Here is a 53,286-nt window from a genome sequence, read left to right as displayed (position 1 = left end):
CTACTTATGCCCAGCGCTTCGCCAGCGGCCGTTTCGCGCTGGCCGGCGATGCCGCGGTGGGCATGCATCCGGTCACCGCCCATGGCTACAACTTCGGGCTCTATGGCGCGGCACGGCTGGCCGAGGAGCTAGGTCGCCGGGGAAATGTCGAGCAGGCCCTGGCGCGCTACGCCGAGGGCCACCGCCGCGACACCCAGCTGATCTACCGTGGCACCAATACGGTGGTGAAGCTGTTCACCGACGAGCGCGCGCCGGCCCGGTTGCTACGCCGCGGCGTGCTGGACCTGGCGCAGCGCCTGCCGCCGCTGAAGCGGCTGATCACCGCCCAGCTGACCGCGCGGCCCGCCAGCAACTAAGGCTCAGGCGGCGAAGAAGCCCAGGTCGCGCGAGCCGTAGTTGGCGATCTGCGGCAGCAGGCGCGGCAGCTCGCTGGCGCTCACGCCCATCCAGCTCGCCAGGGTGGCGGCCAGTTGGTCGACCGAGCTGGTCGGCAGCAGGCGGCCCTGGCCCACATCGTCCGGCCCGTTGATCGCGGTGACCGGGGCCTGGCCCCAGCAGCGCCCGCCCTGCACCGCGCCGCCCATCACGAAGTGATGGCTGCCCCAGCCATGGTCGGAGCCGTCGCCATTGCTGGTCAGGGTGCGGCCGAAGTCCGAGGCGGTGAAGGTGGTGACCTGGTTCGCCACACCCAGCTCCACGGTCGCGTCGTGGAAGGCGGCCAGCGCATTGCCCAGCTGGGTCAGCAAGGCCGGATGCAGGGTCGGCAGGTTGTCGTGATGATCGAAACCGCCCAGCGAGACGAAGAAGACCTGGCGCGCCACGCCCAGGCTGGTGCGCCCGGCGATCAGACGCGCCACCATCTGCAGCTGGGTGGCCAGGCTGTTGCCGGTCTCGAAGGGCGTGGCGAGCGCCGGCAGGCTGGACAGCGCGCCGGCGACGATGCTCTGCGCATTCACCGAACGCGCGACCACGCGGTTCAGCTCCTGCTCCATCCAGTGGCTGCGCTCCGCGGTGATCAGGCCGCGCAGCGCATCGGCGCAGGCCTGCGAGCCGTAGAGCGGGCGGGTCACGCCATTGATCGCGACCGCGCCGCCGCTGGAGACCTGGTACTGCACCGCCTGCTGGCCGGCCATGAAGACCGCATTGCCCGAGACATTGATGCAGGTGAAGGTGCTGTTGGCGTTGGAGCTCAGGAACTGGTCGCCCAGGCGCCCGCCCCAGCCCGAGGTGGCGCCCTCCGGATGGCTGGACTGCCAGAGGCTGGCCTGGTCGTTGTGCGAGAACAGCTTGGGCGGCAGCGGCGCGCTCTTGGCCTTGTACTGCGCCAGGGTGGTCGGCTGCATCAGCGGGCCGACGTTCAGGAGCACGCCCAGGCGCTTGGCATCGAACAGGGTCTTGAGCCGGCCCAGCTGCGGCGCCAGCGCGTACTGCCGGCCGTCGGCCAGCGGCGCCAGCGCGGTGCCCGCCAACTGATCGCGCGGCGTTGCGATCGAGGCGCGGATGCTCTGGTAGGCGGCGTGGCTCGCCGCGTCATAGGGTACGACGGTGTTGGCATAGTCGTTGCCGCCATGCAGGAACACGCAGACCAGGGCCTTGTAGTCGCCCGGCGCGGTGGCGGCGGAGGCCTCGCCGAGGGCGGCCAGATTCAGCGCCCAGGGCGCGGCGCCGCCGACCAGGGACAGGGCCGAGGCGCGGCGCAGGAATTCGCGCCGTTGCAGATCATGGAGTTGGCTGGGATGCGACATGGCGGCGAACTCTCTTCTCTTACTTCTGGATCAGGTAGTCGGGGCTGGCCATCACCAGCAGGATCGCGGCCTGCACGCGGTTCAGCCGGCGCGCCTCGGTATCGGTCTTGATCGTGGCCACTGCGGTGGCGATCGTCGCCTTGGTCGCCGCGGCCAGGCCGTCGCCGGCCAGGCGCAGCGCAACGCGCTCGACCAGCGCGGCCGCGTCCTCGACCAGGGCCAGCTCCTCCGTGTAGACCGGCTTGACCTCGCCGACGCCGTTGGCGATCGCGCCCTGCATGAAGTTCAGGTAGCCGGCCACCGTGCTCTCGTTGCAGAGCTGGAACTCGGGCGCGGTGATGCCATTGCTGCCCAGGCTGGAATTGGGCGGCACATAGCCGGGGCGGAAGAAGTTGAACACCGAGGGGCTGCGCAGCGGGCTCTGGCCCAGGCGGTTCGCGGGATTCGAGGTATCGCCGATGTTCCACAGCTCGGTCGGCGAGGTGACGCCGAAGCTGCGGCCCCATTGGATGAAGCGCTGCACCGGTTCGCGCAGCCGGCCCGACGAGGGGCCGGTGCCGGAGCTGCGCGCCTCGGGATCCAGCAGCACCGCGCGGATCACGGCCTTCAGGTCGCCGCGCAGGCCGCGGCCATTGTCGGCAAAGGCGGCCGCGACGCGCCGCACATAGGCCGGGCTGGGATGCGAGCAGACCAGGCGCTGGATCAGCTGGCGGCCGATGAAGGGGCCGACATTGGCATGGGCGGCCAGGGTGTCGAGCGCGGTCTTCATCGCGGCCGGGCCGTCGGCCGTGGCCGGGATCTCGACGTTCAGCACCTTCTTCGCGCCGCTGGAGAAGCGCGCGGCGTTGTGGCTCATCGGCCGGCGCATGAAGCTCGGGTCGGTCTCGCTCTTGCCGTCGAAATCCCAGCCGGTGAAGACGCGGGCCAGCTCGGTGATGTTGGCCTGGCTGTAGCTTTCCTTGGGCTTGCCGCCGGCGTCCAGCACCGGCGTGCCATCGGGGTTCAGCTCGTACAGGCCGATCGTGAACAGCTGCATCACCTCGCGCGCATAGTTCTCGTCCGGCGTGCTGCCCTTGCCGTCCTCCTTCTTGTTGCCGCGCATGTTCAGGTAGACGCCCATGCCGCAGGACAGGCTCACGCCCTCCAGCAGCTCGCGAAAGGTCCCGAAGGCGCGCTGCTCCAGCATGTCCACATAGGCGGCCGCGGCGAAATTCGCCCAGGCGGTCGGCAGGCCGCCCAGCGAGATCACGAAGATCTCGCTCAGCGCCAGCACCACGCGCTGGCGCAGCTGGTCGGGCGCCGACAGCCATTTGCGCCACAGGCTGTTGTCGACGCCGGCGAGGCTGTGCTTGTAGCTCTCCGCGCCATAGCCCTTGGCCAGCAGCCAGTCGGCATGCGAGGGGTTCGAGGCCAGCGCGAACTGCGCATCCAGCCAGGCCGAGTAGCCACGCGCCTTGACCGTCGCGATATCGGCCAGGCTGGCGGCAAAGCCGGCCTGGGCCAGGAAGCGCGCGGCCTCGGCGTCGCCGATCGCGACCGGGGCCGTGCCCGGCGAGGTGTCGGAGGGGTTGCTGCTTGCGCCCTCCTCACTGCCGCCACCACCTCCACCGCAGGCGCTCAGCGCCAGGGCGGCGAGCGCGGCCGGAGCCAGCGCCGACGGCGGCAGGGCCGGCTCGGCCGGTCGGGGGCTCAAGAGGAGGTCGTCGGGGGTACTGCTGCGGCTCGGGTTCATGCGAAGGGCTCTCGGATGCGCGAGCGCGAATCTACGGGTGCCACCGCCTTGCGCGGTAAGCGCCCTGCCTCATCTGCAAGCAGTCGTAAGTCGCGGGCGCGCGCTCGGCGCCCGCGTGAAATTCTCACGCTCCGCCCGGTGGAGCGGCCATGAAAAAAGGCCGGCAAAGCCGGCCCTTTCCAAGCAGCGTCGGGACGCTCAGAGCAGCGGCACGCCGGTCTTGCTCTGCACGAACTCGCGCGTCACGCCCTCGGCCAGCTCGACCAGCTTCAGGCCCTCTCGCGTCACGTCCATCACCGCCAGGTCGGTGATGATGCGGTTCACCACGCCCTGGCCGGTCAGCGGCAGGGTGCATTGGGGCAGGATCTTCAGGTCCTCGCTGCCGTCCTTCTTGCGCGCCACATGCTCCATCAGCACGATCACGCGCTTGACGCCGGCCACCAGGTCCATCGCGCCGCCCATGCCCTTGACCATCTTGCCGGGGATCATCCAGTTGGCCAGGTCGCCCTTGTCGGTGACCTGCATTGCGCCCAGGATGGACAGGTTGATCTTGCCGCCGCGGATCATCGCGAAGCTGTCATGGCTGCCGAAGATCGAAGAGCCCTTGATCGTCGTGACGGTCTGCTTGCCGGCGTTGATCAGGTCGGCGTCGACCTCGTCCTCGGTCGGGAAGGGGCCGATGCCCAGCATGCCGTTCTCGCTCTGCAGCCAGACTTCCTTGTCCGCCGGCACGAAGTTCGCCACCAGGGTCGGGATGCCGATGCCGAGGTTCACATAGAAGCCGTCTTCCAGCTCCTGGGCGGCGCGGGCCGCCATCTGGTCTTGGGTCCAGGGCATGATCAGGCTCCCTTCTTTTCTGACAGAGTGCGCTTCTCGATGCGCTTCTCGGGATTGGCGTTGACGACGATGCGGTGCACATAGATGCCCGGCAGATGCACCTCGTCCGGATCGATCGCGCCGGTCTCGACCAGTTGCTCGACCTCCACCACCGTCAGCTTGCCGGCCATCGCCGCGGCCGGGTTGAAGTTGCGCGCGGTGCGGCGGAACACCAGATTGCCGCTCTTGTCGGCCTTGAAGGCCTTGACCAGGGCCACATCGGGATTGAGCGCGCGCTCCATCACATAGGTATGGCCGTCGAACTCGCGCAGCTCCTTGCCCTCGGCGACGATGGTGCCGACGCCGGTGCGGGTGAAGAAGGCCGGAATGCCCGCGCCGCCGGCGCGCAGCTTCTCCGCCAGGGTGCCCTGCGGCGTGAACTCCAGCTCCAGCTCACCGGCCAGGTACTGGCGCTCGAACTCCTTGTTCTCGCCAACATAGCTGGAGATCATCTTCTTGATCTGGCGCGTCTCCAACAGCTGGCCGAGGCCGAAGCCGTCGACGCCGGCATTGTTCGAGATCACGGTCAGGTTCTTGACCGCGCTGTCGCGCAGCGCCGCGATCAGCGCCTCGGGAATGCCGCAAAGGCCGAAGCCGCCGACCGCCAGCAACTGGCCGTCGGCGACGATGCCCTTCAGCGCCTCGGCGGCGCTCGGGTAAAGCTTGTTCATGGGGGAATGTCTCCGTCTTGGATCGAATCGGACGGGGCACAGCGTACTACTTAAGGCGTTACGTAGGCATTACGTAAATTCGCCTAACGCGCCGTGCAAGCCTGACTTCAGTTGTTCCGATCCGCCAAAAGCCACTTCAGCGCCCAGCTGAGGGGCCTTCTCCACAGCAGGGTTTACCCAGTGTTATTGCAACACAAGGAACTAGGGTTTTCACCAAATTCTCTATGTAAAACAAAGAGATAACCGTCGCACATCGCCCTCAACCACCCTTAAGTAGGGTGCTATCGGCATAAGGCTTATGCCAGCATGGAGGCAGATGGCCTACCAAGCATATAGGTCATCACCACAAGCACCAAGGAGGGTATTTATGAAGAATGACCGAAGAATTAAAAATTCACTACTGTTTGCTTCTATCTTGCTGACTTCCAATATCGCCATCGCAGATGGAGAAAGTTATGAAAAGATCGACGGATCCATGACCGCCATTGTCAATTATGGAGGCGCGACGAAATCCTTCACCTACAAATCCACAGGATTTCGATATAGCGACAATGTACTGAGTCCAGTGACAAAAGCGATCAATTCAGTATATTTCAACCTCGGCACGAAACTACACGAAGTTATTAGAAATGAGGCGCAAGCACATAGTCAGTATCGTTCACATTACGTCACCCTTGACGGCCCCATAAACTTCACCTTCAGCCACACACCTGGCAACAACCATGCGGACGTGACCATGGGAGGATTACGCGCAACAGTAAACATGGACGTTGAGGATCGATATTGGGGAGTCAAAGTCAAGTGTCGGGTAACTATCAACTCCGGCGAGTTGTCGGCAAGCAAGGGCCGTCTTGACTTGGTTTCCGGCACGCTGGTCGGGCTTGTTGCCCAGGCGCCTCAAGTCAGCCATCAAGAAAGCTGCTCTACTTCTTTGGGATGGATTCCATTGATTGGTGATTTGGTCGACAAATTCGCAACTTCAAAAGCAGGAAATTACATGGATCAAATGCTTGACCGTGGATTTCAGGCAGACAGTTTGAATTTGAAGCCAGTCAAGTTCATGGGACTGGACGAAGCGCTTTCCGGCAAGGAGTGGCCGATCCCACCTCTTGGTAATGCGGCCGCCTATATCAGAGATAACTTATGGGCAGGATTTCAGGGTGATATTGTCACCGTCAGCATGGCTCGTGCACCTGGATTTGGTGCCTTCGTCACCGGAGAGCGTCTGAGGATAAGCTTTCCCAAATTGGGAGTAAGTTTGCGACTCGAAGAATATGCCTCTTACAAGCAAATACCGAATCCTTGCCGACCGGCCTGTATTCCCACCTAATTGCGAGCCGCACAAAGGGCAGCCAGTTACAGCTACAAACCTGATCACAAGGGAATTCTAGTTACTCTGGAGACTCTGACGGCCCTGAAGGTCAGAGTCTCACGTTAAATCACCACAGGACATACCGTCGAGATAGTCTGGGCTTAAGAGTCCAGGAGCCATCTCCGAGAACGATGTAAAGCCGTGTGTTCGAGCGGCGCCGCATGCAATACAGGTAGTCTTGTGTCTTGATTCAGCAGGAAGTCACTGAATCCGCACCAGCATCTTGCCGGCATTCGCCCCCTTGAACAGCCCGATGAAGGCCTGCGGCGCTTGGGCTAGGCCGTCGACGACGGTGTCGCGCAGCTGCACCTGGCCGGCGCGGATCCAGCCGAACATTTCGCGCTGGAACTCGGGCATCAGGTCCAGATGGTCCGACACCAGCATGCCCTGCAGGCTGATGCGTCGCTCGATGGCCAGGAAGATGTTGGCCGGGCCGGCGCGCCCGCCAGACCGAGGCGGGCCAGGTGCTGTACCGGCGTGGCAAGTCCCTGGTGGACCAGTCCGCTCGGCTGGAACGCGCCGCGCAAAGCCTGGCCAGCGGGCAGGAGCTGGAGCTGCGCCTGGCGGTGGAGAGCCTGTTCCCGATGGAGCCGCTGCTGCAATGCCTGCGCCGCTTCGCGGACGAGTCGCCGGAGACCCGGGTCGAGCTGTTCGAATCGGTGGTCAGCGGCACCGACGAGCTGTTGCTGGGCGGCCAGGTGGACCTGGCCATCTGTGCCGACGGCGTGCCGCCCGGACATACCGGCGAGGTGCTGCTGCGCTACCGCGCGCTGGCTGCGGCCGCGCCCTCGCATCCACTGCACCGGCTAGGCCGGCCACTGTCAGTGGAAGATCTGCGCGCGCACCGCCATCTGGTGATCCGCGACAGCGGCCAGCGGCGCGAGCGCCCCAGTGTTTGGCAGGTGACCCAGCAGCGCCTGACCGTCAGCCATCGCTCGACCTCGGTACGCGCCGCCTGCCTCGGCCTGGGCTTCGCCTGGTATGCCGAGGACTGGATCCGCGAGGAGCTGGCCGACGGCCGGCTGCGCCCCCTGCCCCTGATCGGCGGCGCCGAACGCTGGGGCGCCTTCTACCTGGTCTATCCGGATCCCGATGGTGCCGGGCTGGGCGCACGCCGGCTCGGCGCGCTGCTGAAGGAGGCCACGGCGGCGGCACCGGGCTGATCGCCCGCTACCATTGCGCGCAGCCCTCCCCATCACCCCCACCCAGCCGAGCCCGCCACCATGTCCCTCCCCGCCAGCGACCTGCAAGCCGCCATCCCATCCATCTTCGCGCCCTGGATCATCGCGATGGAGCTCGAGGTGCTGGAGGCCGGGCCGGGCGAGGTGCGGCTGCGCATGCCGGTCAAGCGCGACTATGTGCATGTCGGCGGCGTGATGTGCGGCCAGGCCGCGATGGCCGCGGCCGACACGGCGATGGTGCTGGCGATGATGGCCGAGCTGGGCGAGTTCCGGCCGATGACCACGGTGCAGCTCAACACCAGCTTCCTGCGCCCGATCTCGGCCGATCATTGCCTGGTCTCGGCCAAGGTGCTGCGCAGCGGCAAGAGCCTGGCCTTCGGCACCATCGACATCGCCAACCCCGACGGCCGGCTGGCCGTGCAGGCCACCACCACCTACGCGCTGCTCTGAGCCGGCCCGCGTGATGGGTCTGGACTACCGCACCGCCTTCGAGATGGCACCGATCGGCCTGGTGCTGTCCAAGCAGCGCCTGATCATCGACTGCAACCAGCTGCTGCTGCGCATGTTCGGCGCCACGCGCGAGCAGCTGATCGGCCAGAGCTTCGCGGTGCTCTACCCCAGCCCGGCCGAGTTCGAGCACACCGGCGAGCGCATCCTCGCGATGCTCGATGCCCAGGGCTATTACGCCGATGACCGCGTGATGCGCCGCGTCGGCAGCCACGAGCTGTTCTGGTGCCATGTCTCGGGCCGCGCGCTGGACCCGGCCGACCCCCATGCCGAGGGCATCTGGAGCTTCGAGGACCTGTCGCGTCGGCGCCAGTTGAAGGCCGAGCTGACCGCGCGCGAGCGCGAGATCGCCGCCCTCCTGATCGAGGGCCTGACCAGCAAGCTGATCGGCAAGCGCCTGGGCATCAGCCCGCGCACCGTCGACGTCTACCGCGCCCGGCTGATGAAGAAGTACGAGGCCGCGACCACGCCGGAACTGGTGCACAAGCTGCTGAGCTGAGCCGCGGGCCTGCCGGGTACCCCCGGACATTCCCTAGGAGCCGCCGCGGTGCGCCAGTACGCCTCGATGGGCGACAGGCGCCCGTTTCTCTCTGTAAAGCGTGCCGAAACTCACACCCGGCGCGCTGCTTCACGGGTTTACCCCGCCCCATGAATGCAGGGGCGCCGGGCGACATGGTTTTGGCGCCGGGCCGCTTATGGTCGCGGCTCGCGGCATGGTGATCCGCCCGAGGTCCTACAGGGCCATGAGGTGGGACGAGCGGCGCACAGTCCTGGGACGGGGGACTCATCAAGCAGTAGGGACAACTCCGGGTGGGAAGGTTTGCGGCTCGATCACGATGCCTGGTCAGTGCATTCGTATGGTCATGGATCGCAGCAAAAAGCCATCACAGGAGTCCCATCGATGAAACGCGTCTTCAAGAACAAAGGTCTGGCCGCCGCCCTGCTGGGTGCCGCCCTCTGCCTGCCGGGCATCGCCTCGGCCGGCGTCGTCTGGAACGAGAAAGGCCTCGCCGGCGCCGGCGACCTGCTGAACACCGCCCAGGTCACCTACGACAGCAGCTTCAACGCGCTCGACGCCATCACCGGCGCGCTGACCACCAGCGTTGCGGTGGGCGGCAACCCGCTCTACCAGGTCGACCTCTACAAGATCCGCATCAACGCGGCCACCTTCTCGGCCCGCACCACCAGCGATTCGGACTTCGACACCGCCCTCTACCTGTTCGATGCGGCGGGCCATGGCGTCTACAGCAATGACGATGCCGACGGCCTGCTTTCGCTGCTGCCCAGCGGCCATGGCGCCGGCCCGCTCAGCGACGGCGTCTACTACCTCGCGGTGGCGGTCGGCGGCTTCATCGCCCATGACGCCAGCAACCTGGCCAGCTTCCTGAGCGGCGGTTCCAACGATGTGCTGGGCGGCGACCCCACCGCCGGCCCGCTGGCCGGCTGGACCGAGGGCTTCCTCAACTTCGAGGAGGCCGCGCGCAGCTACCGCATCGCACTGACCGGCGCCACCAACGGCGAGCTGCCCGAGCCGGCCAGCCTTGGTCTGCTGCTGGCCGCCGGCCTCGGCGCCGTGGCCGCGCGTCGCTCGGCCCGCAAGTCCTGACCCCATCGGCATTGACTTCTTCGTCTAGGAGATCCGCCACCATGGTTTCCCATTCCCTGTTGCGCAGCGCCGCCCTGATCGGCGCTGCAATCGCCACGCTGAGCGCGGCCCATGCCCAGCAAGGCCTCGCGCCGCGCGCCGCCACGGTCGAGCCGCTGGCCAGCCCCGTCACCGGCACCGCCCTGTCCCAGCTGGGCCGGCAGACCGGCACGGTCCAGGTGGTCGTGCGCCTGGCCGACCAGCCGCTGGCCCTGGCCGTCGGCGCCAACGCCAAACGCACCGGCGGCAGCATGACCCTGGCCCAGCGCCAGGCCTATGTGTCCGCTTTGAAGTCCAAGCAGGACGCGGTGATGGGTCAGATCAAGACCCTGGGCGGCACCGAACTGACGCGCCTGAGCAAGAGCTACAACGCGCTGGTCATCGCGGCCGACGCCTCAAAGCTGCCGCAGATCGCCCGCATCGCCGGCGTCAGCGCGCTGCGTCCGGTCGTCGACCTGCAGACCTCGCTGCGCAACAGCGTGCCCTATGTCGGCGCCCGGGCGCTGCAGGACCTGGGCCTGACCGGCCAGGGCGTCAAGATCGCGGTGCTGGACTCCGGCATCGACTACACCCACCGCAATCTCGGCGGCCCCGGCAACCCGGCGGCCTTCGCCAGCGCCGCGGCAGCGGCGGACGGCACCGCGCCGGCCGGCCTGTACCCCAGCGCCAAGGTGATCGGCGGCTATGACTTCGTCGGTGGCAGCTGGCCCAACGGCCCGCTCGCGCCGGACGCCAACCCGATCGACGCCGGCACCGGCGCCGGCCATGGCACGCATGTGGCCGACATCGCCGCCGGCGCCAGCCTCGACGGCCTGCACAAGGGCATGGCGCCGGACGCCAAGCTCTACGCGGTCAAGGTCTGCTCCAGCGTCACCACCAGCTGCAGCGGCGTCGCGATCCTGCAGGGCCTGGAATGGGCGATGGACCCGCGCGGCGACCTCAGCTTCGCCGACGCGGCCGATGTGGTGAACCTCTCGCTGGGCGCCAACTACGGCCAGCGCGAGAACCCCGCGACCGAGGCCGTCTCCAACCTGGCGCGCTTCGGCATCGTGGTGGTGGCCTCGGCCGGCAACTCGGGCGACAAGCCCTTCGTGGTCGGCTCGCCCTCGAACGCGGCCGAGGCGATCAGCGTCGCCCAGACCGCGATGCCCACCGACACCGCGATCCCGCTGCTCATCACGGCGCCGGCGGCGATCGCCGGCAGCTACGCCAACACCGCGCAACTGCCCTGGGCCCCGCTCGGCGCCGGCTTCAGCGGCACCGTGCGCCTGGGCGGCCTGGCCTGCACCCCGGCCGAGACGCCCGACCTCACGGGCGCCGTGGCCCTGGTCGACCGCGGCAACTGCAACATCAGCGAGAAGGTCTCCAACGCCAGCGCGAAGGGCGCGATCGGCGTGCTGATCGCCAACAATGTGGCCGGCGATGCGCCGAGCTTCAGCTTCGGCACCGGCACCCCGCCCTTCAACCCCAGCCTGGTGATCACGCAGGCCACCGGCAACCTGATCAAGGCCCGGCCGGACGGCACGGTGGCGGTCAGCGTCAGCGCGGCCAATGCCCTGTCGCTGGCCGGCAGCATGGCCACGACCTCCTCGCGCGGCCCCTCGTTCAACTTCGCGGCGCTCAAGCCCGAGATCGGCGCGCCCGGCGCCTCGATCTCGGCGCTGACCGGCACCGCGACCGGCGAGGAAGCCTTCGGCGGCACCTCGGGCGCGGCCCCGGTGGTCAGCGGCGCCGCGGCCCTGCTGCTGCAGAAGTTCCCGGCGGCCACGGTCTCGGAGATCAAGTCGCGGCTGATGAACTCGGCCACCACCACCGTCTACACCAACCCGGCCACCCAGCCCGGCGTGCTCGCGCCGATCACCCGCATCGGCGGCGGCGAGGTGCGCGTCGACCGGGCGGCAAGCATCACCACCGGCCTGTGGGATGCCAGCAACCCCTTCAGCGTCGGCCTGTCCTTCGGTGCCGTCAAGGCAGCCGGCAACAGCACCCTGAGCAAGAAGGTCGCGGTGCGCAACTACGGCGCCTCGCCGCGCACCTACACGATCACGCGCGGCTTCCGCTACGCCAATGACGAGGCCAACGGCGCGGTGACGCTGAGCGCCCCGGCCAGCATCACGGTGCCGGCCAACGGCAGCTCGTCCTTCACCCTGACCCTGAGCCTGGACGCCAGCAAGCTGCCGGCCTGGAACCTGGGCTCGGCCGCCAACCAGGGCAACGGCGTGCTGCTCTCGGCGATGGAGTACGACGGCTACATCACGGTCTCCGACGGCACGGACGGCGCCACCCTGCCCTGGCATATCCTGCCGCGCAAGAGCGCCAACAACCTGGCCGCCCCCTCGCTGGCGCTGGGCGGCGCGAGTGGCGGCAACCTGCCGCTGAGCAACCTGAACGCGGCGGTGCCCGGTCCGGTGGAAGTGTTCGCGCTGACCGGCACCAGCCCGCAGAGCAGCACCAGCGCGCCGCCCTATGGTGGCAACCAGATCCTGGCCGACATCAAGGCGGTCGGCGTGCGCCAGGTCAATCTCGGCGGTCCGCTGGGGCTGCAGTTCGCGATCGCGTCCTATGGCGAGCGTGCCCATCCGGCTTATCCGGCGGAGTACAGCGTCTATGTGGACTCGAACAACGACGGCACGCCCGACTACGCGGTCTACAACAGCGAGAACACCGGTTTCGGCGCCTCGGGCCAGACGGTGGTGACGGTGCGCAACCTGGCCACCAACGCGACCGTGGTGCGCTTCTACGCCGATGCGGACCTGATGTCCTCCAACATCGTCTACACGGTGCAGGCCTCGGACATCGGCATCACCAGCGCATCGCAGCAGTTCAGCTTCTCGGTCTACGCCTTCGACAACTACTTCACCGGCGACCTGACCGATGCGGTGGTCAACATGAAGCACACGCTGTCCGCGCCGCGCTTCACCAGCCCGCTGGGCGACTCGCTGACCGTGCCGATGGGCTACAACGACGTCCTGCCGGTCGGCAGCAACCCGGCCGGCGCGACCGCTTCGCCCTCGCAGAAGGGCCTGCTGCTGCTGCACCGCACCGCGCGCACCGCCCGCGAGTCGGACGTGGTGACGATCACGCCCTGAGCGCTCACCGCCTCTGCATCGAAGCCACCCGCCCGGGTGGCTTTTTTCATGCTTTTAGCGCCGGCGTTCCAGCAGCTCGAACAGACCCATGCCGGCCAGCATCGCGGCGACGAACACCAGCGCCTTGCCCTCGCCCAGGCCCAGCGCGACCAGCGCCGGTCCGGGGCAGAAGCCGGCCAGGCCCCAGCCGATGCCAAAGGCCAGGCTGCCCAGCACCAGGCGGCGGTCGATGCGGCGCGCGGCGGGCAGCTGCATCACCTCGCCCAGCAGCGCGCGCTCGCGCCGCCCCGCCCAGGCGAAGGCCGGCAGGGCCACCGCGATCGCACCGGCCATCACCAGGGCCAGCGAGGGATCCCAGGCCCCGGCCAGGTCGAGAAAGCCCAGCACCTTGGCCGGATCGGCCATGCCGGACAGGATCAGGCCCAGGCCGAACAGCAGGCCCGCCAGCAAGGCACTCAGAATGGTTTTCACAGCAGATGCCTCGCGACAAAGACGGCCGCGAAACCCGCGGCCATGAACACCAGGGTGGCGACCAGCGAGCGCGGCGACAGCCGCGCCAGGCCGCAGACGCCATGGCCGCTGGTGCAGCCGGCGCCATAGCGCGTGCCCAGCCCCACCAGCAGCCCGGCGGCGACCAACAGGCCCCAACCCGCGTCGATGCGCGGCGCCGGCCGCGCGGCCAGCAGGCCCCACAGCAGCGGCGCACCGATCAGCCCGGCCAGGAAGGCCAGGCGCCAGCCGCGTTCCGCGCTGGGCTGCAGCAGCGCCCCCAGCACGCCGCTGATGCCGGCGATGCGGCCGTTCAGCAGCACCAACAGCGCGGCCGCCAGGCCGATCAGCGCCCCGCCGGCGAGCGCGCTCCAGGGGGTGAACTGGTCCCAGGCCACTTCGATCATCATGATGTCGCCCCCTCCTGTGGGCAGTAGAGTTGGTACAGCAAGGCCAGCAGCGGCAGTAGTTGCGCATCGCCGATGCGGTAGTAGATGTTCTTGCCCTCGCGCCGGGTCTCGACCACGCCCTCGTTGCGCAGCACGCCTAGCTGCTGCGACAAGGTGGGCTGGCGGATGCCCAGCCGGGACTCGAGATCGCCGACATTGGCCTCGCCCTGCGAGAGCTGGCACAGCAGCAGCAGCCGGTCCTCGTTGGCCAGCAGCTTCAGCCGCGCCACCGCCAGACCGGCGGCCGTGCGCAGTTGCGCCATGTCAATCTCCGCGGGCTCGGCAAGGGCGGTGGCGGGTTTCTTCATTGCAAACAATATACAAAAAAATATAATGTCAATCAATAAAGCAAGGACATTCCGATGAGCAGCAGCGCCAGCCACCCCATGGCCCCGCAGATCCAGGCCTTCTACGACCCGCCGACCGGCACCATCTCCTACCTGCTGTGGGATGCATCGAGCCGGCGCGCCGCGCTGATCGATCCGGTGCTGGACTTCGACGTCAAGGCCGGTCGCACCCGCACGCAGTCGGCCGACGCGATGCTGGCGCGGGTCGCCGAGCTGGGCCTGGGCGTGGACTGGATCCTTGAGACCCATGCCCATGCCGACCATCTGTCGGCCGCCCATTACCTGCGCTCGCGCGTCGGCGGCCGCATCGCGATCGGCGAGCATATCCGCGAGGTGCAGGCCACCTTCAAGACCCTCTACAACCTGGAACGCGGCTTCCTTCCCGACGGCAGCCAGTTCGACCATCTGTTCCGCGACGGCGAGCACTTCCGGCTCGGCGAGCTGCAGATCGAGGCCCTGTTGGTGCCCGGCCATACGCCGGCCGACATGGCCTACCGCGTCGGCGACGCGGTCTTCGTCGGCGACACCCTGTTCATGCCCGACCTGGGCAGCGCGCGCGCCGACTTCCCCGGCGGCGATGCGCGCCAGCTCTACCGCTCGATGCGCCGCATCCTGGACCTGCCGCCGGAAACCCGCATCTTCGTCTGCCACGACTACCCGAACGGCCGCGAGCCGCAATGGCAGAGCACGGTGGCCGAACAGCGCGCACGCAACATCCATGTGCGCGATGGCCTGAGCGAGGAGCAGTTCGTCGCGCTGCGCCAGGCGCGCGATGCCACGCTCGAGATGCCCACCCTGATCCTGCCCTCGATCCAGGTCAATGTGCGCGCCGGCCAGCTGCCGCCGCCGGACGACAACGGCATCGCCTATCTGCGCATCCCGCTGAACGCGCTGCCGGACAAGCGCTGAGTTTGCGCGCGCGCCGGGTGCGCGCATCCCCCGAAACAGGCTATCCCGCCCACCCCTCGCCCATGCCTATGCTCGACCCCAGACAAGGGGCCGCGCATGTTGTCTCTGCATAGGGTCCGACTCCGTACTCTCGCCTTCGCCTCACGCCGGCTGGCCGCCGGCGCGCTGCTGCTGGGCGGCCTGCTGCAGGCCTGCGGCGGTGGTCATGACGGCGCCATCGAGTCGCTGCCGCCGATCCCGCAGGTGGTCCGCATCGATGCCCGCCAGGGCGACCCGATCGGCGCCCGGCTGCTGAACACCCTCGAGCTGCACGAGTTCCGGGCCGCGCTGGCCGAAGCCGGCGGCCGCGCGCCGCAGCTGACGCCGCGCTACCGCGTGCAGGCCTGGCGGCTCGACTATCACACGATCGACGCGAGTGGCCACCTGGTCGAGGCCTCGGCGCTGCTGGGCATCCCGCTCAAGCTCCAGGGCAGCGGCAGCCCGGTGCTGAGCTACCAGCATGGCACCCTGGCGCGCGACCAGCGCGCGCCCAGCAACCATGCGGTGCCGGAGGAGCCAGCCCTGCTGCTGGCCTCGGCCGGCTACATCGTGCTGGCGCCCGACTATGTCGGCTACGGCCGCAGCAAGGGCCTGCCCCATCCCTATCTGCTGGCCACGCCCTCGGCCGCCGCGGTGCTGGACCTGCTGAGCGCCGCCAAGCGCTGGCGCCGCGAGCAGGGCATCGCCGACAACGGCCAGCTGTTCCTGGCCGGCTACTCCGAGGGCGGCTATGTCACGATGGCCGCGCACCGCGCGCTGCAGAGCGGCGCCCATGCGCTGCATGCCGAGCTGGTGGCCAGCGTGCCCGGGGCCGGCCCCTACCATGTGGGCGCGACCCTGGACGCCTGGCAGCAGCGCTTCGCCGAGCACAGCCCGCTGCTGGCGCGGCTGCTGAACCCGACCCTGATGAAGAACCTGGGCGTCGCGGCGCGCCGGCTGGTGCGCGACCACCTGCTGCGCGAGGCGCTGGGCGACGATGCCGACGTGCGCTTTAGGCCCGACTTCATCGACAACTACCTGGCCGACGACGAGGCCGCGCTGGAGCGCGACAGCAATGTGCACGACTGGCGCCCCGAGCGACCGCTGTGGCTCTACCACGGCCGCGAGGACCATACCGTGCCCTACGAAAGCGCGATGCAGGCGCTGCAAGCGATGCGCTCGCGCGGCGCGCCGGACACCGCGCTGACCGACTGCCCGGCCCGGCCGGCCGGGCACCGCTCCTGCGTGCTGCCCTACTGGGACTTCATGCTGGCGCGCATCGGCGCGCTGGCGCGTGATCTCTGAGCCGACTCACTGCGGCGGCTCGGGTACCAACGGCCGTACGTCCAGGCCCATGCCGGCGATGCTGGGTGGGGCCGCAGCGTCATCCGCCTCGCGCCAGCCCCGCGTTGCCGCATCGCGGTAGAGCCGGAACTCGAAGTCCCCCACCCGGCCGAAGGCCTCGCCGGCGCCGGGCGCCAGCAGGGCCGCCATCGCCCGCAACAGCGCGCCCTCGCGCAGCAGCTCCGGATGGATCGCGGGCGCGCCGACGGCCGGGCCGGGCGCAGGCATCGCCGTGCGCCCCGCCGCCGCCCGGGTCTGCCCGCTGGACAGTTCATGGCTGTCGCCATCGGCCAGGAAGCTCAGCCGCGCGCCGCGCAGATTGAAGGCGCCCAGCGCCGGATCATGGGCGGCCGCGCCCAGGTCTACCAGCAGCGCGCCGCCGCGGCCGACCGCCTCCAGCCGGCCCTGGCCGATCACCACCGCGCTGTCCTCCTCAATGCCCAGGCCGAGCCGGTAGCCGCGCGCCACCATCAGCGGCAGCAATCGCGCGAGCCGGCCGCGGCGCAGGAAATGCTGATCGATCAGCAGCTCCGGCCCGGCGAAGCCCAGGCCGTCGCCGATCTCATGGCCCTCGCGCAGTCGCCCCAGCAGGGCCTGCTGCACATCGGGCGCGTCGCGGAACATGGTGTGGCTCATCGCCGCGGCGCCGGCGCTGGTGCCGGCGATCACGCCGCCGCGCCGGTACAGCGCCCAGATCGCCTCCAGCAGCGCGGTCGGCCGCCCGCCCGGCCGCAGGGTGTCGACGATCAGCGCCTGCGCGCCGCCGGTGAAGAACACGCCGTCGGCCTGTTGCAGCCGGGCCAGATGGGCTGGGTCCTGCAGTTCGCGCTTCAGGTCCACGCCCTGCAACGCCGGCGCCACCGGCAGCCAGCTCGCCATCGCGCCCTCGCGCTGCAAGGCCTCGACCGCCCGCTCCGCCGCGCGCGCCGGATTGCCGGCCGCGGTGGCCAGCACCACGAAGCGCGCGCCCGGCCCGCCCGCCTCGGCCACGATGCGCTGCCAGACCGCGCGATGCTCGAAACGCAGCGCCCCGCCGATCGCGACCAGGGTCTGCGCCGCGGCCGGCACCGCGAGCAGCGCGCCCAGCAGCAGCAGGAGCGGGCGGCGCAAGACCCGACCCCGGGCCGTCAGCCGAGCCGCGCGCGCAGCCAGTCCGGCAGCGGCGCGGATTTCTGCGCCGGGAAGTCCATCCACACCGTGGTGGCGCCGCCGGCCGCGCAGACCTCGCCGGGGCGGTCGGTCCGCTCCAGGGTGATCCAGGTGTCGAAGCTGGAGCGGCCCGGGTTCGACACATAGTGCTTCGCGAGCACCTCGCCGGGATAGGCCAGCTGCCGGTAAAAGTTGCAGAAGGCGTTGACGATCACCGGTCCCTGGCCGGCCGGGTTGGGCGCGCCGCCCAGCGAGTCCAGCCACTCGACCCGCGCGATCTCCAGGTAGCGGAAGTAGACGGTGTTGTTGACATGGCCCATCGCATCCATATCGCCCCAGCGGATCGGGATGCGGGTCTCGTGCACCAGCGTCTTCTGCTCCGGGATCTCGAGCCTCATGCCAGCCCCAGCTCGCCGCGGATCTGGGCCAGCTGGGCCTTGACCGTCTCCAGCTCGGCCGCCAGCCGCGCCTGCTCGGCACGCAGCTGCAGGATCTCGTCGTCGCGCGAGGCCGGCTCGCCCGCCGCGGCGGCGCTCTCCGCCACCTCGCCGCACAGCAGATGGGCCCAGCGGCTCTCGCGCGCGCCGGGTGCGCGGGCCAGCTTGACGGCCAGCGGCGGCTGGCGTTCGGCCAGCTCGGCGAGGAAGGCCTCGACCGAGGAGATGTCGGCGAAGCGGTGCAGGCGCTCGCTGTTGGCGCGCAGCTCGGCGGCCGTCTGCGGGCCGCGCAGCATCAGCATCGTCAGCAGCGCCTCGGCCTGGCCCGGCACATTGACGCCGCGGCGGAAGTTGTGCTCGTAGCGGTCGACCCGGCTGCCGCTGACGCGGTTCACCAGGCTCATGCCGCGCAGCTCGTCCAGCGCCCGCAGCACCTCGCTCTCGCCGGCATTCATCACCGGATCGCGCGCGGTCTTCTGGTTGCAGCCCAGGGTCAGCGCATTGACCGACAGCGGATAGCTGTCCGGCACGGTGAACTGCTTCTCGACCAGCACGGCCAGCACCCGCGCTTCCAGCGCGGTCAAAACTCTCAGGGACATGGGGATCAGACTCCGAATCCGTCGTCGGCCTGGATGACCGCGCCGTTGATGAAATGACTCTCGTTGGCACAGAGCATCAGCAGCGCCGTGTCCAGGTCACGCGGATGGCCGACGCGCTTGCGCGGCAGCAGGTCGACCAGCTTCCTGCCCTGCTCGGTGTCCCAGTGGTGATGGTTGATCTCGGTGTCGATATAGCCGGGGCAGATCGCGTTGACATTGATGCCGTACTTGCCCCACTCGAGCGCCATCGCCTTGGTCATGTGGATCACCGCGGCCTTGCTCATCGAATAGACGCCAATCTGGCTCAATACGCGCAGGCCGGCCATCGAGGCGATGTTGACGATGCGCCCGCCGATGAAGGTGCCGGGCGCCGCACCGCGCGCGCGCGCCAGCATGCGCTTGCCGACCTCCTGCGCGACGAAGAAGGCGCCGCGCACATTGGTGTCCATCACATAGTCGTAGTCGTCGCCGCTGACCTCGGTCAGCTTCTGCGTGGTGCTGACGCCCGAGTTGTTGATCAGGATGTCCAGGGTGCCGACCTCGGTCTCGGCATGGGCCACGGCCGACTTGATGCTGTCCAGGTCGGTCACGTCCAGGCTCACCACATGGGCATCGCCGCCGCCGGCCTCGATCTCGGCGCGCAGCGCCTTCAGCCGCTCGACGCGCCGCCCGGCCAGCACCACGCAGGCGCCGGCCTTGCCCAAGGTGCGGGCGAACTGCGCACCCAGGCCGCTGGAGGCCCCGGTCACCAGGGCCACCCGGCCCGCCAGATCGATGCTGTAGCTCATGTCTCGTCCTTCGCGCTCTCGCAGGGCCATACCGCGGCCCTGCCGGATTGAAGGAAACGATAGCATGGGCGCCTTGCCATTCCCGCCTTCCCCGGCACCGACGATGATCCTCGAAGTCGCCCCGCTGCAGATCCGCCCCGGCCATTGCGCCGCCTTCGAGGCCGCGTTCGCCGAAGCCCAGGCCCTGATCGCGGCCATGCCCGGCTATCTGTCGCACGAGCTGCGCCGCTGCCTGGAGCGCGACCATGAATACCTGCTGCTGGTGCGCTGGCGCAGCTTGGAGGACCATGAGATCGGCTTTCGCGGCTCGCCCGAGTACCAGCGCTGGAAGGCCTTGCTGCATCACTTCTACGACCCCTTCCCGACCGTCTCGCACTATGCGCCACAGCCGGAGCTCAGCTCGGGAGCCCCCGCATGACCGACGAAGCCAGCACCGCCCGCCTGGTCGAGATCCGTTCCTACAAGCTCAAGCCCGGCAGCCTGGACGCCTTCCACCGCACCGTGGTCGAGCGCGCGCTGCCGATGCTGCGCGAGGCCGGCATGGAGATCGTGGCCTTCGGGCCCTCGGCCCATGAGCCGGACTGCTATTTCCTGGCCCGCGCCTTTGCGGACCTGCCGGACCTGGAGCGCCAGCAGGCCGCCTTCTACGGCTCCGAGGCCTGGCGCCAGGGGCCGCGCGAGGCGGTGGTGGGCCTGATCGAGACCTATCTGAACACCCTGCTCTGGCTCTCACCGGTCGCGATCGAGGACCTGCGCCGGCGCAACCACCACCCCTAGGGAATCGGCTCCAAAGCAAAAAAGAACGATCGTTCTTTTCCAACATCCGCACCAGTAGAATGCGGCGCAAACCGCCGGGCGTCCGCGCGCCCGCCCCTCGCATACAAGAGACACAAGGACTGACATGACTTCCGAGGAACTGCTGGCCCAGTACGGCCCACGCGAGAACATGGAGTACGACGTGGTCGTGGTCGGCGGCGGCCCCGCCGGCCTGGCCACCGCGATCCGGCTCAAGCAGCTGGCGGCCGAGAAGGGCCAGGAGATCTCGGTCGTCGTGCTGGAGAAGGGCTCGGAACCCGGCGCCCATATCCTGTCCGGCGCCGTGATGGACCCGCGGGCCATCACCGAGCTGTTCCCGAACTGGAAGGAGCTGGGCGCGCCGCTGAACCAGGCGGTCACCGGCGACGATGTGCTATTCCTCTCGGAAACCGGCAGCACCCGCACGCCGGACGCCCTGGTGCCGCGCAATCTGCACAACGACGGTTGCTATGTCATCTCGCTGTCCAACGTCGTCAAATGGCTGGCCCAGCAGGCCGAGGCGCTGGGCGTCGAGATCTTCCCCGGCTTCGCCGCGGCCGAGGTGCTGTACGACGAGCAGGGCCGGGTCAAGGGCGTGGCCACCGGCAATATGGGCATCGGCAAGGACGGCGCGCCGCACGAGGGCTTCCAGCTGGGCATGGAGCTGCTGGGCAAGTACACCGTGTTCGCCGAGGGCGCGCGCGGCCATCTGGGCAAGCAGCTGATCGCCAAGTACCGGCTCGACGCCGGCAAGGATCCGCAGAGCTATGCGATCGGCATCAAGGAGCTGTGGGAGATCCCGGCCGAGAAGGCCAAGCCCGGCCTGGTGGTGCACACCGCCGGCTGGCCGATGACGGACGACACCTTCGGCGGCGGCTTCCTCTACCACCTGGAGGGCAACAAGGTCACCCTGGGCTTCGTGATCGGTCTGGACTACCAGAACCCCTATATGAGCCCCTTCGAAGAGATGCAGCGCTGGAAGACGCACCCGGCGATCCGCGCGCATATCGAGGGCGGCAAGCGCATCGGCTACGGCGCACGCGCAATCAACAACGGCACGCCCCAGGCCCTGCCCAAGACCGTGTTCCCGGGCGGCGCGCTGATCGGCTGCGACGCCGGCTACCTGAACGCCGCGCGCATCAAGGGCAGCCATGCTGCGATCAAGAGCGGCATGCTGTGCGCCGAGGCCATCGCGCCGGCGCTGGCCGAGGGCCGCGCCCAGGACGAACTCGCCGCCTACCCGGCCGCCTTCGAGGCCAGCTGGCTCTTTGATGAGCTGCAGCAGACCCGCAACTTCAAGCTCTGGTTCAAGAAGGGCAAGCTGGTCGGCCAGCTGATGACCGGCGTCGAGCAATGGCTGCTGCCCAAGGTGGGCGTGAAGAACCCGCCCTGGACCCTGCATGCCACGCATCCGGACCATGTCTGCCTGAAGCCGGCCGCCGAATGCACGCCGATCGACTATCCGAAGCCCGACGGCAAGCTGACGTTCGACCGCCTCTCCTCGGTGTTCATCTCCAACACCAACCATGAGGAGAACCAGCCGGCCCACCTGACCCTGAAGAACGCCGAGGTGCCGGTCGCGACCAACCTGGCGCGCTTCGCCGGGCCCGAGAGCCGCTACTGTCCGGCCGGGGTCTACGAGTTCGTCAAGAACGACGACGGCAGCGACCGCCTGCAGATCAACGCGCAGAACTGCGTGCACTGCAAGACCTGCGACATCAAGGACCCGACCCAGAACATCGTCTGGATCACCCCCGAAGGTGGGGGCGGCCCGAACTACACCGGCATGTAAAGTCCCCGCGCTGCAGCCACATCGCCACGGCCCGCCACTTCGGCGGGCTTTTTTCTTCCGCCGTCGTACCGCCATGCGCCCTGCCTCCCTGCTCCACCGCCTCGCCTTCCTGCTGATCCTGGCCGCGCCGCCGGCCCTGCAGGCCCAGCCGCTGAGCTATCAGGAGGTATTCGGTATACCGACCTTCGACCGGGCCCAGCTCTCGCCCAGCGGGCGCCATCTGGCGGTGCTGGTGCCGGCCCACGGCCGCCGCCAGCTGGCCATCATGGACCTGGAGGACCGCCGCATCAGCACCCGCATCGGCGTGCCCGGCGCCGATGTCGGCAGCGTGATGTGGCTGGGCGACCAGCGCCTGGTGTTCTCGCTGGCCCAGCTGGGCCAGAACCGCAAGACCCTGGCCCATGCGGGCGGCCTCTATGTGGTCGGGCGCGACGGCCAGGAGCAGCGCCGCCTGTTCCAGACCGCGGGCGAATGGTTCGCCAGCGGCGCGCAGCGCCTGGTGCAGATGTGGCCGCAGCAGCGCGTGCCCGGCAGCGAGACCGAGCTGATCGTGGCCGCCAACGATGTGGACGAACACAGCATAGACCTCTACCGCCTCGAAGTGACCAGCGGCAAGCGCCAGCAGCTCAGCAGCAAGCGGCCGGCGCGCGTGAGGCAATGGGTGCTGGACGCGCAGCAGCGCCCGCGCGTCGCGATCGCGTCCAGCGAGGATGGGCTGGACCTGCTGATCCATTACCGCGATGTCGATGCCAAGAGCGGCGAGCCCGGCCCCTGGCGCGAGCTGTGGCGCCAGCGCGCCAGCCGCGGCGACGCGCTGGCGGTGCCGCTGAGCGTCGAGGCGGACGGCCGCCTGCTGGTGGCCAGCAACGAGGGCCGCGACACGATGGCGGTGCGCGAGTACGACCCGGCGCTCGGCCAATGGGGCGAGACCCTGGTCGAGCACCCGCGCTACGACGTCGCGGTCAATGCGCTCGGCGAGCCCGCCGGTGAGCGCCTGCTGCATGAGGCCCATGCCGAGCTGCTGGGCTTCCTGGTCGAGGCCGAGAAGCCGCTCTACCTCTGGATGGACGAGAGCCGCCGGGCGTTGCAGGCCCTGGTCGACCAGGCCCTGCCCGGTCGCATCAATGCGCTGCAGTTCTCGGCCGGCCCGCGCGTGCTGATCCGCTCCCATGCCGACACGCAGCCGCCGCGCTGGTACCTGATGGACCGCGGCAGCGGCCGCATCGAGCCGCTGTTCGACAGCCGCCCCGGCCTGGACACGAAGCGCCTGCCGGCCACCGAGGTGCTGAACCTGCAAAGCCGCGACGGCCTGCCGCTGCTGGCCTATCTGATGAAGCCGCCCGGCGCGAAACCCGGCCAGGCGCTGCCGGCGGTGATGCTGGTGCATGGCGGCCCCTGGACGCGCGGTGCGGTCTGGGGCGACGAGCTGGGCGATATGGACACCGCGCGCTGGCTGGCCTCGCGCGGCTATGCGGTGCTGCTGCCGAGCTTTCGCGGCAGCACCGGCTTCGGCAAGCGCGCCCTGCTGGCCTCGCGCGGCCAGTTCGGCCTGACGATGCAGGACGATCTGGACGACGTGCTGCAGGCCCTGCTGCAGCGCGGCGATCTGGACCCGCAGCGCCTGTGCATCATGGGCAGCAGCTATGGCGGCTATGCCAGCCTGATGGCCGTGGCACGCCAGCCGGAGCGCTTCCGCTGCGCGGTATCCGGCATGCCGATCAGCGATCTGCCGGCGCTGCTGGAATCAGGCTGGAGCGATCTCTCCGTCAACAAGCGGGCCAAGGCCTTCTGGGTCGAGATGGCCGGCGATCCCAAGCAGCAGCGCGCCGCGCTGCAGGCCGTCTCGCCGGTGCATCTGGCCGATCGCATCCGCGCCAAGGTGATGATCTTCGCCGGCGTCGACGACCAGCGCACCCCGCTGGAGCAGGCCGAGGGCATGCGCCGCGCGCTGCAGCGCGCCGGCAACGAGCCGCTGTGGCTGGCCAAGTACGGCGAGGGCCATGGCTTCCACCTGAGCCAGAACCGGGGCGAGATGCTGGAGATGCTGGAGCGCTTCCTGGCCGAGCAGATCGGCCGCAAGGCTCAGCCCTGAGGCGGCAGCGCGAAGTCGTAGCGGATCATGCCGCGGAACTCGGCCAGCTTGTCGTAGAGCGCCCGGGCGGTGGCGTTCTCGCCATGGGTCGTCCAGTAGAAGCGCGTCGCGCAGCCCTGCTCGGCGCGCGCCGCGACCGCCTCGATCAGCGCGCGCGCCACGCCGCGGCCGCGCTGCTGTGCGTCGACGAACAGGTCCTGCAGATAGCAGGACTCGCCGGCCCAGATGCTGGTGTGGAAGAAGAAATGCGCGATGCCCAGCACCCGGCCCTCGCGCACGGCCGCCAGGCCGCGGATCTCGCGCCCCTGCAGCAGGCGGGCCCAGGTCGCGTCATAGACCGCGTCGTCATGCTCGGTCTTGTAGAAGGCCTTGTAGCCGCGCGCCAGCGGCTCCCAGCCCGCGCGGTCCTCGGGGCGCAGCGGGCGGATCTCGAAGTTCTTGTCGTTCATCGTCAGAGCAATCCCAGGGTGGTCATCCATTGCGCCAGCTCGCGCTGCTTGGCCGAGCCCTGCGCGAACTCGGCGCCGATGCGCTGGCGCTCGGCCGGCGCGCGGTTCTGGCTGAGCTTGGCCTTGGCCTCCCAGCGCGTCACCCGCAGCCGGAAGCCGACGATGGCGCCCAGCAGCTTGTGCTGGAAGTCCGGCGCCAGCGCGCGCCATTGCTCGGCATAGCCGGGCTCATGGCGGGCGATCAGGCGCTTCAGCAGCGCGTCCTTGTCCGCTTCGCCCTCGACCAGCTGCAGCTCGCCGTAGACATGCACGGCCAGGTAGTTCCAGGTCGGCACATTGCGCTCATGCGCGTAGTGGCGCGGCGAGACATAGGCGTCCGGCCCGCCGAACACCGCCAGCACCTCGCGCTGCGCGGCCAGCCAGGCCCAATGCGGGTTCGCGCGCGCCATATGGCCCTCGAGCCACCAGCCCTCGCCAGCATCGGCGCCCCAGGAGAGCGGCAGATGGGTGACGAAGCTGCGCCCCTGGGCATCGGGGCCGACCAGCATCGCGAAGGGCTGCGCGTCGATCAGCCGGCGCGTCAGCTCGAGATCTGGCAGGGCGAAATGTGCGGGGTTGTACATGGCTGAGCGGTGGCAGCGGTTGGCGAAGGCCTGAGGGCAATGTAGGCCAGGGCTTGGTACGATGAAAGCTCCAATTCCTGCAAAATTCATGGAACCAATCCTCGGCCTCGATCCGGCCGGCATGCGGCTGGAGCCGGGCGGCCCGGGCCTGGCCCGGCAGATCCATGCGCAGCTGAAGGCGCGCATCCTGCAGGGCGGGCTGCCCGCCGCCCTGCGCCTGCCAACCACGCGCGAGCTGGCCGAGGCGCTGCAGGTCTCGCGCAACACGGTCGTGCGCGCCTATGAGCAGCTGCAGGCCGAGGGCTATCTGGAGGCGCGCGTCGGCGACGGCAGCTATGTCGCGGCGCTGCGCGCCGAGGGACCCGCACCCGCACCCGCGCGCGCCACGACCCCGCCCGCGCTGCCGGCCACGCCGCTGTGGCAGCGCCTGCAGCATGAGTTCGAGCCGGCCCGCGTCAGCGCCGGGCCGCCGCGCGCCTTCCGCCATGGCGTGCCGGCGCTGGACCTGTTCCCGCAGGCGGTCTGGGCCAGGCTGCAGGCGCGCTTCTGGCGCCGCGCCGATCGGCAACCGCTGGGCTATTCCGATCCCGCCGGCCTGCCGCGCCTGCGCGAGGTGATCGCTGCCTATCTGAGCCATGCGCGCGGCCTGGCCTGCAGCGCCGAGCAGGTGATCGTCACCAGCGGCTCGCAGCAGGCGATCGCGATGGCCGCGCTGGCCCTGCTGGGGCCCGGCGAGCGCGCCGCGATCGAATCACCCGGCTACCGCGCCGCGGTGGCCGCGCTGGGCCTGGCCGGGGGTCAGGTCTTGCGGGTGCCGATCGACGCGCAGGGCCTGCGGGTCGCGGCGCTGGAGGCGTTGGGCCCCTGCCGGCTGCTGCACCTGACGCCCTCGCACCAGTACCCCTGCGGCGTCGTGATGAGCGCGCAGCGCCGGCTCGAGCTGCTGGCCTGGGCGCGCCGCCACCAGGCCTGGCTGCTGGAGGACGATTACGACGGCGAGTACCGCTATGCCGGCGTGCCGCTGGCGCCGCTGGCCTCGCTGGATACGGCCGGGCGCACGCTCTATGTCGGCACTTTCTCCAAGCTGCTGTTCCCCGGCCTGCGCCTGGGCTATCTGGTCGCGCCGCCGGCGCTGGTGGGGCCGCTGGCGCGGCTGCGCTGGGCGCTGGACCGGCATGCCTCGGTGGCCGACCAGGCGGTGCTGGCCGACTTCATCGAACAGGGCGAGTTCCTGCGCCATGTACGGCGCGTGCGGCGCGCGGCCGAGCAGCGCCGCGATGCGCTGCTGTCGGCCTGGCAGCGCGGCTTCGGTAGCGCCCTGCCCCTCACGCCGCCGCAGGCCGGCCTGCATGCGCTGCTGCCGCTGGCCGATGCGACCGAGGAGCAGCGCCTGGCCGCCGCGGGCGAGGCCGCCGGCATCGAGCTGGGGCGGCTGCGCCAGGTGGGTCAGGTCTTGCCCGCCAGCGCCCGCGCCGGGCTGCTGCTCGGCTTCGCGGCGGTGACGCCGGCGCAGATCGAGACCGCGGTAAAGACGCTGGTGCGCGTCTGGCGCTGAGCAAGCAGCCGCGCGCAGAAACGGAAAAGCCCCAGGACTTGCGTCCTGGGGCTTTCGCGTCTTTTGGCGGAGCCGGAGGGATTCGAACCCTCGATGCAGGTTTTGCCCACATACTCCCTTAGCAGGGGAGCACCTTCGGCCTCTCGGTCACAGCTCCAACAGAGCCTCGCATTCTATATCAGGATTTCGAGGCTCAGCGAAAAAAGTTCGATCAGGCCGAAACTTCCTGGTCCAGGTCGAAGGCCTTGTGCAGCGCGCGCACCGCCAGCTCCATGTACTTCTCGTCGATCACGACCGAGGTCTTGATCTCGCTGGTGCTGATCATCTGGATGTTGATGCCCTCTTCGCTCAGCGCGCGGAACATCTTCGAGGCCACGCCGACATGCGAGCGCATGCCGATGCCGACGATCGAGACCTTGCAGATGCGCTGGTCGCCCTGCACCTTGGCGGCCTGCACCGCCGGGCCGACGGTCTTCTCGAGCAGCTCGATCGCGCGCGCATAGTCGTTGCGGTGCACGGTGAAGCTGAAGTCGGTCTTGCCGTCCTGCGAGACGTTCTGGATGATCACGTCCACATCGATGTTGGCGTCGGCCACCGGGCCCAGGATCTGGAACGCGATGCCCGGCTTGTCCGGCACGCCCAGCAGGGTCACCTTGGCTTCGTCACGGTTGAAGGCGATGCCCGACACGACGGCTTGTTCCATTTTTTCGTCCTCTTCAAAACTGATCAGGGTGCCGGACTTGGCTTCCTCGTTGATATCGATGTCCCAGGGCGTGAAGCTGGACAGCACGCGCAGCGGCACGCGGTACTTGCCGGCGAACTCCACCGAGCGGATCTGCAGGATCTTGGAGCCCAGCGAGGCCATCTCCAGCATCTCTTCGAAGCTGATCGTGTGCAGGCGGCGCGCCTCGGGGACGATGCGCGGGTCGGTGGTGTAGACGCCGTCCACATCGGTGTAGATCAGGCATTCGTCGGCCTTCATCGCGGCGGCGATCGCCACGGCCGAGGTGTCCGAACCGCCACGGCCCAGGGTCGTGATGTTCTGTTCCTCATCGACGCCCTGGAAGCCGGCGATCACCACCACCTTGCCGGCGGCCAGATCGGCGCGCACCTTGGCGTCGTCGACGCTCTCGATGCGGGCCTTGGTGTGCGAAGAGTCGGTCTGCACCGGGACCTGCCAGCCGGTGTAGCTGACCGCCTCCAGGCCTTCGGCCTGCAGCGCGATCGCCAGCAGGCCGACCGAGACCTGCTCGCCGGTGGCGGCGATCATGTCCAGTTCGCGCATCAGCTCGGGGCTGCTGGTGGCCGGCGACAGTTCCTTGGCCAGGCCCAGCAGGCGATTGGTCTCGCCGCTCATGGCCGAGGGCACGACCACCATCTGATGCCCGGCACGCGCCCATTTGGCGACGCGCTTGGCGACATTGCGGATGCGGTCGGTCGACCCCATCGAGGTGCCGCCGTACTTATGAACTATCAAGGCCATGGGACTCATCTTCAACGCGGGGGTCGGGACCCGGAATCGGGTGGGGAGTTGCGCCGCTTTTCGCAGCCCAGGATTCTAGCTGCCGCGCTGCAGCAAAGCCGCTCCCGGCGTTACAGCACAGCGACAGGATCGGGCCGCCAACGCAGCGCCAGCCGCGCCTCGCCCGGCTCGGCCAGCCCGCGTGCATCCGCCCCCAGGCCCGGCACATAGAGCAGCCGCCCATCCGCCGCGAACAGCAGCGGCCCCTGGCGTGCCCAGGCCGGCAGCGCCGCCGCCTGGAAGCATTTCTTCAGGCTGCGCGCCACGCCGCGCGGCTGCTGCTGAAACTGCTCGCCGCCAACGCGGGCGCGCATCTCGACCCGGGCCAGCAGCGCCGCCGGCAGCCCGCCGGCCCCGGCCGGCTCGACCTGCCAGGCCCCACCCCAGTCCGGCATCGGATGCAGGCCCGGCCGGCTCAGATCGAGCCATGAAGCCGCAGGAGCGGCCGGCCCCGCCTGTTCCGGCATGAAACTCAGGCGCCCGCGGTAGAGCTTCAGGGCACCGCCCACGCATGGCCAGGCGGCCGTCGTTAGCGCACGACCTTCGTCCAGCAGTCGCCGCACCAGGCTGGCCGGCGCCGCCTCGCCCAACCGTCGCTGCAGCCAGGCGCGCAGCGCATTGCTGGCGCGCGCCTCGGACAGCAGGGTCAGGCCTTGCCAGTCCAGCTCGCCGCCATCGGCTTCAAGTTTGCGCAGGTCCTCGTCGGCGATCTCGCGCTGCAGCTCCAGCGCCTGCTGGGCCCAGGCGGCGGCCTGGGCCAGGCCGGCCTCGGCGGCGGGAAAGGCCTCACTCAGCGCCGGCCAGACGGCCAGGCGCAGGCGGTTGCGGGCATAGCGCGGATCGGTGTTGCTGTCGTCGTCGACAAAGGCCAGGCCCTGCTCTTCCAGATAGGCCTCGATCGCCTCCCGCGGTCGGGCCAGCCAGGGCCGCACCCACAGCAGGCCGTCGGCGCGCCATTGCGCGGCCGGCATCGCGGCCAAGCCGGCCGCGCCGGCGCCGCGCAGGGCCTGCAGCACAAAGGTCTCGGCCTGGTCGCGGCGATGCTGGGCCAGCAGCAGCAGCTCGGCACCGGCGGCGTGGGCCATCTCGGCCAGAGCCTGGTAACGGCCCTCGCGGGCCCAAGCCTCGACGCTCTGCGCCGCGGCGGGCCGCCCCTGCAGGCGGCGCACATGGAATTCCAGCGGCAGCCCGGCCGCGGCCCAGGCCTCGCATTGCGCACGGCAATGCGCCAGCCAGGCATCGGCCTGCGGGCTCAGTCCATGGTGGACATGCAGCGCCGCGACACGCAGGCCCAGCGAACAGGCCTGGCGGGCGGCGACATGCAGCAGGGCGGTGGAGTCACGGCCGCCGCTGTAGGCGACCGCCAGCACGCCCGCGGAAGGATCAACGGTTCTTGGTGTCGCCGAAGCGGCCATAGGCCTGCAGGCGCTCGTAGCGGCGCTCCAGCAGTTCCTTGGGCTTCAGGTCGCTGACCTGGCGCAGCGCGTCGTTCAGCGCGCGCTTCAGGTAGGAGGCCATCGCCTTGTGGTCGCGATGCGCGCCGCCGACCGGCTCGTTGATGATCTTGTCGATCAGGCCCATCGCCTTCAGACGGTGGGCGGTGATGCCCAGGGCCTCGGCGGCCTCGGCCGCGCGCTCGCTGGTCTTCCACAGGATGGAGGCGCAGCCTTCCGGCGAGATCACCGAATAGGCCGAGAACTGCAGCATCAGCACCTGGTCGGCCACGCCGATCGCCAGCGCGCCGCCGGAACCGCCCTCGCCGATCACGGTCGCGATGATGGGCACTTCCAGCTGGGCCATCTCGAAGATGTTGCGGCCGATCGCCTCGGACTGGCCGCGCTCCTCGGCACCGATGCCGGGATAGGCACCCATGGTGTCGATGAAGGTGAACACCGGCAGGCCGAACTTCTCGGCCAGCTTCATCAGGCGCAACGCCTTGCGATAGCCCTCGGGGCGCGGCATGCCGAAGTTGCGCAGGGTGCGCTCCTTCGCGTCGCCACCACGCTGATGGCCGATCACCATGCAGGCTTGGCCGTTGAAGCGGGCCAGACCGCCGACGATCGCGGCGTCATCGGCGAAATGGCGGTCGCCGTGCAGTTCCTGGAACTCGGTGAAGACATCAGCGCAGTAGTCCAGGGTCTGCGGACGCTGCGGGTGGCGGGCGATCTGATAGACCTGCCAGGGCGCCACATTGGCGTAGATGTCCTTGGTCAGCTGCTGGCTCTTCTTCGAGAGGCGGTCGATCTCCTCGGAGATGTCGACGGCGGACTCGCTCTGCACATAGCGCAGCTCTTCGATCTTGGTTTCGAGTTCGGCGATCGGTTGCTCGAACTCGAGGAAATGTTTCTTGCTCATCCTGCTTGGGTCTTTCAGCGATGAAATGCGCTCGCGGCCGGGTCGGCGCAGCGCTGACTGCTCAATTTTGCACGGGCAGCGGATCGAGGCTGCGCCAAATGTACCATGTGGCTACCGAGCGGTAGGGGGCCCAGGCCTCGCCTACTTCGCGGGCCTCGGCGCGCGAGACCGGCTCGCCGCTGAAGTAATTCTCGCTGATGCCTTTCAGCAGGCCCGGGTCGTCCAGCGGCAGCACATTGGGCCGCATCAGGTGGAAGATCAGGAACATCTCGGCCGTCCAGCGGCCGATGCCGCGGATCGCGACGAGCTCCTCGATGATGGCTTCGTCGCCCATCTGCACCCATTGCTTGACGTGGACGCTGCCGGCCTCGAAATGCTGGGCCAGGTCACGCAGGTACTCGGCCTTGCGCACCGACAGGCCGACGGCGCGCATCGCCTCCACCGGCTGGTCCAGCACCGCCTGCGGCTGGATGCGCGAACCCGGCGTCGTCGTCAGCGCCAGAAAGCGCTCCCAGACTGACTGCGCCGTCTTGGCCGAGATCTGCTGGCCGATGATGGAGCGGGCCAGGGTCGTGAAGGCATCGCCGCGCAGGCGCAACCGCGCCTCGCCGAACTGCGGGATCAGCTTCTTCATCACGCGGTCGCGCTTGGCCAGGTGGCGGCACGCCTCGTCCCAATAGTCCGGGGTCACCCCCGCTGCTGCACGTCCCACCGGCTCAGGCCTTCATCCAGGTCGTGCCCTGCGGCGAGTCCTGCAGCACGATGCCGGCCTCCAGCAGCTCCTTGCGGATGCGGTCGGCCGCGGCGAAGTCGCGCGCGGCCTTGGCCGCCGCGCGCGCCTCGATCTGCGCCAGGATCGCGGCCTCGTCCAGGCCGCTGCCGGCCTGCAGATAGTCGCGCGGCACCTGCTGCAGCACGCCCAGCACGCCGGCCAGCCGCTTCAGCAGCGTGGCGGCCGCGACCGAGCCGCTGCGGTTCACCTCGCCGGCCAGCTCGAACAGCACCGCCAGCGCGCCGGGGGTGTTGAAGTCGTCGTCCATCGCCGTCTTGAAGGCGGCGGCCTGCGGCTGACTCCAGTCGATCGCCCCGCCCTCTTCCACGGCCACGCCGTCCAGCGCCGTGTAGAGGCGGCGCAGCGCGGTGCGCGCGTCGTCCAGGCTGGCGTCGCTGAAGTTGAAGGGGCTGCGGTAATGGGTGCGCAGCATGAAGAAGCGGATCGCCTCGCCGTCGAACTTCTGCAGCACGTCGGCGATCGTGAAGAAGTTGCCCAGGCTCTTGGACATCTTCTCGTTGTCGACGTTCAGGAAGCCGTTGTGCATCCAGACATTGACGAAGGGCTGACCGAAGGCGCCCTCGCTCTGCGCGATCTCGTTCTCGTGGTGCGGGAACTGCAGATCCAGCCCGCCGCCATGGATGTCGAAGCGCTCGCCCAGCAGCGCGCAGCTCATCGCCGAGCATTCGATATGCCAGCCGGGGCGTCCCTCGCCCCAGCGGCTGGCCCATTTGGCCTCGGCCGGCTCGCCCGCCTTGGCGGATTTCCACAGCACGAAGTCGAGCGGATCCTGCTTGCCGTCGGCCACCGCGACGCGCTCGCCGGCGCGCAGCTGGTCCAGCGACTTGCCGCTGAGCTTGCCGTAGCCGGGGAACTTGCGCACCGCGTAGTTCACGTCGCCGTCCGGCGCCTGGTAGGCCAGGCCCTTGGCCTCGAGCTGGCCGATGATGTCCAGCATCTGCGGCACATAGTCGGTGGCGCGCGGCTCATGGGTGGGCTGGCTGATGCCCAGGGCGCTGAAGTCGCGATGCATCGCCGCGATCATCTCGTCGGTCAGTTCGCGGATCGTGATGCCGCGCTCCAGCGCGCGGCGGATGATCTTGTCCTCGATGTCGGTGATGTTGCGCACGAAGTTCACATCGAAGCCGCTCGCCTGCAGCCAGCGGTACACGACGTCGAAGGCCATGTTCATCCGCGCATGACCCATATGACAGAGGTCGTAGACCGTGATGCCGCAGACATACATGCGGACCTGGCCGGGCACGAGGGGTTCGAAGGGCTGGACCGAACGGGTCAGCGAGTTGTAGATGCGCAGGGTTGAGGACATGAGGTGATGTTGCCAGCGTCTGTCGTCGGCCGGGGCAGCGTTTGCACTGGTCAGCCGGGGCAGGCCTGACGGCAACTCCGTGGCGCCCCGTAGAATCAGCCGATCAGTATACCGGCTCACCCCGGACCGCCCGCGCGGCCCCGGGTCCGAGCGCCCCTTTATGCACATTTCCGCTCTGTTCGCCCTGCTGATCACGACGGCCGCCCTGGCCGGCCCGGCCGTCGCCAAGGATCTGGACCAGGCCCAGGCCCTGTGGCTGCAGGGCAAGCGCAGCCAGGCCCTCGAGGCGGTGCGCCAGGGACTGGCCGACAACCCGAACGATGCCCGGCTGCGCTTCGCCCAGGCGGTGATGCAGATGGAGTTGGGCCGGACCGCCGAGGCCGAGGCCGGCTTGGTCGCACTAACCCAGGACTTCCCCGATCTGGCCGACCCCTTCAACAACCTGGCCGTGCTCTATGCCGCGCGCGGCGCGCTGGACCCGGCGCGCGAGGCGCTGGAGCAGGCGGTGCGCCTGCAGCCCGACCATGTGCAGGCGCAGGAAAACCTCGGCGATGTGCTGCTGCGCCTGGCGGCGCGCGCCTACGGCCAGGCGCTGCGCCTGTCCAGCGGCGACACCACCGCGCTGCAGCTCAAGCTCCGGCATACCGAGGCCCTGATCGCCCGCGCCGCGCCAGCCAAGCGTTGAGCGACAATCACAGACTCTTTGCGACCATCACCGGAGCATCTAATCCCATGCGCAGCATCCTGTCGGCCCTGGCCTTGGCCCTGGCGGTCTCGCCGGCCCTGGCCCAGACCATCGTCAAGCTGACGACCAGCGAGGGCGACATCCGCATCGAACTGGACGCCGAGAAGGCGCCCAAGTCGGTCGACAACTTCCTCAAGTACGCCAAGGCCGGCCATTACAACGGCACGATCTTCCACCGCGTGATCGAGGGCTTCATGATCCAGGGCGGCGGTTTCACGCCGAAGCTAGAGCAAAAGCCCACCCGCGCACCGATCCCGCTGGAAGCCGCCAACGGCCTGCCCAATGTGCGCGGCAGCGTTGCGATGGCACGCACCGGCAACCCGGATTCGGCCACCGCCCAGTTCTTCATCAATGTGGTCGACAACCCCTTCCTCGACGCCGCCAACGCGCGCGACGGCCTGGGCTATGCGGTGTTCGGCCGCGTGATCGAGGGCATGGAGGTGGTCGACAAGATCCGCACCAAACCCACGGGCAACCAGGGCATGCACCAGAACATCCCGCTGCAGCCCGTGATCATCAACAAGGCCATTGTGGAGCCCAAGAAATGACTACCAAGACCGTTGAACTGCATACCAACCATGGCCTGATCAAGGTCGAGCTGGACGCCGCCAAGGCACCGATCACCGTCGCCAACTTCCTGAGCTATGTCGCCCAGGGTCATTACGACGGCACCATCTTCCACCGCGTCATCAAGGGCTTCATGGTCCAGGGCGGCGGCTTCGAGGTCGGCATGAAGCAAAAGGCCACCAGCGGCGAGATCCAGAACGAGGCCAACAACGGCCTGAAGAACGACAAGTACACCCTGGCGATGGCGCGCACCAATGCGCCCCACTCGGCCTCGGCCCAGTTCTTCATCAACACCACCGACAACGGCTTCCTGAACTTCAAGAGCGAAAGCCCCTCGGGCTGGGGCTACGCGGTGTTCGGCAAGGTCGTCGAGGGCCAGGACGTGGTCGACAAGATCGAGAAGGTCAAGACCGGCCGCAGCGGCTTCCATGACGATGTGCCGCTGGAGAACGTCGTGATCGAGAAGGCGGTTGAAGTTTGAGGAACTGACGGCGCCCCCGGGCTGGAGCGCCATCGACTTCCTGTCGGACCTGCACCTGGCGCCGGAGCTGCCGGCCACCCTGGCCGCGTTGCGCCGGCAGCTGCAGGACAGCCCGGCCGATGCCTTCTTCCTGCTGGGCGACATCTTCGAGGTCTGGATCGGCGACGACGCGCGCCATGAGGACTTCGAGGCCGAATGCCTGGCCCTGCTGCGCGCGGCCGGCCGGCCGCTGTTCTTCATGGCCGGCAACCGCGACTTCCTGCTCGGCGAGGCGATGGCGCGGGACGCCGGCCTCACCCGGCTCACCGACCCCACCGTGCTGGAGGCCTTCGGCCAGCGCCTGCTGCTGTCGCATGGCGACGCGCTGTGCCTGGCCGATGCCGACTACCAGCGCTTTCGTGCCCAGGTGCGCGCGGACGACTGGCAGCGCGAGTTCCTGGCCCGGCCGCTGGCCGAGCGCCGCGCGCTGGCGCGCCAGATGCGCGACGCCAGCCGTGCCGCCCAGCGCGGCCTGGATCCGATGAGCTGGGCCGATGTCGATGCCGCGGCGGCCGCCGACTGGCTGCGCCAGGCGCGGTGCCAGGTCTTGCTGCATGGCCATACCCACCGACCCGCCGTGCATGAGCTCGGCGGGGGCCTGCGCCGCTGGGTGCTGTCGGACTGGGACCTGGACCATGACGCGCGCGGCGACGTGCTGCGCCTGAGCGCCGCCGGGCTGCAACGCCTCCCCGTGGGCACGCCCGCCTGATGCTGGGCCGTCTGATCGAGGCCTGGCAGCGCCGCCGCGAGGCCAGGGCGCTGCGCGAGCATGCGATCCCCGAGCCGCTGTGGCGCCTGACCCTGGCGCGCTATCCCTTCCTCGCCGCGCGCAGCGAGGCCGACCTGGCCGAGCTGCGGCGCCTGTGCTCGCTGTTCCTGGCCGGCAAGGAGTTCCACGGCGTGGCCGGCTTCGAGGTCACGGACGAGGTGGCGCTGGCGGTCGCCGCACAGGCCTGCCTGCCGGTGCTGCGCCTGGGGCTGGCGCCCTATGGCGGCTTCGTCGGCATCGTGATGCACGCCGACGAGGTGGTGGCGCAGCGCGAGGTGATGGACGAGGACGGCGTCGTGCACCGCTACGAGGAACAGTTGGCCGGCGAGGCGATGGAAGGCGGCCCACTGATGCTGGCCTGGGGCCAGGTCGCCGCCGGCGCCGATCCCACGCTGGGGCTGGACAGCGTCTACAACGTCGTGATCCACGAGTTTGCCCATGTGCTGGACATGGGCGACGGCTTCGCCGACGGCGTGCCGCCGCTGGCCAACGGCGCGGCGCGCGAGCGCTGGCTGGACGTGATCGAGGCCGAATGGCAATGGTTCTGCGAGCAGGTCGATGCCGGCCACGCGACCCTGATCGATCCCTATGGCGCCGAGAGCCTGGAGGAATTCTTCGCGGTGGCGGCCGAGGCCTTTTTCGTCGCCCCGCGCGAGCTGCTGCAGGAGCAGCCGGCGCTGTACCAACTGCTGGCCGACTACTTCAGGCAAGACCCGGCACGCTGAAAGAGCAAGAGGCCCCGCGGGGCCTCTTGCTTCTTGCTTGTGTCGACCGGTGTCAGCCGGCCGTGGCCGGCTCGGCCTTGGGTTTGTTGTCCTTCTTGCCACCGGCGGCCTGGATGTCCAGCTGCACCTCGCCGGCCGCGTCGACATCCACCGTCAGGCGGCCACCGTCGACCAGACGGCCGAACAGCAGCTCGTCGGCCAGCGCGCGCCGGATCGTGTCCTGGATCAGGCGCTGCATCGGCCGCGCGCCCATCAGCGGGTCGAAGCCCTTCTTGGCCAGATGCTGGCGCAGCGCATCGGTGAAGGTGACCTCCACCTTCTTCTCGGCCAGCTGGCTTTCCAGCTGCAGCAGGAACTTGTCGACCACGCGCAGGATGATCTCCTCGTCCAGCGCCCGGAAGGACACGATCGCATCCAGCCGGTTGCGGAATTCGGGCGTGAACAGGCGCTTGATGTCGGCCATCTCGTCGCCCTGCTGGCGCGCGTTGGTGAAGCCGATCGTCGCCTTGTTCATCGTCTCGGCGCCCGCATTGGTGGTCATCACGATGATCACGTTGCGGAAGTCGGCCTTGCGCCCGTTGTTGTCGGTCAGCGAGCCATGGTCCATCACCTGCAGCAGCACGTTGAACACGTCCGGATGCGCCTTCTCGATCTCGTCGAGCAGCAGCACCGAATGCGGCTTCTTGGTGATCGCCTCGGTCAGCAGGCCGCCCTGGTCGAAACCGACATAGCCCGGAGGCGCGCCGATCAGGCGGCTGACCGCGTGGCGCTCCATGTATTCGGACATGTCGAAGCGGATCAGCTCGATGCCCAGGATATAGGCCAGTTGCTTGGCGACCTCGGTCTTGCCGACGCCGGTCGGGCCGCTGAAGAGGAAGGAGCCGATCGGCTTGTCCGGCTTGCCCAGGCCCGAGCGCGCCATCTTGATCGCGGCGGCCAGGGCGTCGATCGCCGGGTCCTGGCCGAATACCACGCTCTTCAGGTCGCGGTCCAGACTCTTGAGCTTGCCGCGGTCGTCGCTGGACACCGAGGCCGGCGGGATGCGCGCGATCTTCGCGACGATGTCCTCGACCTCGTTGCGGGTGATGGTCTTCTTCTGCTTGCTCTTGGGCAGGATGCGCTGCGCGGCACCGGCCTCGTCGATCACATCGATGGCCTTGTCCGGCAGATGGCGGTCGTTGATGTACTTGGCCGACAGCTCGGCCGCGGCCTGCAGCGCGCCCAGCGCGTACTTGACGCTGTGATGCTCCTCGAAGCGCGACTTCAGGCCCTTCAGGATCTCGATCGTCTGCTCCACCGAGGGCTCGACCACGTCGACCTTCTGGAAGCGCCTTGAGAGCGCCGCGTCCTTCTCGAAGATGCCGCGGTACTCGCTGAAGGTGGTCGCGCCGATGCACTTCATCGCACCGGAGGACAGCGCCGGCTTCAGCAGGTTGCTGGCGTCCAGGGTGCCGCCCGAGGCCGCACCGGCACCGATCAGGGTGTGGATCTCGTCGATGAACAGGATCGCGTTGGGCTGGTCCTTCAGCTGCTTCAGCACCGCCTTCAGGCGCTGCTCGAAATCGCCGCGGTACTTGGTGCCCGCCAGCAGTGCCCCCATGTCCAGCGAGTAGACGACGCTGTCGGCCAGCACCTCGGGCACATCGCCCTCGGTGATGCGCCAGGCCAAGCCCTCGGCGATCGCGGTCTTGCCCACGCCAGCCTCGCCGACCAGCAGCGGATTGTTCTTGCGGCGGCGGCACAGCACCTGCACCACCCGCTCCACCTCGCCCTCGCGGCCGATCAGCGGATCGATCTTGCCGTCCTTGGCCTGCTGGTTCAGGTTCTGGGTGAACTGCTCCAGCGGCGAACCCTTGCCGCCGCCCTGGCCCTCGGCCTCCTCGCGCTCGGCCTCGTTGCCGCTGCCGCCCTCCTGGCCCTTCGGGGGCTCGGGCGGCTCGCTCTTCTTGATGCCATGCGCGATGTAGTTGACCACGTCCAGGCGCGTCACCCCCTGCTGATGCAGGTAGTAGACGGCGTGCGAATCCTTCTCGCCGAAGATGGCCACCAGCACGTTCGCGCCGGTCACTTCCTTCTTGCCGCTGCCGGTCGACTGCACATGCATGATGGCGCGCTGGATCACGCGCTGGAAACCCAGGGTCGGCTGGGTGTCCACCTCGTCGGTGCCGCCCACGGTGGGCGTGTTTTCCTTGATGAACTGCGCCAGGCTCTTGCGCAGGTCGTCGATATTGGCGGAACAGGCCCGCAGTACTTCGGCCGCCGACGGGTTGTCCAGCAGGGCCATCAGCAGGTGTTCCACGGTGATGAACTCGTGGCGCTGCTGGCGCGCTTCGACAAACGCCATGTGCAGGCTGACTTCAAGCTCTTGCGCAATCATGCGGCCTCCATAATGCACTGCAGTGGGTGGCCGGCGCGCCTTGCGGCCGCCAGCACCAATTCGACCTTGGTGGCCGCCACATCCTTGGTGAAAACACCGCAAACGCCGCGGCCCTCGTGATGGATTTTCAGCATGATTTGGGTCGCCGTATCCAGGTCATGACGAAAATATTCCTGTAAGACCATGACGACGAATTCCATGGGCGTGAAATCGTCGTTGAGCATCAGCACCTGGTAGAGCCGGGGCGGCTCCGTTTTCTGCGGCACCCGCTCCAGGACGGTCGTGCCCTCCCCCTCCTCCCGACCCGGCTGGGCGGGGGGAACCTGGGGCGGCGGCACGGGTGGCTGATCGGGAAAATCTGGCATGGTCCAATTCTATAGATGGGGCAACGACCGGACTCTGCAAGAGGGCTTGGTTCGCCCAGCGCCGCCGACTCCGTACTACCCCTCTCCGGGGAGGTACTGAATTGACAGCTTCATGACGGGGCTTTGAGAATCCGCGCCGGAGTAAAAACACCGGGATGGAGACGGCTATGGCTGTGGGTACAGTGAAATGGTTCAACGATGCCAAGGGTTTCGGCTTTATTGAACCAGAAATGGGTGGAGAGGACGTGTTCGCGCATTTCTCTGCCATCCAGATGGAGGGGTTCCGCACCCTGCGTCAGGGCGGCAAGGTGAACTTCGATCTGGTGCAGGGTCCCAAGGGCCAACTGGCACAGAACATCACCCCCGTGGACGACGGCTCGCAGATCCAGGGCATCGCGCTCGAACGCGACGCCGCCTGAACGCCCTCGGGCTCGCAAGCGCGGGGCCCCCTCACCCCGCTCACCAGGCCCGCAGCTGCGGGCCTTTGCTTTTTGCGGCAGGAGTTGGCGATTCACCGGAATACTGGGGGCGACCCGCCCTTTATTCGAGGGTGGTGCGGCCCGGCGTGATCCGTACCATGAAGGCGTAGTTGGAGTACGCCATGAGCCAGCAGCCCACCCGTCCCGCCGCGACACCGAGCCTGATCGGCACCCTCAGCGAGCGTTTGCGAGCGGCGAGCCAGGCCCTGCTGCCCGGCCGCACCGCGGCGATCGACGGCCTGGAGGTCAGCGACTCCAGCCTGGAGGAATGGGACGCGCTGTGCCACGAGGCCGAACAGCGCCGCCACGACGAGGCGGCCGAGGCCATGCTGCGCGCCCAGGATTGGCGCCGCAAGAACGCGGTGCGCGCCTGGCCGCCGGAGCCGGCCAAGGGCTCCTGAACCGCAGCCCTCAGTCCCGACCCGCCTCGGTCCGCAGCCAGTCCAGGAAGCGCCGCGCCTCGGGCTCAAGCAGGGTTTCGCTCCGGTACAGGAGGTGATAGGCCAGGGGTGTCCTCAGCGGCGGCGCCCTCAGCGCCAGCAGACGACGCGTCGCCAGCTCCTGCTGCACCAGGCTGCGCCGCAACAGCGCCACGCCGCGCCCGGCCAGCGCCGCCTCAATCACCGCGTTCGAGTCGATGAACACCACGCCGCCTTGCCAGTCCAGCCCGGGCAGGCCCGCGGCCTCGACCCAAAGACGCCAGTCCTCGCGATGCTCGTCGTGCAGCAGGTTCGGCGCCCGCAGCTCCGCCAGCCCGACCAGCCGGTTGCCGCGCCGCGGTGTCAGCAGGCCCGGCGCGCAGACCGGGATCAGCAGATCGTCGAGCAGCCGCAATGACTCCAGGCCCGGATACGGCCCGATGCCATGGCGCACCGCGAAGTGAAAACCCTCGCTCACCAGATCGACCTGGCGGTTGCTTGCGTTGACCTGCACATCGAGCTGCGGCGACCGGCGCAGGTACTCCTGCAAGCGCGGCACCAGCCATTGCGCCGCAAAGCCCGGCGTGCAGCTGATCCGCAGCGCCGGCCGGCGCCCGTTGCCGAGCAGTCGCTGCGTCGCGCGCCCGATCAGGGCCAGCGCGTCCTGGCAGGCCGCCTGGTAGTCGCGCCCGAGCTCGGTCAGCCGCAGGCCGCGCGCCTGGCGCTCGAACAGCGCGCAGCCCAGGAAGGCCTCGAGCTTGCGGATCTGCTGGGTGACCGCACCCGGCGTCACATGCAGCTCGGCAGCGGCGCGGGTCACGCTCTGGTGGCGCGCGGTGGCCTCGAAGAAACGCAGCGAAACCAGTGGTGGTAGCGACATCAGGATTTAGCCAAAGTAAATCGTCATTCAGAATAAATGATTGGTGCGACGCTGAGATAGTCCTGAGAATGCCTCGGCAGCGACTTTAGTCCTGCTCAATCCATGCGATCTGCGGAGGAACACCGAACGTGAGCCCAGCCAGCTTGACCCGACTCCTGCTACTGGCCGCCTTGTGGGGCGGCAGCTTCCTGCTGATGCGCATCGCCGCGCCGGTCCTGGGCGCGGTACCGACGGCCTTCGCCCGTGTCGCGCTCGGTGCGGCCGGCCTGCTGGCCCTGGTGCTGCTGCTGCGTGTGCCCCTGTCCTTTCGCGACAAGTTCGTCGCAACCTTGGCGCTGGGCGCGATCAACTCGGGCCTGCCTTTTCTGATGTTCGCGCTGGCAGCGCGCGTGCTACCAGCCGGCTACAGCGCGATCCTGAATGCCACCACGCCGCTGATGGGCGTACTGATCGGCGCCGCCCTGTTCGGCGAGCATATCGGCAGGGCCAAGGCGGCGGGCGTGCTGCTCGGCCTGCTCGGGGTCGCGGTGCTGACCCGCACCGGCCCGCTCGACACCAGCGCCCCGGTGTTGTGGGGCGTGGCCGCCTGCCTGGTCGCCACCGCCTGCTACGGCTTGGCCGGCTTCCTGACGCAGCGTTGGATCGCACGCCGCGGCGGCCTGGACAGCCGCATGGTGGCGCTGGGCAGCCAGCTCGGTGCCCTGCTCCTGCTGCTGCCCTGCGTCGGCTGGCTGGCCGCCGCGCCCGACAACACGATGCCGCCGCTCGCCGAGATCGGCCCGCAGGTCGGGGCCGCGCTGCTGGCGCTGGGGCTGCTTTGCACCTCGTTTGCCTATGTGCTGTACTTCCGGTTGATCGCCGACGTCGGCCCGCTCAAGGCGCTCAGCGTCACCTTCCTGATCCCGCTGTTTGGCATGTTCTGGGGCTGGCTGGTGCTGGACGAGCGCGCCAGCCTGGCGCATGCGGCGGGTGGCGGCCTGATCGCGCTGGCCCTGTGGCTGGTGATGCGGCCGGCCCCGAGCGCAGCGCCGTCCGCCGCGCCGGCCCAACCGGCGGCGCGTTGACGGCGCCGCCCCATGCGGCCACCATGGGGCTTCATCGTCCCCCGGCAAGAGTACATGACCGCGCACGACCCGCTGTTCGCGGGAGCCATCCCGAGGTTCTACGACGCGCTGATGGTCCCGCTGATCTTCGAGGCCTATGCCGCCCATATGGCAGAGCTGGTGGCCGCCGCCGCGCCGGCGGCGGTGCTCGAGACCGCGGCCGGTAGCGGCGTGCTCACGCGGGCGCTGGCGCCGCGGCTGGGTAACGATGCGCGCTATGTGGCGACCGATCTGAACCCGGCCATGCTCGAGCATGCCGCGCGGCGCCAGGGGCCGGACGCGCGCCTCGCATGGCGGCAGGCGGATGCGCTGCGGCTGCCCTTCGCCGACGCATCCTTCGACGCCGTCTGCTGCCAGTTCGGTGCGATGTTCTTTCCCGACCGGGTCGCCGGCTTCGCCGAGGCGCGCCGCGTGCTGAGACCCGGCGGGCGCTTCGTCTTCAATGTCTGGGACCGCATCGAGGCCAACGACTTCGCCGACGAGGTCACCGGGGCCTTGGCCGAGTTCTTTCCACGCGACCCGCCGCGCTTCCTGGCCCGCACGCCGCATGGCTATCACGACCCCGAGCAGATCCGCGCGGATCTGCGTCGCGCCGGCTTCACCGAGCCGACGATCGAAACCCGCGCGGGAACCAGCCGCGCCGCCTCGGCCCGCGTCGTCGCCATCGCCTACTGCCAGGGCACGCCGCTGCGCCATGAGATCGCGGCGCGGGACGCCGGCCTGCTGGAGTCGGCCACCGAGCATGCCGCGGCTGCGATCGCCCGGCGGCATGGCCCGGGGCCGGTGAGCGGCCGGATCCAGGCGCATGTGATCGTCGCGGCCGGCTAAGGTTCCGATCGCCAATGAAAAAACCCCGGGGCGAATCAACGCACCGGGGTTTCAAGGGCAACCCGGCTCAGCGCCGGGCAGCGTTTACATCTGGTCGATCATCACCTGCCCGAAACCCGAGCAGGACACCTGGGTGGCGCCATCCAGCAGGCGGGCGAAGTCGTAGGTGACCTTCTTCGACAGCACGGCCTTTTCCATCGAGCTGATGATCAGGTCGGCGGCCGCGGTCCAGCCCATGTGGCGCAGCATCATCTCGGCCGAGAGGATCTCGCTGCCGGGGTTCACATAGTCCTTGCCGGCGTACTTGGGCGCGGTGCCATGGGTGGCCTCGAACATCGCAACCGAGTCGCTCATGTTGCCGCCCGGCGCGATGCCGATGCCGCCGACCTGGGCGGCCAGCGCGTCGGAGATGTAGTCGCCGTTCAGGTTCAGGGTCGCGATCACCGAGTACTCGGCCGGGCGCAGCAGGATCTGCTGCAGGAAGGCGTCGGCGATGCTGTCCTTGACGACGACATCCTTGCCGGTACGCGGATTCTTCAGCTTGACCCAGGGGCCGCCGTCGATCAGCTCGGCGCCGAACTCCTTTTGCGCCAGCGCATAGCCCCAGTCGCGGAAGCCACCCTCGGTGAACTTCATGATGTTGCCCTTGTGAACCAGGGTCACGCTGGGCTTGTCGTTGTCGATCGCGTACTGGATGGCCTTGCGCACCAGGCGCTCGGTGCCCTCGCGCGAGACCGGCTTGACGCCGATGCCCGAGGTCTCGGGGAAGCGGATCTTCTTGACGCCGAACTCATGCTGCAGGAAGGCGATCAGCTTCTTGGCCTTGTCGCTGCCTGCCTCGAACTCGATGCCGGCGTAGATGTCCTCCGAATTTTCGCGGAAGATCACCATGTCGGTCTTCTCGGGCTCCTTCAGCGGCGAGGGCACGCCCTTGAAGTAACGCACCGGGCGCAGGCACACATACAGGTCCAGCTCCTGGCGCAGCGCCACGTTCAGCGAGCGGATGCCGCCGCCCACCGGCGTCGTCAGCGGGCCCTTGATCGAGACCACATAGTCCCGCAGGACCTGCATGGTCTCCTCGGGCAGCCAGACATCGGGACCATAGACCTGGGTCGCCTTCTCGCCGGCATAGATCTCCATCCAGTGGATCTTCTTCTTGCCGCCGTAGGCCTTCTCCACTGCCGCATCGACCACCTTGAGCATCACCGGCGTGATGTCGAAGCCGGTGCCGTCACCCTCGATGAAGGGAATGATCGGCTGGTCGGGCACGTTCAGCGAGAAGTCGGCGTTGACGGTGATCTTCTGCCCGCCTTCGGGCACCGTGATGTGTTGGTACATGTGTGGGCTACTCCGCGCGAGGCGTTGTGGGTCGAAAAGCTCGAACGATTCTATGCCAGCAAAATTGCGCAGCCGTTCAGTCTTATATAAGTCTTGGGGGCGCGCCGCCTGTTCATCGGCACCAGTCCGCGACCTGCTGCCACACCCCGTGGCCCAGCGCCCAGACCGAGGCCGCCGCCAGGCACAGACCGGCCAGGCGCACCGCCCAGCGCATGCCTCCCGCACCGCGCCGCAGCAGCACCGGAGCGAGCAGCAGGCCCGGTGCCGAGGCCGCGCCGAACGCGCCCATCACCGCCGCACCCTGCGCCGGGCCGGAGGCCAGCGCGGCCACCACCAGGGCCGACTGCAGCAGCCCGCAGGGCCAGGCCAGCCAGGCCAGACCACCCAGGGTGGCGCGGCCGGTGACCGCGCGGCCCGCGCCGATGCCGGCCAGCGACACGGTGGCCGAGCCCGCCGCCGCGCGCTCGCTGCGCGCGCCCAGCGCCTCCAGCCAGGCCGGCTGGCGCCCGCGCCACAGCAGGTACAGGCCCAGGCCCAGCGCCGCCATGTGCAGCATCACCCACAGCGGTCGCAGCAGCGCGCTGGCCTGGCCCAGCTGCGCGGCCCAGCCGACGCTGGCCGCCGCCAGCGCGCCGCCCGCGGCATAGCTGGCCAGCCGCGCCAGCTGGAAGCCCCACAGCGCCCGCCGCTCGCCGCCGACCAGGCCGGTGCAGGCCGCGCCGCACATCAGCGCGCAATGCGGCGTGCCGGCCAGGCCCATCAGCAGCGCCGAGGCGATCAGGGCCAGGTCCATGGCGCTTGGTTCAGATGATCTTGGAGAACTGCGCGCGCGTGCGGTCGGCCTGCAGATAGCGGTCGAACACCATCGCCACCGCGCGCACGAAGTACCAGCCCAGCGCCGTCACCTCGATCGAGCCCGGCAGCAGCTGCACCATGCCGGCCTCCTGCAGCGGGCGCAGCGCTTCCAGCTCGGCGCGGAAGTACTCCGGCACCTTGATCAGATGGGCCAGCTCGATCGATTCGAACTCGACCCGGCCCTGGCACATCAGCGCCATGATCATCGCGCGGCGCAGCAGGTCGTCGCGGTTCAGCGCCAGGCCGCGCACCACCGGCAGCTGGCCCTGGCGCAGCAGGTCGTAGTACTCGTCCAGGGTCTTGGCGTTCTGGCTGTAGGTCACGCCGACCCGGCCGATCGCCGAGACGCCCAGCCCGATCATGTCGCAGTCGGCCTGGGTGCTGTAGCCCTGGAAGTTGCGGTGCAACCGGCCCTGGCGCTTGGCCACCGCCAGCGAATCGCCGGGCAGCGCGAAATGGTCCATGCCGATATAGGTGTAGCCCTGGGCCAGGAAGCCGCCGATCGCGCCCGACAGCATTGACAGCTTGTCGCCGGCTGGCGGCAGCTGGCCGACGTCGATGCGGCGCTGCGGCTTGAAGCGCTGCGGCAGATGCGCATAGGCATACAGCGCGATGCGGTCCGGCCGCAGCTCGGCCACCTGCGCGATGGTGCGCTGGAAGGAGGCCGGGGTCTGCAGCGGCAGGCCGTAGATCAGGTCCACATTGGTCGACTCGAAGCCGAGCGCGCGGGCGCTCGCCATCAGCGCCGCCACATCCGCATAGCTCTGCTGGCGATGCACCGCCTTCTGCACCGCGGCGTCGAAGTCCTGCACGCCGAAGGACAGGCGGTTGAAGCCCAGGCCGCGCAGATGCGCCAGACGCTCGGTGGTGACGGTGCGCGGGTCCACCTCGATCGACACCTCGGCGCCGGCGGTCAGGCGAAAGCGCTTGGCGATCGCCGTCATCAGGTCGCCCAGCTCGGTGTCGCTCAGGAAGGTTGGCGAGCCACCGCCCAGGTGCAGCTGCGAGACCTGCGGCGCACGGCCCAGCCGCGCCAGGGTCAGGTCCATCTCGACCAGCAGGGCCTGCAGGTATTCGCCGGCGCGCTCATGGTGGCGCGTGATCACCTTGTTGCAGGCGCAGTAGTAGCAGACCGATTCGCAGAAGGGGATGTGCACATACAGCGACAGCGGCGCGCCGCCGCCGACCAGCGCGCCGCTGGCGCGCTGCGCCAGCGCCTGCTCGTACTGCTGGACCGTGAAGGCCTCGACGAAGCGGTCCGCCGTCGGATACGAGGTGTAGCGCGGCCCGGCGATGTCGTAACGACGCAGCAGGTCCTCGCTGATGGCGGGCGCGGTGGGGGTGATGCAGGCGTTAGGCATGAGCGCACTTTGCCAAGCCCGGCTGGCCGGCGCTTGATGCACGTCAAGCTTCATGCGCATCGGCGGGTCAACAATGGACCTCATCTTGAGGAGCATCATGTCGTCCACCTTTCAGCAAGCCTCGCCCTGCCCCGCGCCCGCCGCCAATGGCGAATGCACGGGCCGGACCCTGACCCGATCCACGCCGCAGGACGCGGCCCTGCGCGCCGAGCCCTTCAAGGTCGCCTGCTCCAGCTGCAATCTGCGCGAGCTGTGCCTGCCGGTGGGCCTGTCCAAGACCGATCTGGAGCAGCTGGACACCCTGGTCGCCACGCGCCGCACCGTCGCGCGCGGCGACACCCTGTTCCGCGCCGGCGATGCCTTCCAGTCGCTGTTTGCGGTGCGCACCGGCTTCTTCAAGACCTGCGTCTCGGCCGAGGACGGCCGCGACCAGGTCACCGGTTTCCAGATGGCCGGCGAGCTGCTCGGCCTGGACGGCATCAGCAACGACCGCCACAGCTGCGACGCGGTCGCGCTGGAGGATTCGCAGGTCTGCGTGATCCCCTATGGCCAGCTGGAGGAGCTGTCGCGCGAGTTCACCGACCTGCAGCACCAGTTCCACAAGATCATGAGCCGCGAGATCGTGCGCGACCATGGCGTGATGCTGCTGCTCGGCAGCATGCGCGCCGAGGAGCGCCTGGCGGCCTTTCTGCTGAACCTGACCCAGCGCCTGCAGGCGCGCGGCTTCTCGGCCTCCAGCCTGGTGCTGCGCATGACGCGCGAGGAGATCGGCAGCTACCTGGGTCTGAAGCTGGAGACGGTCAGCCGCACCTTCTCCAAGTTCCAGGAGGACGGCCTGCTGGAGGTGAAGCAGCGCCAGATCCGCATCGTCGACCAGGCGGGCCTGCAACGGCTGGTGAACAGCACGAACTGTTGAGAGGTCGATGTTGCAACGATGAAGCGCCCTGCGGGGCGCTTTTCTTATGGTTCGGTCGTGGGACGCTCGGGCGATCGCCGGGCTGCGGGTGCACGCGCTTGCTCCGTGTCCCCCGGGCCGCGCTGCGGCCCTCCTCCTTAACCTGCGCAAGCGCGCACACCCGCAACCCGGCTCTGGCGGCGCAGCGCCTCTTCGACGACGCCCCATATCGGCCACAGGGCGCACGCAGGAGGGTGGGTGGGCCTGATGCGGAGGTCAAGGAGGAGGCCGCGCAGCGGCCGGGGGATTGAGCCCGGACACCGGAAGTCCGGTGGACTTCCGGTGCCTGGCGAAAGCCAGGGCCGCGAGGCCCTGGCAGGCAGCAGCAGGCCTGCCCGCCCTCCTGCGCTCTTCGCCGATCCCGCCCGCGCCTCAGTCGGCTAGCAACAGACTCAACCCGGACGACAACGCCGTGATGGCCCAGAAGCCCAGAAAGGCCAGGCTGTAGAGCGCCAGCGGCGGCAGGCCGGCCGCAGCGATGCGCGGCTCCAGCAGGGTCGGGTCGAGCAGGCTGAACACCAGGCCCTCCAGCACCGCGGCCATCAGGAAGGACGGCCACAGCGCCGCCATCAGCCGCCGGCGCAGACGTTGTTGAATCTGCGGCTGTGGCCGCAACCGCGGCGCGACGGGCGCCAGCGGCGGACCGGCGCGGCGGCCCATCGCTCAGAGGCCGCCGGTGGCGGCGTGGTTGCGGGCCTTCATCGCCGGCTGCTCGGCCTGGGTCTGACGCAGGTCGGCCGAGGGGTCGACCCGCTTCGCCTCGATCACCGGATCCGGATGCGCCAGCGCCAGCGCCAGGGTCACGAAGGAGGCCAGCACCACCGCGCTGGGCCCGCCGATCACCAGCCACATCATGCCGACGCGCCACCAGGGGCGCGGCGTCGCCTGGCCGACGGGCCCGTTGCTGTTGTTGCCATTCATGCTCATGCGGGGTCTCCGGTTGGGCGGGTCAGCGGGGCACGACGAAGGTGGACTTCTCGCGCAGGCCGCGCGCCTCGTCCTCGTCCGAGGCCAGGCGGCGGATCTCGAAATGGATCACATGGGCGCCGGCGCCGGCCGCGGCCGCGCCCTCGGGCGGCAGACGCAGCGCCAGCGAGACCCAGCGCGCCTCGGCGGGCGCCAGGGTCAGGGCCACCGGCCGGCTCAACGCCAGGCCCGGCAGGCCGTCGGCCTCGATCTCGTAGCGCTGCGGCTTCTCGGTCGCGTTCATCACCTGCAGGCGGTAGACGTTCTCGATCACGCCGTCCTCGATCTGGCGCGCCAGTGCGGCGCGGTCGCGCAGCACGTCGACCCGGAAGGGCGTGCGCAGCGCCAGGCTGGCCAGCATCGCGCCGGACAGCAGCAGCAGGATCGCGCCGTAGACCAGCACGCGCGGCCGCAGCACGCGGCGCCAGCGTTCGCCACGGTTCAGGTGCTGGGACAGGCCGTTCTCGGTGTCGTAGCGGATCAGACCGCGTGGATAGGCCATCTTGTCCATCACGTCGTTGCAGACGTCGATGCAGGCGGCGCAGCCGATGCAGTCGTACTGCAGGCCCTGGCGGATGTCGATGCCGGTCGGGCAGACCTGCACGCACAGGGTGCAGTCGATGCAGGAGCCCAGGCCCTGGGCCTTGGGGTCGGCCTTCTTCGAGCGCGAGCCGCGGGGTTCGCCGCGCTCGGCGTCGTAGCTGATGATCAGCGTGTCCTTGTCGAACATCGCGCTCTGGAAGCGCGCGTAGGGGCACATGTACTTGCACACCTGCTCGCGCATATAGCCGGCATTGCCATAGGTGGCGAAGCCATAGAACAGCACCCAGAACCATTCCCAGGGACCGAGGCCGAAGGACAGCACCTCGCGGCCCAGCTCGCGGATCGGCGTGAAATAGCCGACGAAGGTGAAGCCGGTCCACAGGCCGATCGCGATCCAGGCGGCCTGCTTGCCGCCCTTGCGCCAGAGCTTGTTCCAGTTCCAGGGGCCGGCATCCAGGCGCATGCGCGCGATGCGGTCGCCCTCGAACTTCTGCTCCACCCACATATAGATCTCGGTGTAGACCGTCTGCGGGCAGGCATAGCCGCACCACAGGCGCCCCGCCACCGCGGTGAAGAAGAACAGCGCATAGGCCGAGATCAGCAGCAGCGCCGTCAGGTAGATGAAGTCCTGCGGGTACAGCACCAGCCCGAAGATGTAGAAGCGCCGCGCGCCCAGGTCGAACAGCAGGATCTGGCGCCCGCCCCATTCCAGCCAGGGCAGGCCGTAGAACAGCAGCTGCGTGGCCCAAACCAGCACCCAGCGCCAGGCCGCGAACCAGCCATGCACGGTGCGCGGGTAGATCTTCTTCTGCGCCTCGTACAGGGACACCATCTCGGCGCCGGCCTCGGCGGCCGGCGCGATCGGGATCACCTTGGCCCGGGTACTGCTGCTATTCATGGCGATGGCTTCTGCTCTTCTTCCTCACTGCACCTTCGGGTCGCGATGCGACAGGCCCCAGACATAGGCGGCCAGCACGCGGATCTGCTCCGGGCTCAGGCGCTCGCCATGGGCGGGCATCTGGTTGGTCTTGCCGCCGTTGATCATCGCGACCACCGCGTCCTCGCCCCAGCCATGCAGCCAGACCTTGTCGGTCAGGTTCGGCGCGCCCAGGGCCGGGTTGCCCTTGCCGGCCGGGCCGTGGCAGGCGGCGCAGGAGGTGAACTTGTCCTTGCCCAGCTGCGCGGCGACCGAGTTGTGCGGGCTGCCCGACAGGCTCAGCACGTAATGCGCCAGGTTGCGCACGTCCTCGGCATTGCCGACCGCCGCGGCCATCGGCGGCATCTGGCCGATGCGGCCCTTGCCGATGGTCTCGATGATGGTCTCGTGCGCGCCGCCATACAGCCAGTCGCCGTCGGTCAGGTTCGGGAAGCCCTTGCTGCCCTTGGCATCGGAGCCGTGGCAGGTGGCGCAGTTGTTGGCGAACAGGCGCTCGCCGATGCCCATCGCCTGGGTGTTGCCGGCCAGCTGCTCGACCGGCATCGCCGCGTACTTGGCATAGACCTCGGTCAGCGCGACGCGCGCCTTGGCCTGCTCGGCCTCGTACTGGCCGGTGCTGCTCCACTTCAGGGTGCCCTCGGCGCTGCCCAGGCCTGGATACAGGGCCAGGTAGACGCCGGAGAACACGACGGTCAGCACGAACAGGCCCATCCACCAGCGCGGCAGCGGGTTGTTCAGCTCGCGCAGGTCCTCGTCCCAGACATGGCCGGTGGTGTTGTCGCCGGCCATCACCTTGCGGCGTGCCGCGATGACCAGCAGCAGCAGGCAGAACACCAGGCCACCGATCGTGGCCGCGGCGACGAACACCGACCAGCCGTTGGAGAAAAAGTCACTGCCCATGATTCACCACTCCCGCCTGCTCATCCTTCAGGGGCAAGGCCGCCAATTCATCGAAGGTGTTCTTGTCGCGCCGGCCGCTGTAGACCCAGGCCACGATGCCCGCGAACATCAGCAGCAGCAGCACCGTCACCGCGCTTCTCAGATCATTGATATCCATCTCGCGCTCCTAGCCGTCACTTCAGCGATGTGCCCATGACCTGCAGGTAGGCGATCACCGCCTCCAGCTCGGTCTTGCCCTTGACCGCCTCGGCCGCACCGGCCACCTCGGCGTCGCTGTAGGGCACGCCCAGGGTGCGCAGAGCCTGCAGCTTGGGCGCCATCTCGGCCGGGTTCACGCCGGTGCTGGCCAGCCAGGGATAGGCCGGCATGTTGGACTCGGGCACCAGATCGCGCGGGTTGATCAGGTGGATGCGGTGCCATTCGTCGCTGTACTTGCCGCCGACGCGCGCCAGGTCCGGGCCGGTGCGCTTGCTGCCCCATTGGAAGGGGTGGTCGTAGACGAACTCGCCGGCCGTCGAGTAATGGCCGTAGCGCAGGGTCTCGGCGCGGAAGGGGCGGATCATCTGCGAGTGGCAGTTGTAGCAGCCCTCGCGCACATAGACGTCGCGGCCGGCCAGCTGCAGCGGCGTGTAGGGCTTGAGGCCCGGCGCCGGTTGCGTGGTGGAGCGCTGGAAGTACAGCGGCACGATCTCGACGATGCCACCGACCAGCACGGTCAGCAGCACCAGCACGATCATCAGGAAGTTGCTGGTCTCGATCTTCTCGTGACCCGCGGGCTTGTTGGTAGTGGATGCCATGATGTTCTTGTCCTCCTCAGGCATGGGCCAGCACCGCGGGCACGCGCACCGGCTGGTAGCGGCCGACCCGCGCCGTCATCACCACGTTCCAGGCCATCACGCACATGCCGCCCAGGTACAGCAGGCCGCCCGCCAGGCGGATCACGTAGAAGGGGTAGGTGGCCTTGACGCTCTCGACGAAGCTGTAGACCAGGGTGCCGTCCGGGTTGGTGGCGCGCCACATCAGGCCCTGCATCACGCCGGCGATCCACATCGCGGCGATATAGAGCACGATGCCCAGGGTCGCGACCCAGAAGTGCAGCTCGATCGCGCGCTTGCTGTACATCTCGGTGCGGCCGTACATGCGCGGGATCAGGTGGTACAGCGAGCCCATCGAGATCAGACCCACCCAGCCCAAGGCGCCGCTGTGCACATGGCCGACCGTCCAGTCGGTGTAGTGGGAGAGCGCGTTGACCGTCTTGATCGACATCATCGGGCCCTCGAAGGTCGACATGCCGTAGAAGGAGAGCGAGACGATCAGGAACTTCAGGATCGGGTCGTCGCGCAGCTTGTGCCAGGCGCCGCTCAGGGTCATGATGCCGTTGATCATGCCGCCCCAGCTGGGCGCCAAGAGCACCAGCGAGAACACCATGCCCACGCTCTGCGCCCAGTCCGGCAGCGCGGTGTAGTGCAGATGGTGCGGGCCCGCCCACATATAGGTGAAGATCAGCGCCCAGAAGTGCACGATCGACAGGCGGTAGCTGTAGACCGGGCGCTCGGCCTGCTTCGGGATGTAGTAGTACATCATCCCCAGGAAGCCCGCGGTCAGGAAGAAGCCGACCGCGTTATGGCCGTACCACCATTGCACCATCGCGTCCTGCACGCCGGCATAGGCCGAGTAGCTCTTGATCCAGCTGACCGGGATCGCCGCGCTGTTGACCAGGTGCAGCACCGCCACCGCGATGATGAAGGCGCCGAAGAACCAGTTGGCCACGTAGATATGCTTGACCTTGCGCGTGCCGACGGTGCCGAAGAACACGATCGCGTAGCTGACCCACACCAGGGTGATCAGGATGTCGATCGGCCATTCCAGCTCGGCGTATTCCTTGCCGCTGGTCATGCCCAGCGGCAGGGTGATCGCGGCCAGCACGATCACCAGCTGCCAGCCCCAGAAGGTGGCCCAGGCCAGCTTGGGCGCGAACAGGCGCGTCTGGCCGGTGCGCTGCACCACATGGTAGGCGGTCGCGAACAGCGCGCAGCCGCCGAAGGCGAAGATCACCGCATTGGTGTGCAGCGGTCGCAGGCGCCCGTAGCTCAGCCATGAGATGCCCAGATTCAGCTCGGGCCAGGTCAGCTGGGCGGCGATGATCACCCCCACCAGCATGCCCACCACGCCCCACAACACGGAAGCCAGCGCAAAGGCGCGCACAACCCCGTCCTCGTATACGGGCGCTGTATGCCCGCTTGCCCCTGTCGTCATCACGACGCTCCTTTGATGATGCTCGGGAAAATTCTCAGCGGCGCCCCACCGGCGCGGCTTGATCGCCGTCAACCGGCGGCGTTTCGGGATCGAAAATGCGCTCGCCCTCGCGCTCCAGGTCTTCCAGCTGGCCGCTGTGCAGGGCCCAGCCGAACAGGCCGACGATGGCCAGCACCAGCAGCACCGACAGCGGGATCAGCAGGTACATCACTTCCATCGCGGCTCAACTCACTTTCTGCAGACGCAGCGCGTTCAGCACCACGAACAGCGAACTCAGCGCCATGCCCAGGCCCGCGGCCCAGGGCGGCAGCAGGCCGGCCAGCGCCAGCGGAATGCAGGACGCGTTGTAGAAGGCGGCCCAGCCCAGGTTCTGGCGGATCACGCGGCGCGTGCGCAGCGCCAGCTCGCGCAGCCGCACCAGGTCCAGCAGCCGGCCCGACAGCAGCACGCCGTCGGCCTGGGCGCGCGCCAGCAAAGCGCCCTGCCCCATCGCCAGGCTGGCATCGGCGCGCGCCAGCACCGGCGCGTCGTTGACGCCGTCGCCCAGCATCAGCACGCGGTGGCCCAGGGCCTGCAGCCGCGCCACCTCGGCCAGCTTGTCCTCGGGGCTGGCGCCGCCCAGCGCGCGCGCCACGCCGGCCTCGCGGGCCAGTGCCGCCACCCGCGCCGGCGCATCGCCCGACAGCAGCAGGGTCGACAGGCCCAGCGCATGCAGGCGCTCGACGGCCTCGCGCGCATCGGCGCGCAGCCGCTCGCCGAACTCCAGCAC

Annotated in this window: 58 protein-coding genes and 1 tRNA gene (2 of these 59 only partly in view); 24 read left to right on the top strand and 35 right to left on the bottom strand. The window is 68.8% G+C overall.

Annotation, left to right across the window (positions count from 1 at the left end):
• A protein-coding gene (ubiM, locus tag G8A07_RS10680) for a 5-demethoxyubiquinol-8 5-hydroxylase UbiM (RefSeq protein WP_195796980.1) crosses the window boundary here: on the top strand, positions 1 to 356 show its 3' portion. It extends 832 nt beyond the left edge of the window; the window shows 356 of its 1,188 coding nt (coding positions 833–1,188); the start codon falls outside the window, past its left edge; it ends in the stop codon at positions 354 to 356.
• 3 nt (positions 357 to 359) lie between these two features.
• Here the strand turns inward: ubiM and G8A07_RS10675 are convergent, their stop codons facing one another.
• From G8A07_RS10675 to G8A07_RS10660, 4 genes are all read right to left on the bottom strand, one after another.
• Complete coding sequence (locus G8A07_RS10675; RefSeq protein ID WP_195796979.1) at positions 360 to 1,745, bottom strand: DUF1501 domain-containing protein; 1,386 nt, start codon at positions 1,743 to 1,745, stop codon at positions 360 to 362.
• A 19-nt stretch (positions 1,746 to 1,764) separates the two neighbouring features.
• Complete coding sequence (locus tag G8A07_RS10670) at positions 1,765 to 3,477, bottom strand: DUF1800 family protein (RefSeq protein WP_195796978.1); 1,713 nt, start codon at positions 3,475 to 3,477, stop codon at positions 1,765 to 1,767.
• 198 nt (positions 3,478 to 3,675) lie between these two features.
• Complete coding sequence (locus G8A07_RS10665) at positions 3,676 to 4,314, bottom strand: 3-oxoacid CoA-transferase subunit B (RefSeq protein ID WP_195796977.1); 639 nt, start codon at positions 4,312 to 4,314, stop codon at positions 3,676 to 3,678.
• Between the two features lie 2 nt (positions 4,315 to 4,316).
• Entirely contained in the window at positions 4,317 to 5,024 is a 708-nt protein-coding gene (locus tag G8A07_RS10660; protein WP_195796976.1) for a CoA transferase subunit A, read from the bottom strand.
• Between the two features lie 367 nt (positions 5,025 to 5,391).
• On the opposite strand from G8A07_RS10660, the gene G8A07_RS10655 reads away from it, so the two are divergent.
• The gene (locus G8A07_RS10655) at positions 5,392 to 6,354 is read left to right on the top strand and encodes a hypothetical protein (protein ID WP_195796975.1); all 963 of its coding nucleotides are present in this window, start codon (positions 5,392 to 5,394) and stop codon (positions 6,352 to 6,354) included.
• Positions 6,355 to 6,597: 243 nt separating this feature from the next.
• On the opposite strand, the gene G8A07_RS10650 is transcribed toward G8A07_RS10655, so the two are convergent.
• Positions 6,598 to 6,780, bottom strand: coding sequence for a hypothetical protein (locus G8A07_RS10650; RefSeq protein ID WP_195796974.1), 183 nt, complete (start codon positions 6,778 to 6,780; stop codon positions 6,598 to 6,600).
• A gap of 80 nt (positions 6,781 to 6,860) precedes the next feature.
• Here G8A07_RS10650 and G8A07_RS10645 point away from each other — a divergent pair, with 80 nt between their 5' ends.
• The 5 genes from G8A07_RS10645 to G8A07_RS10625 all read left to right on the top strand — a co-directional run bounded on the left by G8A07_RS10645 (position 6,861) and on the right by G8A07_RS10625 (position 12,818).
• Positions 6,861 to 7,559, top strand: coding sequence for a LysR substrate-binding domain-containing protein (locus tag G8A07_RS10645; protein WP_195796973.1), 699 nt, complete (start codon positions 6,861 to 6,863; stop codon positions 7,557 to 7,559).
• Between the two features lie 60 nt (positions 7,560 to 7,619).
• On the top strand, positions 7,620 to 8,027 hold the full coding sequence (locus tag G8A07_RS10640; protein ID WP_195796972.1) for a PaaI family thioesterase: 408 nt from the start codon (positions 7,620 to 7,622) through the stop codon (positions 8,025 to 8,027).
• A gap of 13 nt (positions 8,028 to 8,040) precedes the next feature.
• Positions 8,041 to 8,583, top strand: a complete 543-nt coding sequence (locus tag G8A07_RS10635; protein WP_195796971.1) for a LuxR C-terminal-related transcriptional regulator — start codon at positions 8,041 to 8,043, stop codon at positions 8,581 to 8,583.
• A 402-nt stretch (positions 8,584 to 8,985) separates the two neighbouring features.
• Entirely contained in the window at positions 8,986 to 9,690 is a 705-nt protein-coding gene (locus tag G8A07_RS10630) for a PEP-CTERM sorting domain-containing protein (RefSeq protein WP_195796970.1), read from the top strand.
• 41 nt (positions 9,691 to 9,731) lie between these two features.
• The gene (locus G8A07_RS10625; RefSeq protein WP_195796969.1) at positions 9,732 to 12,818 is read left to right on the top strand and encodes a S8 family serine peptidase; all 3,087 of its coding nucleotides are present in this window, start codon (positions 9,732 to 9,734) and stop codon (positions 12,816 to 12,818) included.
• Positions 12,819 to 12,872: 54 nt separating this feature from the next.
• Here the strand turns inward: G8A07_RS10625 and G8A07_RS10620 are convergent, their stop codons facing one another.
• Genes G8A07_RS10620 through G8A07_RS10610 form a run of 3 tightly spaced genes read right to left on the bottom strand, consistent with a single transcriptional unit; the run spans position 12,873 to position 14,019 of the window.
• Positions 12,873 to 13,289, bottom strand: coding sequence for a YeeE/YedE family protein (locus G8A07_RS10620; protein ID WP_195796968.1), 417 nt, complete (start codon positions 13,287 to 13,289; stop codon positions 12,873 to 12,875).
• Positions 13,286 to 13,717, bottom strand: coding sequence for a YeeE/YedE family protein (locus G8A07_RS10615; RefSeq protein ID WP_213086263.1), 432 nt, complete (start codon positions 13,715 to 13,717; stop codon positions 13,286 to 13,288). The genes G8A07_RS10620 and G8A07_RS10615 overlap by 4 nt, the downstream gene beginning before the upstream one ends.
• A complete protein-coding gene (locus G8A07_RS10610; RefSeq protein ID WP_195796967.1) occupies positions 13,714 to 14,019 on the bottom strand; it encodes a helix-turn-helix transcriptional regulator in 306 nt (101 codons plus the stop codon). The genes G8A07_RS10615 and G8A07_RS10610 overlap by 4 nt, the downstream gene beginning before the upstream one ends.
• 99 nt (positions 14,020 to 14,118) lie before the next feature.
• On the opposite strand from G8A07_RS10610, the gene G8A07_RS10605 reads away from it, so the two are divergent.
• On the top strand, positions 14,119 to 15,012 hold the full coding sequence (locus G8A07_RS10605; protein ID WP_249937297.1) for an MBL fold metallo-hydrolase: 894 nt from the start codon (positions 14,119 to 14,121) through the stop codon (positions 15,010 to 15,012).
• A gap of 96 nt (positions 15,013 to 15,108) precedes the next feature.
• Positions 15,109 to 16,335, top strand: coding sequence for a S9 family peptidase (locus tag G8A07_RS10600; protein WP_195796966.1), 1,227 nt, complete (start codon positions 15,109 to 15,111; stop codon positions 16,333 to 16,335).
• A gap of 6 nt (positions 16,336 to 16,341) precedes the next feature.
• On the opposite strand, the gene G8A07_RS10595 is transcribed toward G8A07_RS10600, so the two are convergent.
• From G8A07_RS10595 to G8A07_RS10580, 4 genes are read right to left on the bottom strand one after another with little or no spacing between them, the layout of a single operon-like run.
• Complete coding sequence (locus G8A07_RS10595) at positions 16,342 to 17,484, bottom strand: cyanophycinase (protein WP_195796965.1); 1,143 nt, start codon at positions 17,482 to 17,484, stop codon at positions 16,342 to 16,344.
• Positions 17,485 to 17,501: 17 nt separating this feature from the next.
• Positions 17,502 to 17,921 (bottom strand): thioesterase family protein, encoded by a 420-nt coding sequence (locus G8A07_RS10590; protein ID WP_195796964.1) that lies wholly within the window; start codon positions 17,919 to 17,921, stop codon positions 17,502 to 17,504.
• Entirely contained in the window at positions 17,918 to 18,559 is a 642-nt protein-coding gene (locus G8A07_RS10585) for a YceH family protein (RefSeq protein ID WP_195796963.1), read from the bottom strand. The genes G8A07_RS10590 and G8A07_RS10585 overlap by 4 nt, the downstream gene beginning before the upstream one ends.
• A gap of 5 nt (positions 18,560 to 18,564) precedes the next feature.
• Positions 18,565 to 19,347: an SDR family oxidoreductase gene (locus tag G8A07_RS10580; protein ID WP_195796962.1), complete on the bottom strand. Its 783-nt coding sequence runs from the start codon at positions 19,345 to 19,347 to the stop codon at positions 18,565 to 18,567.
• A 103-nt stretch (positions 19,348 to 19,450) separates the two neighbouring features.
• Here G8A07_RS10580 and G8A07_RS10575 point away from each other — a divergent pair, with 103 nt between their 5' ends.
• The 4 genes from G8A07_RS10575 (at position 19,451) to G8A07_RS10560 (ending at position 24,026) form a co-directional block, all read left to right on the top strand.
• The gene (locus tag G8A07_RS10575) at positions 19,451 to 19,765 is read left to right on the top strand and encodes an antibiotic biosynthesis monooxygenase (RefSeq protein WP_195796961.1); all 315 of its coding nucleotides are present in this window, start codon (positions 19,451 to 19,453) and stop codon (positions 19,763 to 19,765) included.
• Positions 19,762 to 20,124 carry an NIPSNAP family protein gene (locus G8A07_RS10570; RefSeq protein ID WP_195796960.1) on the top strand — a complete coding sequence of 121 codons (363 nt, stop codon included), beginning with the start codon at positions 19,762 to 19,764 and terminating at the stop codon, positions 20,122 to 20,124. Before G8A07_RS10575 ends, G8A07_RS10570 begins: the two co-directional genes overlap by 4 nt.
• 124 nt (positions 20,125 to 20,248) lie before the next feature.
• Complete coding sequence (locus tag G8A07_RS10565) at positions 20,249 to 21,934, top strand: electron transfer flavoprotein-ubiquinone oxidoreductase (RefSeq protein WP_195796959.1); 1,686 nt, start codon at positions 20,249 to 20,251, stop codon at positions 21,932 to 21,934.
• 73 nt (positions 21,935 to 22,007) lie between these two features.
• Positions 22,008 to 24,026, top strand: coding sequence for a S9 family peptidase (locus G8A07_RS10560; RefSeq protein WP_195796958.1), 2,019 nt, complete (start codon positions 22,008 to 22,010; stop codon positions 24,024 to 24,026).
• On the opposite strand, the gene G8A07_RS10555 is transcribed toward G8A07_RS10560, so the two are convergent.
• Both G8A07_RS10555 and G8A07_RS10550 read right to left on the bottom strand, forming a co-directional pair.
• Positions 24,017 to 24,475, bottom strand: a complete 459-nt coding sequence (locus G8A07_RS10555; protein WP_195796957.1) for a GNAT family N-acetyltransferase — start codon at positions 24,473 to 24,475, stop codon at positions 24,017 to 24,019. The two genes, G8A07_RS10560 and G8A07_RS10555, sit on opposite strands and share 10 nt — an antisense overlap.
• Before the next feature lie 2 nt (positions 24,476 to 24,477).
• Entirely contained in the window at positions 24,478 to 25,098 is a 621-nt protein-coding gene (locus G8A07_RS10550) for an FMN-binding negative transcriptional regulator (protein WP_195796956.1), read from the bottom strand.
• A gap of 88 nt (positions 25,099 to 25,186) precedes the next feature.
• Here G8A07_RS10550 and G8A07_RS10545 point away from each other — a divergent pair, with 88 nt between their 5' ends.
• Positions 25,187 to 26,653: a PLP-dependent aminotransferase family protein gene (locus tag G8A07_RS10545; protein ID WP_195796955.1), complete on the top strand. Its 1,467-nt coding sequence runs from the start codon at positions 25,187 to 25,189 to the stop codon at positions 26,651 to 26,653.
• A gap of 64 nt (positions 26,654 to 26,717) precedes the next feature.
• On the opposite strand, the gene G8A07_RS10540 is transcribed toward G8A07_RS10545, so the two are convergent.
• The 6 genes from G8A07_RS10540 to cysS all read right to left on the bottom strand — a co-directional run bounded on the left by G8A07_RS10540 (position 26,718) and on the right by cysS (position 32,629).
• Positions 26,718 to 26,810 (bottom strand) — tRNA-Ser (locus G8A07_RS10540).
• Positions 26,811 to 26,864: 54 nt separating this feature from the next.
• Entirely contained in the window at positions 26,865 to 28,136 is a 1,272-nt protein-coding gene (locus tag G8A07_RS10535; protein ID WP_195796954.1) for an aspartate kinase, read from the bottom strand.
• A gap of 110 nt (positions 28,137 to 28,246) precedes the next feature.
• Positions 28,247 to 29,545 carry a tRNA lysidine(34) synthetase TilS gene (tilS, locus tag G8A07_RS10530; protein ID WP_249937296.1) on the bottom strand — a complete coding sequence of 433 codons (1,299 nt, stop codon included), beginning with the start codon at positions 29,543 to 29,545 and terminating at the stop codon, positions 28,247 to 28,249.
• 13 nt (positions 29,546 to 29,558) lie between these two features.
• Positions 29,559 to 30,530 carry an acetyl-CoA carboxylase carboxyltransferase subunit alpha gene (locus G8A07_RS10525; protein ID WP_195796952.1) on the bottom strand — a complete coding sequence of 324 codons (972 nt, stop codon included), beginning with the start codon at positions 30,528 to 30,530 and terminating at the stop codon, positions 29,559 to 29,561.
• A 61-nt stretch (positions 30,531 to 30,591) separates the two neighbouring features.
• Complete coding sequence (locus G8A07_RS10520) at positions 30,592 to 31,164, bottom strand: DNA-3-methyladenine glycosylase (protein WP_195797708.1); 573 nt, start codon at positions 31,162 to 31,164, stop codon at positions 30,592 to 30,594.
• An 82-nt stretch (positions 31,165 to 31,246) separates the two neighbouring features.
• A complete protein-coding gene (cysS, locus tag G8A07_RS10515) occupies positions 31,247 to 32,629 on the bottom strand; it encodes a cysteine--tRNA ligase (RefSeq protein WP_195796951.1) in 1,383 nt (460 codons plus the stop codon).
• A gap of 160 nt (positions 32,630 to 32,789) precedes the next feature.
• Between cysS and G8A07_RS10510 the strand changes: the two genes are divergently transcribed.
• Genes G8A07_RS10510 through G8A07_RS10490 form a run of 5 tightly spaced genes read left to right on the top strand, consistent with a single transcriptional unit; the run spans position 32,790 to position 35,955 of the window.
• Positions 32,790 to 33,314: a tetratricopeptide repeat protein gene (locus tag G8A07_RS10510; protein WP_195796950.1), complete on the top strand. Its 525-nt coding sequence runs from the start codon at positions 32,790 to 32,792 to the stop codon at positions 33,312 to 33,314.
• A 47-nt stretch (positions 33,315 to 33,361) separates the two neighbouring features.
• Complete coding sequence (locus tag G8A07_RS10505) at positions 33,362 to 33,922, top strand: peptidylprolyl isomerase (RefSeq protein WP_195796949.1); 561 nt, start codon at positions 33,362 to 33,364, stop codon at positions 33,920 to 33,922.
• Positions 33,919 to 34,422: a peptidylprolyl isomerase gene (locus G8A07_RS10500; RefSeq protein WP_195796948.1), complete on the top strand. Its 504-nt coding sequence runs from the start codon at positions 33,919 to 33,921 to the stop codon at positions 34,420 to 34,422. The genes G8A07_RS10505 and G8A07_RS10500 overlap by 4 nt, the downstream gene beginning before the upstream one ends.
• On the top strand, positions 34,412 to 35,170 hold the full coding sequence (locus G8A07_RS10495) for a UDP-2,3-diacylglucosamine diphosphatase (protein WP_195796947.1): 759 nt from the start codon (positions 34,412 to 34,414) through the stop codon (positions 35,168 to 35,170). Before G8A07_RS10500 ends, G8A07_RS10495 begins: the two co-directional genes overlap by 11 nt.
• Positions 35,170 to 35,955 (top strand): zinc-dependent peptidase, encoded by a 786-nt coding sequence (locus tag G8A07_RS10490; protein ID WP_195796946.1) that lies wholly within the window; start codon positions 35,170 to 35,172, stop codon positions 35,953 to 35,955. Before G8A07_RS10495 ends, G8A07_RS10490 begins: the two co-directional genes overlap by 1 nt.
• Before the next feature lie 52 nt (positions 35,956 to 36,007).
• Here the strand turns inward: G8A07_RS10490 and clpA are convergent, their stop codons facing one another.
• Together clpA and clpS are read right to left on the bottom strand one after the other, a co-directional pair.
• Positions 36,008 to 38,332 (bottom strand): ATP-dependent Clp protease ATP-binding subunit ClpA, encoded by a 2,325-nt coding sequence (clpA, locus tag G8A07_RS10485; protein ID WP_195796945.1) that lies wholly within the window; start codon positions 38,330 to 38,332, stop codon positions 36,008 to 36,010.
• Complete coding sequence (clpS, locus tag G8A07_RS10480; RefSeq protein ID WP_195796944.1) at positions 38,329 to 38,697, bottom strand: ATP-dependent Clp protease adapter ClpS; 369 nt, start codon at positions 38,695 to 38,697, stop codon at positions 38,329 to 38,331. The genes clpA and clpS overlap by 4 nt, the downstream gene beginning before the upstream one ends.
• A 167-nt stretch (positions 38,698 to 38,864) precedes the next feature.
• Between clpS and G8A07_RS10475 the strand changes: the two genes are divergently transcribed.
• Positions 38,865 to 39,116, top strand: a complete 252-nt coding sequence (locus G8A07_RS10475) for a cold shock domain-containing protein (protein ID WP_195796943.1) — start codon at positions 38,865 to 38,867, stop codon at positions 39,114 to 39,116.
• Between the two features lie 182 nt (positions 39,117 to 39,298).
• Positions 39,299 to 39,577: a hypothetical protein gene (locus G8A07_RS10470; RefSeq protein WP_195796942.1), complete on the top strand. Its 279-nt coding sequence runs from the start codon at positions 39,299 to 39,301 to the stop codon at positions 39,575 to 39,577.
• A 10-nt stretch (positions 39,578 to 39,587) separates the two neighbouring features.
• Here the strand turns inward: G8A07_RS10470 and G8A07_RS10465 are convergent, their stop codons facing one another.
• Positions 39,588 to 40,475, bottom strand: a complete 888-nt coding sequence (locus G8A07_RS10465; RefSeq protein WP_195796941.1) for a LysR substrate-binding domain-containing protein — start codon at positions 40,473 to 40,475, stop codon at positions 39,588 to 39,590.
• A 128-nt stretch (positions 40,476 to 40,603) separates the two neighbouring features.
• On the opposite strand from G8A07_RS10465, the gene G8A07_RS10460 reads away from it, so the two are divergent.
• Both G8A07_RS10460 and G8A07_RS10455 read left to right on the top strand, forming a co-directional pair.
• Positions 40,604 to 41,539, top strand: a complete 936-nt coding sequence (locus G8A07_RS10460) for a DMT family transporter (RefSeq protein WP_195796940.1) — start codon at positions 40,604 to 40,606, stop codon at positions 41,537 to 41,539.
• 54 nt (positions 41,540 to 41,593) lie between these two features.
• Entirely contained in the window at positions 41,594 to 42,406 is an 813-nt protein-coding gene (locus G8A07_RS10455) for a class I SAM-dependent methyltransferase (protein ID WP_195796939.1), read from the top strand.
• An 84-nt stretch (positions 42,407 to 42,490) separates the two neighbouring features.
• Here the strand turns inward: G8A07_RS10455 and icd are convergent, their stop codons facing one another.
• From icd to hemN, 3 genes are all read right to left on the bottom strand, one after another.
• Positions 42,491 to 43,744, bottom strand: a complete 1,254-nt coding sequence (gene icd / locus G8A07_RS10450; RefSeq protein WP_195796938.1) for an NADP-dependent isocitrate dehydrogenase — start codon at positions 43,742 to 43,744, stop codon at positions 42,491 to 42,493.
• Positions 43,745 to 43,856: 112 nt separating this feature from the next.
• On the bottom strand, positions 43,857 to 44,537 hold the full coding sequence (locus tag G8A07_RS10445) for a sulfite exporter TauE/SafE family protein (protein ID WP_195796937.1): 681 nt from the start codon (positions 44,535 to 44,537) through the stop codon (positions 43,857 to 43,859).
• Positions 44,538 to 44,547: 10 nt separating this feature from the next.
• Positions 44,548 to 45,960 (bottom strand): oxygen-independent coproporphyrinogen III oxidase, encoded by a 1,413-nt coding sequence (gene hemN / locus G8A07_RS10440; protein WP_195796936.1) that lies wholly within the window; start codon positions 45,958 to 45,960, stop codon positions 44,548 to 44,550.
• Between the two features lie 94 nt (positions 45,961 to 46,054).
• Between hemN and fnr the strand changes: the two genes are divergently transcribed.
• Positions 46,055 to 46,876, top strand: a complete 822-nt coding sequence (gene fnr, locus G8A07_RS10435; RefSeq protein WP_371816457.1) for a fumarate/nitrate reduction transcriptional regulator Fnr — start codon at positions 46,055 to 46,057, stop codon at positions 46,874 to 46,876.
• Positions 46,877 to 47,287: 411 nt separating this feature from the next.
• Here the strand turns inward: fnr and G8A07_RS10430 are convergent, their stop codons facing one another.
• The 9 genes in view from G8A07_RS10430 to G8A07_RS10390 are tightly spaced (at most 34 nt apart) and all read right to left on the bottom strand, a layout consistent with a single transcriptional unit that may run on beyond the window.
• Complete coding sequence (locus G8A07_RS10430) at positions 47,288 to 47,575, bottom strand: hypothetical protein (protein WP_249937295.1); 288 nt, start codon at positions 47,573 to 47,575, stop codon at positions 47,288 to 47,290.
• 3 nt (positions 47,576 to 47,578) lie between these two features.
• Positions 47,579 to 47,842 carry a hypothetical protein gene (locus tag G8A07_RS10425; protein WP_249937294.1) on the bottom strand — a complete coding sequence of 88 codons (264 nt, stop codon included), beginning with the start codon at positions 47,840 to 47,842 and terminating at the stop codon, positions 47,579 to 47,581.
• Between the two features lie 22 nt (positions 47,843 to 47,864).
• Complete coding sequence (gene ccoG / locus G8A07_RS10420; RefSeq protein WP_195796934.1) at positions 47,865 to 49,322, bottom strand: cytochrome c oxidase accessory protein CcoG; 1,458 nt, start codon at positions 49,320 to 49,322, stop codon at positions 47,865 to 47,867.
• Between the two features lie 24 nt (positions 49,323 to 49,346).
• Positions 49,347 to 50,261 carry a cytochrome-c oxidase, cbb3-type subunit III gene (ccoP, locus tag G8A07_RS10415; protein ID WP_195796933.1) on the bottom strand — a complete coding sequence of 305 codons (915 nt, stop codon included), beginning with the start codon at positions 50,259 to 50,261 and terminating at the stop codon, positions 49,347 to 49,349.
• Entirely contained in the window at positions 50,251 to 50,418 is a 168-nt protein-coding gene (locus tag G8A07_RS10410; RefSeq protein WP_195796932.1) for a cbb3-type cytochrome c oxidase subunit 3, read from the bottom strand. Before G8A07_RS10410 ends, ccoP begins: the two co-directional genes overlap by 11 nt.
• A 16-nt stretch (positions 50,419 to 50,434) precedes the next feature.
• A complete protein-coding gene (gene ccoO, locus G8A07_RS10405) occupies positions 50,435 to 51,058 on the bottom strand; it encodes a cytochrome-c oxidase, cbb3-type subunit II (protein WP_195796931.1) in 624 nt (207 codons plus the stop codon).
• A gap of 16 nt (positions 51,059 to 51,074) precedes the next feature.
• Positions 51,075 to 52,517 (bottom strand): cytochrome-c oxidase, cbb3-type subunit I, encoded by a 1,443-nt coding sequence (gene ccoN, locus G8A07_RS10400; RefSeq protein WP_195796930.1) that lies wholly within the window; start codon positions 52,515 to 52,517, stop codon positions 51,075 to 51,077.
• A 34-nt stretch (positions 52,518 to 52,551) separates the two neighbouring features.
• Positions 52,552 to 52,734 (bottom strand): cbb3-type cytochrome oxidase assembly protein CcoS, encoded by a 183-nt coding sequence (ccoS, locus tag G8A07_RS10395; RefSeq protein ID WP_195796929.1) that lies wholly within the window; start codon positions 52,732 to 52,734, stop codon positions 52,552 to 52,554.
• Positions 52,735 to 52,740: 6 nt separating this feature from the next.
• Positions 52,741 to 53,286, bottom strand: the final stretch of a protein-coding gene (locus tag G8A07_RS10390; protein ID WP_195796928.1) for a cation-translocating P-type ATPase. Its footprint extends 1,689 nt past the window's final position; 546 of the gene's 2,235 nt are visible here — the last part of the coding sequence; the start codon falls outside the window, past its right edge — the gene reads right to left on this strand; its stop codon occupies positions 52,741 to 52,743.

It is taken from the genome of Roseateles sp. DAIF2 (assembly GCF_015624425.1).
Lineage (GTDB): Bacteria > Pseudomonadota > Gammaproteobacteria > Burkholderiales > Burkholderiaceae_C > Kinneretia.
The sequence above is the reverse complement of the archived record's forward strand: the minus strand, read 5'-3'. Positions and strand labels throughout refer to the sequence as shown.

What these genes read in the sequence shown, in the direction of transcription:
- cysS (WP_195796951.1), bottom strand. Translation starts at nt 32,629, where the DNA reads ATGTCCTCAACCCTGCGCATCTACAACTCGCTGACCCGTTCGGTCCAG.
- G8A07_RS10500 (WP_195796948.1), top strand. Translation starts at nt 33,919, where the DNA reads ATGACTACCAAGACCGTTGAACTGCATACCAACCATGGCCTGATCAAG.
- G8A07_RS10550 (WP_195796956.1), bottom strand. Translation starts at nt 25,098, where the DNA reads ATGTACAACCCCGCACATTTCGCCCTGCCAGATCTCGAGCTGACGCGC.
- G8A07_RS10675 (WP_195796979.1), bottom strand. Translation starts at nt 1,745, where the DNA reads ATGTCGCATCCCAGCCAACTCCATGATCTGCAACGGCGCGAATTCCTG.
- hemN (WP_195796936.1), bottom strand. Translation starts at nt 45,960, where the DNA reads ATGCCTAACGCCTGCATCACCCCCACCGCGCCCGCCATCAGCGAGGAC.
- G8A07_RS10525 (WP_195796952.1), bottom strand. Translation starts at nt 30,530, where the DNA reads ATGAGCAAGAAACATTTCCTCGAGTTCGAGCAACCGATCGCCGAACTC.
- G8A07_RS10600 (WP_195796966.1), top strand. Translation starts at nt 15,109, where the DNA reads ATGTTGTCTCTGCATAGGGTCCGACTCCGTACTCTCGCCTTCGCCTCA.
- ccoG (WP_195796934.1), bottom strand. Translation starts at nt 49,322, where the DNA reads ATGAATAGCAGCAGTACCCGGGCCAAGGTGATCCCGATCGCGCCGGCC.
- G8A07_RS10660 (WP_195796976.1), bottom strand. Translation starts at nt 5,024, where the DNA reads ATGAACAAGCTTTACCCGAGCGCCGCCGAGGCGCTGAAGGGCATCGTC.
- G8A07_RS10560 (WP_195796958.1), top strand. Translation starts at nt 22,008, where the DNA reads ATGCGCCCTGCCTCCCTGCTCCACCGCCTCGCCTTCCTGCTGATCCTG.
- G8A07_RS10650 (WP_195796974.1), bottom strand. Translation starts at nt 6,780, where the DNA reads ATGCTGGTGTCGGACCATCTGGACCTGATGCCCGAGTTCCAGCGCGAA.
- G8A07_RS10605 (WP_249937297.1), top strand. Translation starts at nt 14,119, where the DNA reads ATGAGCAGCAGCGCCAGCCACCCCATGGCCCCGCAGATCCAGGCCTTC.
- ccoN (WP_195796930.1), bottom strand. Translation starts at nt 52,517, where the DNA reads ATGACGACAGGGGCAAGCGGGCATACAGCGCCCGTATACGAGGACGGG.
- G8A07_RS10425 (WP_249937294.1), bottom strand. Translation starts at nt 47,842, where the DNA reads ATGAGCATGAATGGCAACAACAGCAACGGGCCCGTCGGCCAGGCGACG.
- G8A07_RS10615 (WP_213086263.1), bottom strand. Translation starts at nt 13,717, where the DNA reads ATGATGATCGAAGTGGCCTGGGACCAGTTCACCCCCTGGAGCGCGCTC.
- G8A07_RS10545 (WP_195796955.1), top strand. Translation starts at nt 25,187, where the DNA reads ATGGAACCAATCCTCGGCCTCGATCCGGCCGGCATGCGGCTGGAGCCG.
- clpS (WP_195796944.1), bottom strand. Translation starts at nt 38,697, where the DNA reads ATGCCAGATTTTCCCGATCAGCCACCCGTGCCGCCGCCCCAGGTTCCC.
- G8A07_RS10555 (WP_195796957.1), bottom strand. Translation starts at nt 24,475, where the DNA reads ATGAACGACAAGAACTTCGAGATCCGCCCGCTGCGCCCCGAGGACCGC.
- G8A07_RS10510 (WP_195796950.1), top strand. Translation starts at nt 32,790, where the DNA reads ATGCACATTTCCGCTCTGTTCGCCCTGCTGATCACGACGGCCGCCCTG.
- G8A07_RS10455 (WP_195796939.1), top strand. Translation starts at nt 41,594, where the DNA reads ATGACCGCGCACGACCCGCTGTTCGCGGGAGCCATCCCGAGGTTCTAC.
- G8A07_RS10610 (WP_195796967.1), bottom strand. Translation starts at nt 14,019, where the DNA reads ATGGCGCAACTGCGCACGGCCGCCGGTCTGGCGGTGGCGCGGCTGAAG.
- G8A07_RS10535 (WP_195796954.1), bottom strand. Translation starts at nt 28,136, where the DNA reads ATGGCCTTGATAGTTCATAAGTACGGCGGCACCTCGATGGGGTCGACC.
- G8A07_RS10635 (WP_195796971.1), top strand. Translation starts at nt 8,041, where the DNA reads ATGGGTCTGGACTACCGCACCGCCTTCGAGATGGCACCGATCGGCCTG.
- ccoO (WP_195796931.1), bottom strand. Translation starts at nt 51,058, where the DNA reads ATGGCATCCACTACCAACAAGCCCGCGGGTCACGAGAAGATCGAGACC.
- G8A07_RS10630 (WP_195796970.1), top strand. Translation starts at nt 8,986, where the DNA reads ATGAAACGCGTCTTCAAGAACAAAGGTCTGGCCGCCGCCCTGCTGGGT.
- G8A07_RS10505 (WP_195796949.1), top strand. Translation starts at nt 33,362, where the DNA reads ATGCGCAGCATCCTGTCGGCCCTGGCCTTGGCCCTGGCGGTCTCGCCG.
- G8A07_RS10655 (WP_195796975.1), top strand. Translation starts at nt 5,392, where the DNA reads ATGAAGAATGACCGAAGAATTAAAAATTCACTACTGTTTGCTTCTATC.
- G8A07_RS10475 (WP_195796943.1), top strand. Translation starts at nt 38,865, where the DNA reads ATGGCTGTGGGTACAGTGAAATGGTTCAACGATGCCAAGGGTTTCGGC.
- ccoS (WP_195796929.1), bottom strand. Translation starts at nt 52,734, where the DNA reads ATGGAAGTGATGTACCTGCTGATCCCGCTGTCGGTGCTGCTGGTGCTG.
- G8A07_RS10465 (WP_195796941.1), bottom strand. Translation starts at nt 40,475, where the DNA reads ATGTCGCTACCACCACTGGTTTCGCTGCGTTTCTTCGAGGCCACCGCG.
- G8A07_RS10570 (WP_195796960.1), top strand. Translation starts at nt 19,762, where the DNA reads ATGACCGACGAAGCCAGCACCGCCCGCCTGGTCGAGATCCGTTCCTAC.
- G8A07_RS10625 (WP_195796969.1), top strand. Translation starts at nt 9,732, where the DNA reads ATGGTTTCCCATTCCCTGTTGCGCAGCGCCGCCCTGATCGGCGCTGCA.
- G8A07_RS10410 (WP_195796932.1), bottom strand. Translation starts at nt 50,418, where the DNA reads ATGGATATCAATGATCTGAGAAGCGCGGTGACGGTGCTGCTGCTGCTG.
- G8A07_RS10470 (WP_195796942.1), top strand. Translation starts at nt 39,299, where the DNA reads ATGAGCCAGCAGCCCACCCGTCCCGCCGCGACACCGAGCCTGATCGGC.
- G8A07_RS10490 (WP_195796946.1), top strand. Translation starts at nt 35,170, where the DNA reads ATGCTGGGCCGTCTGATCGAGGCCTGGCAGCGCCGCCGCGAGGCCAGG.
- G8A07_RS10580 (WP_195796962.1), bottom strand. Translation starts at nt 19,347, where the DNA reads ATGAGCTACAGCATCGATCTGGCGGGCCGGGTGGCCCTGGTGACCGGG.
- G8A07_RS10445 (WP_195796937.1), bottom strand. Translation starts at nt 44,537, where the DNA reads ATGGACCTGGCCCTGATCGCCTCGGCGCTGCTGATGGGCCTGGCCGGC.
- G8A07_RS10665 (WP_195796977.1), bottom strand. Translation starts at nt 4,314, where the DNA reads ATGCCCTGGACCCAAGACCAGATGGCGGCCCGCGCCGCCCAGGAGCTG.
- G8A07_RS10430 (WP_249937295.1), bottom strand. Translation starts at nt 47,575, where the DNA reads ATGGGCCGCCGCGCCGGTCCGCCGCTGGCGCCCGTCGCGCCGCGGTTG.
- G8A07_RS10590 (WP_195796964.1), bottom strand. Translation starts at nt 17,921, where the DNA reads ATGAGGCTCGAGATCCCGGAGCAGAAGACGCTGGTGCACGAGACCCGC.
- G8A07_RS10670 (WP_195796978.1), bottom strand. Translation starts at nt 3,477, where the DNA reads ATGAACCCGAGCCGCAGCAGTACCCCCGACGACCTCCTCTTGAGCCCC.
- G8A07_RS10575 (WP_195796961.1), top strand. Translation starts at nt 19,451, where the DNA reads ATGATCCTCGAAGTCGCCCCGCTGCAGATCCGCCCCGGCCATTGCGCC.
- G8A07_RS10640 (WP_195796972.1), top strand. Translation starts at nt 7,620, where the DNA reads ATGTCCCTCCCCGCCAGCGACCTGCAAGCCGCCATCCCATCCATCTTC.
- ccoP (WP_195796933.1), bottom strand. Translation starts at nt 50,261, where the DNA reads ATGGGCAGTGACTTTTTCTCCAACGGCTGGTCGGTGTTCGTCGCCGCG.
- icd (WP_195796938.1), bottom strand. Translation starts at nt 43,744, where the DNA reads ATGTACCAACACATCACGGTGCCCGAAGGCGGGCAGAAGATCACCGTC.
- G8A07_RS10565 (WP_195796959.1), top strand. Translation starts at nt 20,249, where the DNA reads ATGACTTCCGAGGAACTGCTGGCCCAGTACGGCCCACGCGAGAACATG.
- G8A07_RS10585 (WP_195796963.1), bottom strand. Translation starts at nt 18,559, where the DNA reads ATGTCCCTGAGAGTTTTGACCGCGCTGGAAGCGCGGGTGCTGGCCGTG.
- G8A07_RS10520 (WP_195797708.1), bottom strand. Translation starts at nt 31,164, where the DNA reads ATGAAGAAGCTGATCCCGCAGTTCGGCGAGGCGCGGTTGCGCCTGCGC.
- clpA (WP_195796945.1), bottom strand. Translation starts at nt 38,332, where the DNA reads ATGATTGCGCAAGAGCTTGAAGTCAGCCTGCACATGGCGTTTGTCGAA.